This window comes from Massilia glaciei (assembly GCF_003011895.2).
Taxonomy (GTDB): domain Bacteria; phylum Pseudomonadota; class Gammaproteobacteria; order Burkholderiales; family Burkholderiaceae_D; genus Telluria_A; species Telluria_A glaciei.
The window spans coordinates 1-56,885 of record NZ_PXWF02000259.1 but is presented as its reverse complement, the minus strand read 5'-3'; the positions used below and the strand labels follow the sequence as shown (position 1 = coordinate 56,885).

The window sequence follows — 56,885 nt, the reverse complement described above, 5'->3', positions numbered from 1 at the left end:
GCGCACGGTGAACTTGGAGCCGGTCTGGCGCCAGTAGCTGATGTACGCGCGCACCAGCTGCACTTCGCGCATGCTCAGGGCGCCCTCGATGACCAGCCCGTTCATGCGGCCGTCCTCGGCCTCGTCGTTGAACAGCGACTCGAACAGCTCCTCGGCGACCTTGACCACGTTCGGCTTGACCAGTTTGGCGGCGCTCTCGGCGTCGACCGACAGGCTGGTCACGAAGTGGCGCACGCCGTCGGCGGCGGTGATCGGGTAGGTCTGCTCGCGGTCGACGGCAACGCCCGCGTTTTGCAGCGCCGGCAAAATGCGCGACAGCGAAGGCACGCTTTCGATCGAATACAGGCGCACGGTGGCGGCGCCTGCGGCGTCGGTCTCGACCCGCACGGCGACGCCCTCCTGGCCGTTGCGCAGGATCGCGCCGAGGTCGCGGAAGGCCACTTCGGGCGGGGTCGCGGTCACGTAGTTGACCGGCAGCGTGGCGCACATCTTGCGCAGCGCGGTGCGCACCGGCACGTCGAACACGTTGTCTGTCAGCGCCGCGAAGTTGTCGTGCCAGCCGTCGAGCACCGACAGCAAAGGCTTCTGGATGTCGGACTCGAGGTCGAGCGGATTGCGCGCGGCGTGGGCGATCAGGTAGACGCGCGCCAGCGGGCCGTCGGCGACCAGGGTTTGCGAGCGCACTTCGGTCGCGCCCGAGCTTTGCTTGAGCGCGGACGCGAGCGCGGCGGCGACGGCGGCGCTGTAGCGCTCACGCGGCAGGTAGACCAGCACGTTGAGGTGGCGCGCGTAGACGTCGCGGCGCGCAAACACCTTGGCGCGCGGCTGCTTGTACAGCGAGACGACCGAGCTGCACACCTGGGCCAGCCATTCGGGGTCGGCCTCGAGCGCCTCGGTGCGCGGCAGCGACTCGAGGATCTCGAGGAATTTCTCGGCGCGGAAGCCCTCCTGGCGCACGCCGGCCAGGCTCAGGACCTTGGCCACGCGCCCGCGCGCGAAAGGCAGGCGCGCCAGCGGGGTCGCGGTGGCGGCGCGCGAGAACAGGCCGACGAAGCAATGCTCGCCGAGGATCGCGCCCTGGGCGTCGGTGTTGCGCACGCCGATGAAGTCGAGCGGCTGGTCGCGGTGCAGCGTGCCTTCGACGTCGGCCTTGACGATCGAGAGCGTGTCGGGGCGCTTGGACAGGGTGTCGAAGTCGCCCGGGATGTTGGCCAGGCAGGTGCCGTAGACCGGGTGCATGGTGTCTTGCAGCACGCCGATGCGGCTTGGCAGGTCGCGTTCGAGTTCGCGCACGCCCGGCTTGACCACGTAGTAGGCGTAACCGAACGGCTCGAAGCCCTCGTTTTTGGCCCACTCGAGGAAGGCGGCCACTTCCTGGCCTTCGGTGCCGTGCACGGCGGCGGCGGCGGCGACCGAGGTCAGGCGGTCGGCCATGGCGACCGCGTCGCGCCGCACCACGGCGGCGTCGCGCGCGACCATGTTGATTTTCGCGACCAGCGCGGCCAGTTCGTCGCTGTCGAGGTCTTCGGCGAGCAGGCACAGGACATACGACTCGAGCGGCGCGCCGGTTTCGCCGACGGAGGTGACCTGGCCGCCTGCGTCGCGCTGGACCGCCAGCACCGCGTTCATCACGCCGTTGACGCCGACGCGCTGTTTGCGCATCGCCATGACGATCGAATCGACCAGGTAGGGCATGTCGGCGTTGAGCACCAGCAGGGCCGTGGCCATGCCGCCGCGCCCGTCGGAGTAGCGCAGCTGGGCGACCTGGCAGCCCTGCGCGGTGCGCGTGGCGGCCTGGGTGAAACCGTCCCACAGGATTGGCGCCAGACTCTCGGGCGAGGTGCCGGCCAGGTCTTCTTCGTCGAGCGATCCAAGCCAGGCGCTGATCAGGGCGGCGGCCTGCTTGCCGGTGTCGGCGGTGGGCTTGCTGGCGTTGACCAGTTCAAGTGTCTGTGTACGCATATCTTGTGGCATTTGTTTCATCTCGCTCTCCAGTACGTGTGTGTATTCCATCGCAGGCGCGCCGGCTTGTGGCCGCGCGGCTGAAATTTATAGGTAGACGGGGGTAGCCCGTCCAAAAATAATGACTCCCGTGGTCGGGAGTTTGTCTCGATACATCGCTATTAACCTGCGCCCCGGCCCGCGTTTTTCGCGTTCTACCTGGGTCCAGATCACCAATAAAAACTGTGTGGGCGAAGCGCGCGAATGTGTGGCTCGAAACGCGCGCCGCCCGTATTAGAACAGCAAACCGAAATGGAATCCAACCAGTCCATGTAGCGGTTTCTTACAAGTCGTACAGCCCCGGCAGGCCCAGGATCCGGGTCAGCTCCTCGAGCGCGACCGCGCACTCGATGGCGAACTGCGGATCGGCCAGGTCGTGCGGCTCGAGGTGGTCGCGGTAGTGCTTCTCGACCCACGCCACCAGCGTCGCGTACAGCGTCTCGGTCATGACCACTCCCTGGTGCATGGCGGCCGCCTCGGCGTCCGTCAGCGCCACGCGCAGGCGCAGGCAGGCCGGTCCGCCGCCATTGCGCATGCTCTGGCGCAGGTCGAAGTGGATCAACTCGTCGATCGGGCCGCCGTCGGCGACCAGCCGTTCGAGGTAGCGCGCGACCGCCTGGTTCTCCTGGCATTCCTGCGGGATCACCAGCGCCATGCCGCCATCGGCCTTCGACAGCAGCTGGCTGTTGAACAGATAGCTGGTCACCGCGTCGGCCACCGAGACCTCGCGCGTGTCGACCCGCACCGGAACCAGATCGGCGCGCACGGCTTCCATCGCGTTGCGCAGGCGGCCGAGCACGCCGGCTTCGTCGGCGAAGGCCTGCTCGTGGTAGAACAGCACATTGCCGTTGCCGACCGCGATCACGTCGTTGTGGAACACGCCCTGGTCGATCACGTCCGGGTTTTGCGAAGCGTAGACGGTGCGCGCGCTATCGAGCCCGTGCAGGCGGGCGATCGCCTGCGAGGCCTCGAGCGTCTGGCGCGCAGGGTATTTTTTGGGGCTCGGCGCGGACGGATCGAATTCGACCCGGCCGTAGGTGAAGAACTCGACGCCCGGCGCGCCGTGCTCGGCGCACAGGCGGGTGTGGTTGGCCGCGCCCTCGTCGCCGAAGGCCGGGGTCGACGGCAGCGCCTGGTGCACCGCGAAGTGTTTCTCGTCGGCGAACAACGCCTTTAAAGTACGGGTCGACTGCGCGTGCTCGTCGGCCCGGTGCAGCTTGTTGTTCAGGTTGGCGGCGGTGAAGTGGGCGCGGCCGTCGACGGTGTCGGCCGACGGGCTCACCGTGGCCGCGTTGGCGGTCCACATCGGCGAGGCCGAATAGGCGCACGCGAGGACCACGGGCGCCTCGCGCCAGGCGCGCGCCAGCACTTCGGCGTCGCTGCCGCCAAAGCCGATCGAGCGCAGCATGCGCAAGTTCGGGCGCGATTGCGGCGGCATCACCGCCTGGGCGAAACCGCGCGCGGCCAGCGCGCGCATCTTGGCCAGTCCCTGCAGGGCGGCGAGGCGCGGATTGGACGCGCTCTTGACGTTGCTGAACGATGCCACGTTGCCGAACGAAAGACCGGCGTAGTTGTGCGATGGGCCGACCAGACCATCGAAGTTGAATTCGCGTGCGCTCATGTGCTTGTCTTTCATGTCCGTGTCTTTCATGTCCCGTCCCTTTTAAAAGCTCAGGCCGGGCGACAGCTTGGCCGGCAGTTCGAGCGCGCTCGTTTCGATCGAGGCGACCGGGTAGGCGCAATAGTCGGCCGCGTAGTAGGCGCTCGGGCGGTGGTTGCCCGATTTGCCGACGCCGCCGAACGGCGCCGAGCTGGCCGCGCCGGTGGTCGGACGGTTCCAGTTGACGATGCCGGCACGCGCCTGCACGCAAAAGCGCTTCCACAGGGCCTCGTCGTTCGACAGCAGGGCGGCGGCGAGGCCGAATTCGGTGGCGTTGGCGACCTTGATGGCGGTGTCAAAGTCAGCCACGCGGATGATCTGCAGCAGCGGGCCGAACCACTCCTCGTCCGGGATTCCGGTGGCGTTGGTGACGTCGACGATGCCGGCCGTGACGAAGCCGGCGTTGGGATCGGGCTGGCGCATCTGCAGCAGCGTGGTGCCGCCCTTGGCGACCAGCTCGGCCTGCGCCTGCACCAGGCGCGCGGCGACCGCGCTCGAGACCACCGGGCCCATGAAGGGCTGCGGCTCGGCGTTGGACGGGCCGACCGTCAGGGTCGAGGCGATCTGCACGAGGCGCTTGATGAAGGCCTCGCCGGCCGGCGAGTCCTGCACCACCAGGCGGCGCGCGCAGGTGCAGCGCTGGCCGGCCGAGATGAAGGCCGACATGACAGCGTGGTGCACGGCGGCGTCGACGTCCTGCACGTCCCACACCACCAGCGGGTTGTTGCCGCCCATTTCGAGCGCGAGCATCTTGCCGGGCTGGCCGCCGAACTGCTTGTGCAGCGCGACGCCGGTCTGGCAACTGCCGGTGAACAGCACGCCGTCGAGCAGCGCGTTCTGGCCCAGCGCGATGCCGGTGTCGCGCCCGCCGTTGACCAGGTTGATCACGCCGGCCGGCAGGCCGGCCTGCTCCCACAGCTGCACGGTTTTGATCGCGGTGCGCGGCGCGTATTCGCTCGGCTTGAACACGATGGTGTTGCCGGCGATGAGCGCCGGCACGATGTGGCCGTTGGGCAGATGGCCCGGGAAGTTGTACGGGCCGAACACGCCGAACACACCGTGCGGGCGGTGGCGCAGCACCGCGTTGCCGTCGGCGACCTTGGCCGCGCTCTCGCCGGTGCGGGCGGCGTTGGCCTGCACCGAGATGTCGACCTTGGCGGCCATGATGGTCGCCTCCATGCGCGCCTCCCACAATGGCTTGCCCACTTCCTCCGAGATCGTCTGCGCGAGCGCCTCGACGTTGTCCTTGACCAGGTCGCGGAAGCGCTGGCAAATCGCGATGCGTTCTTCGAGCGGGGTCAGGGCCCAGCCCTCGAACTTGTCGCGCGCCGCCTGCGCCGCAGCCTGCACGTCGCGCGCGGTCGACTCGTTGCTCGACCAGGTTTGCCCGCCGGTCGACGGATCGATGGTCACCAGTTCGGCGCCGCTGCCGGCGATCCACTCGCCATTGATGAAGTTGCTCAGATTAGACATGTGGGTTCTTCCTTACATTGAGTGACAGCGTGCGAACCGATTCGCCGCTCTGGCAGTGCAGCAGTTCCATTTGGGCCGTGGTGAGGCTGATTTTGCCGCCCGCCGGCGCCGACGGCGCGACGATCAGGCGGAAGTCGCGCATGTCCGTGTTCGACACCAGGGTCGGTTCGGCGCCGGGGGCGGCATCGCCCTGCTCGACCGTGGCGATGGCCCCGTCGCGCATCGCGCGCAGTTCCGACACGCGCCCCTGCAGCACCGGGCCGGCGTCGAAGATGTCGACATAACCCTCGAAGTGCATGCCCTCCTGCTCGAGCAGGCGGCGCGCCGGGGCGGTCGAGCGGTGCACCTTGCCGATGACCTCCTGCGCCGACTCGGGCAGGTAGGCCACGTACAGCGGCTGGCGCGGCATCAGCTCGGCGATGAACGATTTTTTGCCGAGCGCGGTCAGGTCGTCGACGTGGTTGAAATCCATCTTGAAGAAATGGCGGCCCAGGCCCTCGTAGAACGGCGAGCTGCCGTCCTCGGCCTGGAAGCCGCGCATCTCGGCGATGAGCTTTTCGGTGAACAGGTGCGGGAACTGGGCGATGAACAGGAAGCGGCTTTTCGAGAGCCACTTGCCGTTGTTGCCGATCCGGTAGTCGGGGTGCAGGAACAGCGAGCACAGTTCGGTCGCGCCGGTCAGGTCGTTCGACAGGTACAGCGTGTCCATGCGCGAGAACACATCGAGCTCGCGGCTGGAGTGGACCAGCGTGCCGATGCGGTAGTTATAGAACGGCTCCTCGAGCCCGACCGCGCCCTTGATGGCGCACACGCCGGCCATGCGGCCGTTGCTGGTGTCCTCCATCACGAACATGTAGTCGCGCTGTTCGGGGGGGATGGTCTCGGCGAACGAGGCGACCGCGATGGCGACGCGGTCGCCGAGCATCTTGCGGTCCGGCTTGAGGGTGGTCATGCCGCTGCCGACCTGGCTGGCCATGTCGAGCAGCGCTTCGAGGTCGCCGGCGGTGATTGCGCGTACAACTAGCATAGGCTTGTCTTTCAGATTCTGACGCAGATGACGTTCTCGCCCGGCGCGACCATGAGTGCGTCCTGCGCGTGCTGCGGCAGGCTCACGGTGTCGCCCGATTCGGCGGGGGGGCATGCGACGGTGATGGCGCGGAAGTTCTTTTCATTGCTGGCCGCGACCGCGTAGGTGACCGGCGCATCGAAGAGCGAACCCGGCTCGGCGTGCGCCACGCGGCGCACCATCGAGCCGGTGAACGAGCGCAGCGAATTCTTGTGCGCCTGCAGGATCGGGCCGCCGTCGAAGATGTCGACGTAGTCGTCGGCCTCGAAGCCCTCCTCGGTCAGCAGGTTGAAGGCCAATTCGCCATCCGGATGGATCTGCCCCATCGCCGCCTGGGCGTCGCCCGGCAGCAGCGGCACGTAGACCGGATAGTGCGGCATCAGCTCGACGATCAGGGTGCGGTTGCGCGCGCCGCCGATGACCTTCTCGGCGTCGAGGAAATCCATCTTGAAAAATTTGCGGCCCAGCGCGTCCCAGAACGGCGACTGGCCGGCGCTATCGGTGATGCCGGCCAGAGGCACGAAGAAACGGTCGCTGAAGCGGTGCGGCGCGAGCACCGCGAACAACAGGCGCGCGCGCGACAGCAGGGCGCCCTCGAGGCCGGCGCCGTCGCGGTTGCGCATATTGAAGGCCGACAGCTGCGAGTAGGCGGTCAGCTCCGAGCACAGGGTCAGCGCGTGCACGCTGTGGCTGATGTTGAGGTCGCGCGAGACCTGCTGGATGACGTCGTTGCGGAACGAGAAATAGGTGCCGTTGGAGCCGGCCGAGGCGAAGATCGCGGCGCTGCCGACGATCTCGCGGCTGCCCTGCTGCTCGAGCACGAACAGGTACGACTCCTCGCTCGGAATGTCGACATGGGCGGCGAACGAGGCGATCGACAGCTCGACGGCGGCGGCGATTTTCTCGCGCGTGCGCGGCAGGGTGTGCACCCCCGGCGTGGTCACCGCGGCCAGCGCTTCGAGGCCGGCGATATCCGTGAGTTCTACCGGACGGACAACATACATGTGAATCCCCTCTAGTGCGTGCTGATGGCGTGCTGATGGCGTGCTGATGGCGTGCTGACGGCGTGCGGCTGGCGTGCGCAGTGCGGGGCCGGCCCGGTTCAATGCCCCGGGCCGGCGCGGGCGCGCTGTCAGGCGGCCAGCAGGGAGTCGACGGCGGCGCGCAGGATGCGGTCGGCCTCGGCGATCTGCGCGTCCGAGACGATCAGGGCCGGCGCGAAGCGGACCACGTCGGGGCCGGCGATGAGCAGCATCAGGCCGAGGCCCTCGGCGGCGCGCGTGATGTCCTTGGCGCGGCCCTTGAAGCCCTCCGCCAGCGGCAGGCCGATCAGCAGGCCGCTGCCGCGCACTTCGCCGAACACCTGCGGGTAGTCGGCGGTGAGCTTGCGCAGGTTGACGAACAGCAGCGCGCTGGCCTCCCTGACGCGGGCCAGGAAGGCCGGCTGGTTGATGGTCTCGACGACCTTGAGCGCGACGGTCGCGGCGAGCGGGTTGCCGCCGTAGGTGGTGCCGTGCGAACCGACGCCGAAGTGGGCGCCGATCTCGTTGGTGGTCAGCATGGCGCCGATCGGATAGCCGTTGCCGAGCGCCTTGGCGCTGGTCAGGATGTCGGGCGTGACGCCCTTGTCCATGTAGGCGAACAGCGCGCCGGTGCGGCCGACGCCGGACTGGACTTCGTCGAAAATGAGCAGCGCGCCGGTCTGGTCGCACAGCTCGCGCAGGGCCTTGAGGAAGGCAGGATCGCCCGGAATGACACCGCCCTCGCCCTGGATCGGCTCGACGATCACGGCGCAGACATCGTCGCCGATGGCTGCGCGGGCGGCGTCGATGTCGTTGTAGGGGATGTGGTCGATCGACGGTGGCAGCGGCTCGAAGCCCTCGGTGTATTTCGGCTGGCCGCCGACCGAGACGGTGAACAGGGTGCGGCCGTGGAACGACGACAGGCACGACACGATGCGCGACTTGTGCGGGCCAAATTTGGTGTGGGCGTATTTGCGCGCCAGCTTCAGGGCGGCCTCGTTGGCCTCGGCGCCCGAGTTGCAGAAGAACGCGCGGTCGGCGAAGGTCCCCTCGGTGAGCGCGAGCGCCAGGCGCAGGACGGGCTCGTTGGTGTAGCCGTTGCCGAGGTGCCAGAGCGCGTTGATCTGTTCGGTCAGCGCGGCGACCAGCGCCGGGTTGCAGTGGCCGAGGCTGGAGACGGCGATACCGGAGGTGAAATCGAGGTAATGCTTGCCATTTTGGTCGAACAGATCGAGGCCGGCGGCGCGCACGGGCACCATCGCGGCCGGGGCGTAGGTCGGGACGAGGACCTCGTCGAAAGTCTGCCTCGTGACAGGCCGCGTTGTGACACCCGAATCAAGCTTAGCGTTCATGGCAATTTCCATCCAAAGTGAGGTGCGCCCCGCGGCTCCAACAGCTGCGAGTGGTGACCCATTATAGGAAACGCCGATCCAAAACTCTTTCCAAACTGCGACAGGCATTTTCATTTTTAGCCACCAAAAAAGCCGCCCTCGCCTTTCCTGGCAGTAAGTACTTACCGCATAGGAAAACCGGGGTCAGACCCCGGTTACAAAACACTTACCGCATAGGAAAACCGGGGTCAGACCCCGGTTACAAAACAATCTTACATGCAGACACCCAAAAAACACGCCTCAGCCCCTATCAGAGCTGCCTCCACGCAACAATAGCGGGCAACATTTCACAAGTGGGGTCAGACCCCGAAAACATTCCTATTGTCGGGGTGAGGAAATCCGCCTTGCAAGGCGGATTCGCTGCGCAGGGCCATGGCTTTGCCACGGCAATTCCCTGCTACGCCCCCCCGGTTTTGAAATTTGAACCAGAAGTGGGGTTATTGGGCGGGGTTGCTGAGCTTGCGCTGGCGCTCTTCGCGCGGGGTGTTGCCGAACAGGGCGCCGAATGCCGTCGAGAAGTGCGAGCCCGACGAGAACCCGCACATCAATCCCACCTGCACGATAGAGTTGTTCGTCTCGAGCAGCAGTTGGCGCGCGCGCTGCAGCCGCAGCTCCAGGTAGTAGCGCGACGGCAGGCTGCCCAGGTATTGTTTGAACAGCCGCTCGAGCTGGCGCCGCGACAAGCCCACCAGGCCGGCGATGTCGTCGGTCGAGAGCGGCTCTTCGATGTTGGCCTCCATCAGGCTCACCGCCTCCGTCAGCTTCGGCTGCAGCGCGCCGAAGCGCGCCTGCAGCGCCACCCGTTGCCGTTCCTCCTTGCCGCGCACGCGGTCGATGCACAGCGCCTCCTTGATCTGCGCCTGCACCCCGGCCCCGAAGATGGCCTCGACCAGCGTCAGCGCGAAGTCGCTGCTGGCCGCCCCGCCGCAGCAGGTGAGCCGGTTGTCGTCGACCTCGAACAGGTTCGGCGTGAACAGGGCGTGGTCGGCTACCGTGTCGACGTCCGCGTACAGCGCCCACGGCAGCGCCGTGCGCACGCCGTTGAGCACGCCCGCGTCGGCCAGCCACAGCACGCCCGCCCCCACCGCGCCCCAGTACGGCGCGCCACGGCAGCGATCGATGATGGCGCGCAGGTTGGCCGGCTTCAGCGAGGCCTGCGCCTCGTCCGCCACCAGCAGCACCACGTGCCAGTGGCGCTCGCCGCCGGCGGCGAATTTGTCGGGGCTGCGCACGTCCACGTGCAGCCGCTCCGGGCCGAGGAATTTGGCCGCCAGCCGCAGCGGCTGGTACAGGCCCGCCCAACTGAGCGTGTCCGGTTCGCCCGCGTTGATGAGCAAAACGCGCAGCGGCTTCTCCTGCGCCAGGCGGGACAGTTTAGTTAGGGGCATCGGGCGGCGCTGAAAACGTCATTGACTGGGCTTTTACTCTGCGAACGCGGCCGCGGACGGCGCTCCGTGTTTTATTGGCTCACTGATTGGCCCACTATCATACCGGAGAACAACATGTTGGCGGCGGCCCGCCGCCGGCGGCATCCCGGTGGGGTATTCAATTTTGAATGGCCGGGGCGCGGGCTGTTCAAAATTGAATGGCAACCCGGGCGCCGCGCGATTAATCGCGCGCGCGGCGCACCCGCCGCAATGGTCGGGTGCAGCTATAATCATGCCCTATGGGTGAACGCTATCTAACCAGTATCCGCTTGCTGGCGGAATGCATGCAGGGCTTCGAACGCTTTTCGGGCGAGTCGGTGCGCGAGTGCGGCCTGACCCATGCCCAGTTCGACATCATCGCCACGCTCGGCAACACGCCCGGCATGACCTATAAAGAACTCGGCCAGAAGACCCTAATCACCAAGGGCACCCTCACCGGCGTGATCGAGCGCCTCGAGCAAAAGGGCCTGGTCGTGCGCGAGCAAAGCGACGGCGACAAGCGCTCGTTCTTCGTGCGCCTGACGCTCAGCGGCGAGGACTTGTTCAAGCAGGTGTTCCCGAAGGTCGTCGCGCACGGCAAGAAACTGTTCGCCTCCTGCACCGACACCGATTTCGACGCCCTCGACACCACCTTGCGCAAACTGAAACACCTGATCACCGGCCCCGCGTCCGCCCCACCCTCCATCCAACAAGAAAAGGAAGAACCTTGAAAACCACTCTACTCGACGGCATGCCGCCGGCAAAATTCGACAAGCACATCATCGGCAACCTGCTCCTGACCGTGGCCACCCCGGACGAAGTGCGCAAGGAGAAAATGCTGATCGGCGTGCGCAACGAGGAAGGCGACATCTACCGGCTGATCGGCGCGACCAAGGTCAACAGCTTCAACAACGCCTCCGAAGAACTCGAGGACCTCGGCCTGGTCGACGAGCTGCAACACGCCGAGGAACCGCAAGACGGCTTCGACGCCATCTTCCGCGAGGCGTAAACACGGCGCAAGGCGGGCTGGGAAGACTATTAGTAGACGCCGGGCTGGCCCCGGGCATACTGATAGTGCCCGTGGGGAACATTTGGTTTACTGGTGTTAATTTGGGAGTATAATTTTCCGATGAACAGACTTGAAGCCTTCAAATCCATCGCGGCCCAGGCAGGACGGGGCGAGCTGACCTTCCCCACGAACGTGGACGCCACCCTGAAGTTGCAAAAGGCGCTCAACGATCCCGATTGCCACGCCGAGGCGGCGGCCCGCCTCGTGCAGGCCGAGCCGCTGCTGGCAGCGCGCACGGTGGCGATCGCCAATTCGGTGGCCTACAACCGCTCGGGCAGCGAGATCACCAACGTGCGCACCGGCGTGCAAAGGGTCGGCTTCCGCACCCTCAACGCGCTCGTCGCGGCCGTGATCGTGCGCCAGCTCGACACCAAAATCAAGAATCCCGCGCTGCGCGCCATGGCCAACCAGCTGTGGCAGCACTCGGCCCACGTGGCCGCGTTGTCGCAGGTTATCGCGCGCCGCGTGACCCATGTCGACCCCGACACGGCCATGTTCGCCGGCATCGTGCACGAGGTCGGCGGCTTCTACCTGCTCTCGCGCGCCGAGGAATATCCCGGCCTGCTCGATGGCGAGCCCGAGGAGTGGGCCAATTTCGGCGAGATCGAAATCGGCCGCTGCGTGCTGCAAAAGCTCGGCGTGCCGAACGCCGTGATGGAGGCGATCGAGGCGATGTGGAGCGGCATGCGCGCGCTGCCCCCCGAAAACCTCGGCGACACCCTGCTGCTGGCCAACGACCTGTCCCCGATCGAGTCGCCGCTGCACCAGCGCCCCGGCGCCACCACCAAACAGGCGGCCGTCACGATCGACTTCGCGGTCGGCGACGGCACGCTCCAAAGCATCCTCGAGGAATCGGCCGACGAGGTGCGTTCGCTCACCAGCGCGCTGCTGTAAATCCCGCCAATCCGCCGCGCGGGGCGGATTCCCGCTTTCTCCCGCCCAAAAAAAAACCCGCTCGGTGAAGAGCGGGCAAAGTCCAAAACTAGGGGTGTCTGAAGAGACAACCCCACTGTATCCCAACCGTTGCCCCGCTTCCGTACGTTGACGCACACAGCCTGTCAAACAGGCGGGCTCTTCTTTGCGTCCGCGTGCCGCCGCGCATTCCCGCGATCCCAAAAAAATGCCGTCCGGCGCGGGGCGGGACGGCATCCTGGCGCGGCGGCGTGGTGGTCAGACCACGGCGCCGTCCGTTTCTTCCTTTTCCTTGACCGGCTTGATCAAGTCTTCGCGCTTGACGCCGAGCCACATCGCGATGGCGGCGGCCACGAACACCGACGAGTAGATGCCGAAGCAGATGCCGATGGTCAGCGCGATCGCGAAGTTGTGCAGCGTCAGGCCGCCGAAGAACAGCATCGACAACACCATCAGCTGGGTCGAGCCGTGGGTGATGATGGTGCGCGAGATGGTGCCGGTGATGCCGGCGTCGATCACCTCCCCCACCGTGGCATGGCGCATCTTGCGGAAGTTTTCGCGGATCCGGTCGAACACGACCACCGATTCATTGACCGAATAACCGAGCACGGCCAGCACGGCGGCGAGCACCGTGAGCGAGAATTCGAGCTGGAAGAAGGCGAACACGCCGATGATGATGACGACGTCGTGCAGGTTGGCGATGATGGCCGCGACCGCGAATTTCCATTCGAAGCGGATCCACAGGTAGCCGACCACGCCGACGATCACCATCAGCAGGGCGTTGAGGCCGTCGCGCGCGAGTTCCTCGCCGACCTGCGGGCCGACGAATTCGACTTTTTGCAGCGTCAGCACGTCGGCGCCGGCCGCGTTGAAGCAACCCGTGCGTTTGATCGGCTCGCCTTTGGGGCCGGTCGTTTCGATCGTCTTGGCAACCCCGGCTTCGGCCTTGCACAGCGCCGCGAACACCAGTTGCGAACCGGTCGAGCCCTCCACGCCCTCCTTGATCGGCAGGCGCAGCATGACTTCCTGGGCGTTGCCGAAGCTGCTCACCTCGGGCTGCTCGTAACCGAGCTGCACGAGCTGGCCCCGGATCCTCTCCTGGTCGGCCGCGCCCGGATACTTGAGCTCCATCACGGTGCCGCCCTCGAACTCGACCGAGAAGTGCAGGCCTTTGGTGGCGATGAAAAACACCGCAGCGACGAAGGTCAGCGCCGAAATCACGTTGAAAATCAACGCGTGGCGCATGAAGGGGATGTCCTTCTTAATCTTAAAAAATTCCATCTTGATTCCTGTGTGTGTGATTGACGCCCGGCCGAGCCGGACGCCTTGACGGTCTGCTTAGGCCTTGGCCACGGAAACGCCGGGCTTCCAGACCGTGCCGATCGAAATCTTGCTCAGCTTTTTCTTGCGTCCGTACCACAGGTTGACGACGCCGCGCGAGACGAACACGGCCGAGAACATCGAGGTCAGGATGCCCAGGCAGTGGACGATGGCAAAGCCGCGCACGGGGCCCGAACCGAACACCAGCAGCGCCAGGCCGACGATGAAGGTGGTCACGTTCGAATCCAGGATGGTGGCCCAGGCGCGGTCGAAACCGGCCGCGATCGCGGCATGCGGCGACTGTCCGGCGCGCAGCTCCTCGCGTATTCGTTCGTTGATGAGCACGTTGGCGTCGATCGCCATGCCGAGCGCGAGCGCGATGGCGGCGATGCCGGGCAGCGTCAGCGTCGCCCCGGTCGCCGACAGCAGGGCGAGCAGGAACAGCACGTTGGAGGCCAGCGCCAGCACGCTGAAGAAACCAAACATGTGGTAGTAGGCGACCATGAAGATGGCGATGGCGATGAAGCCGTACAGCGTCGAATTGAGACCCTTGGCGATGTTTTCGGCGCCGAGCTGCGGGCCGACCACGCGCTCCTCGATGACGTCCATCGGCGCGAACAGCGCGCCGGCGCGCAGCAGCAGCGCCAGCTCGGACGCGTTCTCGGGCGAGCCCATGCCGGTGATCTGGAACGAGGAGCCGAATTCGCTCTGGATCGTCGCCACCGACAACACTTCCCATTTGCCTTTTTCCTGCAGCACGATCGCCATCTTCTTGCCGACGCTTTTGCTCGTGAGCTGGCGCATCTTTTTCCCGCCGTCGCCGTTGAGGGTGATGCTCACGGCCGGCTGCTGGTTCTGGTCCGGGCGCGACGCCGCGCTGGCGATGTAGTCGCCCGACAAGACCACTTCCTTGTACAGCACGACCGGCACGTTCTTGCCCACGGTGAACAACTCGGACGTCAGCGGAATCGTCGTCGCCAATTCGGTGCCCGGGGTGATCGTTTCGTCGACCATGCGGATTTCCATGATGGCGGTGCGGCCGATGATGTCCTTGGCGCGCGCCACGTCCTGCTGGCCCGGCAACTGGACCACGATGCGGTCCGCGCCCTGCTGCTGGATCACCGGCTCGGACACGCCGAGCTCGTTGACCCGCTTGGACAGGGTGGCGATGTTCTGCTTGACGCCCTCGTCGAGCGCCAGCTTGAGCGCCTCGGGCTTGAGCCTGGCGGTGAGCACGAACTCCTCGCCCTCGAGCGCCTGGCTGAAGGCCAGGTCCGGCAACTCCTTGGCGATCACCTTTTGCGCCGCCTCGCGCGTGGCCGCGTCGCGGAACTTGAGGATGACGGCGTCGCGCGTGCGCTTGAGGTCGGCGTAGCGCACCTCCTTGTCGCGCAGTTCGGCCTTGATGCCCGACTGGATCGAGAGCATGCGCTTTTCGAGCGCCACCTTGGTGTCGACCTGCATCAGGAAGTGGACCCCGCCGCGCAAGTCGAGGCCGAGGTTCATCGGCACCGCGCCGAGCGCCTGCATCCAGCCCGGCGTGTTCTTGAGCAGATTGACCGTGACGATGTGGTCCGGATTGGCCGGGTCGCTGTTCAAGCCGCGCTCGAGCGCGAGCTTGGCCTTGAACTGCGCGTCCGGCGTGTCGAAGCGCACGCGCACGTTGGCGCCGGCCTCAACCCCCTCAAGGCTGACGGCGCCGGCGGCGATGCCTTCCTTCTTGAGCGTCTCCTCCACCGCGGCCGCGGTCTCTTTGGTGATCTTGACGGTCGTCCTGCCGCTCGTGATCTGCAGCGCGGGCGAGTCGGCAAAGTAATTCGGCGCCGTATACAAGAAGCCCAACATCAGGGCGAAGGCGATCAGGACGTACTTCCAGACGGGGTAGCGATTCATAGTCTTCCAGCATTCAATTGAGCAAGGGGCGGCGCGCTGCCACCGGGCTTACAGGGTCTTGATCGTGCCTTTTGGCAGCAAGGTCGTGACCGCGTTCTTCTGGACCACCACTTCGGTGTTGGCGGAGATTTCGAGCGTGATGTAGCTCTCGTTGATCCGGCTGATCTTGCCCAGCAGGCCGCCGGCCGTGATCACTTCGTCGCCCTTTGACAACGCGTCCATCATCTCGCGCTGTTCCTTCGCACGCTTTTGCTGCGGGCGGATCATGAGGAAATACATGAGCGGGAACATGATGAAGAAAGGCCAGTACTGCAACAGCGAGGCGCTATCGGCGGCGGTGCCTGCAGCTTGGGCGTAAGCGTTGGAAATGAACACGGGGACTCCGATTGTAAGATTAAAAAATTAGCGCTGTATTCTAGCACTGGCACGATCGTGAAAGTGGATTCCGCCTATTTGGTAGTCAGATTCAATTTTGCAAGGTCTTGCGGTAAACACGTTGCGCGGGCCGCGGCCGCTACACGCCGCGCGCCCGGCCGGCGTTGAATTTCAGGCGGAAGCCGTGGAAATCGTCGGCGTCGATCGCCTCGCGCACCTCCTTCATGAGCTGGAGGTAGTAGTGCAGGTTGTGGATGGTGTTGAGGCGCGCGCCCAGGATTTCCTTGGAGCGGTGCAGATGGTGCAGGTAGGCGCGTGAGAAGTTGCTACAGGCGTAACATGTGCAGCTCTCGTCGAGCGGTCCCTGGTCGTCCTTGTAGCGCGCGTTCTTGATCTTGACGTCGCCGAAGCGGGTGAACAGCCAGCCGTTGCGCGCGTTGCGGGTCGGCATCACGCAATCGAACATGTCGATGCCGTTGGCCACCCCGGCGACCAGGTCCTCGGGCGTGCCCACGCCCATCAGGTAATGCGGCTTGTTGGCCGGCAGGCGCGGGCCCACGTGCGCGAGCATGCGCATCATGTCCTCCTTCGGCTCGCCGACCGACAGGCCGCCGATCGCGATGCCGGGGAAGTCGATCTCCTCGAGCCCGGCGAGCGACTCGTCGCGCAGGTGCTCGTACATGCCGCCCTGGACGATGCCGAACAGCGCGTTCGGGTTCCCGCCGGCCTTGAACTCGTTCATCGAGCGCTGGGCCCAGCGCAGCGACATGCGCATCGACTTGGCGGCCTCCTCAGTCGTGGCCGGGCGGCCCTCGATCTCGTAGGGCGTGCACTCGTCGAACTGCATCACGATGTCGGAGTTGAGCGCGCGCTGGATCTGCATCGAAATCTCGGGCGAGAGGAACAATTTGCTGCCGTCGATCGGCGACGAGAACTTGACGCCCTCCTCGGTGATCTTGCGCATCGCGCCGAGCGAAAACACCTGGAAGCCGCCCGAATCGGTCAGGATCGGCTTGTCCCAGCCCATGAACTTGTGCAGCCCGCCAAACTTGTTGAGCACGTCGGTGCCCGGGCGCAGCCACAGGTGGAAGGTGTTGCCGAGGATGATCTGGGCGTCGATCTCCTTGAGTTCGAGCGGCGACATCGCCTTGACCGAGCCGTAGGTCCCGACCGGCATGAAAATCGGCGTTTCGATCACCCCGTGGTTGAGCGTGAGGCGGCCGCGGCGCGCGTGCGACAGGCCGCTCGTGTCGGTTTTCAGGAGTTTGAAATCAAGCATGGTCGGGTCCGGCGAGTGATTGGGTGGTGAGCAGCATGGCGTCGCCGTAGCTGAAGAAGCGGTAGTCGTGGGCGATCGCGTGCGCGTAGGCGGCGCGGATCTCCTCATAGCCGGCGAACGCCGACACCAGCATCAGCAGGGTCGACTTCGGCAGGTGGAAGTTGGTGATCAGGCGCGTGACGGTCTTGAACCGGTAGCCGGGCGTGATGAACAGGGCGGTGTCGGCGCTGCCGGCCGCCAGCTGGCCCGACTGCGAGGCCGACTCGAGCGCGCGCAGGCTGGTGGTGCCGACCGCCACCACCGCGTTGCCGCGCGCGCGCGCGGCGCACACCGCGTCCACGGTCGCCTGCGGCACGGTGTACCACTCGGTGTGCATGTTGTGCTCGGCCAGCACCTCGACCCGCACCGGCTGGAACGTGCCCGCGCCCACGTGCAGAGTGACGGTGGCGCTTTGCACGCCCTTCGCGGCCAGCCGGTCGAGCAGGGCCTGGTCGAAATGCAGGCCGGCCGTGGGCGCGGCGACCGCGCCGGGCGCCTTCGAATACACGGTCTGGTAGCGCGTCTCGTCGAAGGCGTCGGCCGCGTGGTCGATGTAGGGCGGCAGCGGCAGCCGGCCGTGCGCCTCGATCAGCTCGAACACGTCGCCGTCGAAGGTGAGCGTGAAGAACTCGCCGGCGCGCTCGCCCGTGGTCACGTCGAAGGCGTCGGCCAGGCGGATCCTGTTGCCCGGTTTGGGCGACTTGGACGCGCGCACCTGGGCCAGCACGGTGCGGTTGTCGAGCACGCGCTCGACCAGCACCTCGACGTTGCCGCCGGTCTCCTTGACGCCGAAGAAGCGCGCCTTGAGCACGCGCGTGTCGTTCATGACGAGCAGGTCGCCCGGCGCGAGCAGGTCGACGATGTCGGCGAACTGGCGGTCGACGATGGCGGCGCCGTCGAGGTGCAGCAGGCGCGAGGCGCTGCGCTCGGGCAGCGGGGTCTGCGCGATGCGCTCGGGCGGCAAGATGAAATCGAAGTCGGAAAGCGAGTACATTTCTGCTAATTCTGGAAAAAGGGGCCACGGGGCCAATGTCCCTGTCGGGAGGGCGTGTCGGCAAATATGCCGGCACCGGCTCGCATATGACTGCACACCCTTTACAATAGGGGTCAAGTGCGCAGAGCAACCCTCTATTTTACAGCCTGACGCCCCCAAGCAACCGAGATATGCCGCCGACCAAACCGAAAACCGCGCCAAAAACCAACGAAAGCAAGCTCGCCAAGCTCGGTTTGCGCACGGATATGGACCTCGTCTTGCACCTTCCGATGCGCTACGAGGACGAGACGCAGGTCGTTCCCATCCGCGAGGCCTGTCTGCGCGGCGGCCATGTGTCGCAGGTCGAGGGCGTGGTCACCAAGAACGAGATCGGCTTCAAGCCGCGCCGCCAGTTGCTCGTGACGATCGCCGACGAGAGCGGCGACATCCTGCTGCGCTTCATGAATTTCTACGGCAGCCAGGTGCGCCAGCTGGCCGAGGGCACGCGCGTGCGCGCCCGGGCCGAACTCAAACACGGGTTTTTCGGCGCTGAGATGGTGCACCCGGCCTACAAGGTCATCAACGAGGGCGCGCCGCTGCCGACCGTGCTCACGCCGGTCTACCCGTCGGGCGAGGGTCTGTCGCAGGCGATTTTGCGGCGCGCCATCGGCGACGCCATGAAGCGCGTCGACTGGCGCGACACGCTGCCGCCGGCCTTGCTGACCAAGATGAGCCTGAGCAATTTCGAGCCCTCCGTGCGGCTGCTGCACTACCCGCCCCAGGAGATTGACGAGCACGCGCTGGCCGACCGCTCGCATCCGGCGTGGGTGCGCATGAAGTTCGACGAACTGCTGGCGCAGCAGCTCTCGCTCAAGCGCGCCCAGCGCGCGCGCCGGGCCAAGGGCGCGCCCGTGATGGGGACCGTCGGCACTCTCTCCGACGCCTTCCTCGGGGTGCTGCCCTTCAAGCTGACCGGCGCCCAGCAGCGCGTGCTGGTCGAGATCCGCGCCGACCTGCGCCATCCGTACCCGATGCAGCGCCTGCTGCAGGGCGACGTCGGCAGCGGCAAGACCGTGGTCGCCGCGCTGGCCGCCGCGCAGGCGATCGACAGCGGCTACCAGGTGGCCCTGATGGCGCCGACCGAAATTTTGGCCGACCAGCACTTCCGCAAGATCGCCGCGTGGATGGCGCCGCTCGGCGTCAAGGTCGCCTGGCTCACCGGCAGCCTGAAGAAAAAAGACAAGCTGGCCGCGACCGCGCTGGTCGAATCGGGCGAGGCCAACCTCGTCATCGGCACCCACGCGCTGATCCAGGATTCGGTGAACTTCGCCAAACTGGGCCTGGTGATCGTCGACGAGCAGCACCGCTTCGGCGTGGCCCAGCGCCTCACCCTGCGCAACAAGGGCAGCAACGGCAAGACCCCGCACCAGCTCATGATGTCGGCCACGCCGATCCCGCGCACGCTGGCGATGACCTACTACGCCGACCTCGAGGTGTCGATCATCGACGAGCTGCCGCCCGGGCGCAGCCCGATCGTCACGCGCGCGGTCGACCAGAACCGGCGCGAGGAGGTCATCGAACGGGTGCACGCGGCCGCGCTCGAGGGGCGCCAGGTGTACTGGGTCTGCCCCCTGATCGAGGAATCCGAGGCGCTGCAACTGCAGACCGCCACCGACACCCACGCGATGCTGGCCGAGGCCCTGCGCGACCTGCGGGTGGGACTGGTGCACGGGCGCCTCAAGCCGGCCGAAAAGCAGGAGGTGATGGACGCCTTCACGCGCGCCGAGGTGCAGGTGCTGGTCGCCACCACCGTGATCGAGGTCGGGGTCGACGTGCCGAACGCCTCACTGATGGTGATCGAGCACGCCGAGCGTTTCGGCCTGTCGCAGCTGCACCAGTTGCGCGGGCGCGTCGGGCGCGGCTCGGCGGCCAGCGTCTGCCTGCTGCTGTATCAAAGCCCGCTCGGCGGGGTCGCCAAGCAGCGCCTGATGACCATGCGCGAAACCACCGACGGCTTCGAGATCGCCCGGCGCGACCTCGAGATCCGCGGACCCGGCGAGTTTTTGGGCGCGCGCCAGTCGGGCCAGGCGATGCTGCGTTTCGCCGACCTCGAGACCGACCAGTGGCTGGTCGAGCAGGCGCGCGATGTGGCGCACAACCTGCTGCAGGAGGCCGGCGTCGACGACCGCGCGACCGTCGACGCCCACCTCGCGCGCTGGCTCGGCGGGCGCGAGGAGTTTCTAAAAGTTTAGGGTTGCCAGATTCATGCCACCGGCCGCGGCGCAAGGCGCCCGCGGCCGAGTCGTTTGAAGGCGGCCAGGCCGGCCAGGCCGATCAGCAGCAACAAATAGGCGGACGGCTCCGGAACCGGGCTGACCGTGGCCATCGCCGTGGTGGTCGTGAACGGCAAGACGTTCAGCGCGCTGTTGAGCAAAACGGGGGCCAGGATCGAGAACGTCCCCGTTCCCGCCGAGATCGCCGTGAAACTAAACGCGAGCAAGATGCCGTCACCCTTCGCGCCCTTCCCCTGCCCCAGCAGCGTGGCCACGTTGAAGCCGACGACACCCTCATCGTTGTCGATCGTGCCGGGGATGAAAAAGGTATTGCCGTGGTTCGGCAAAAACGATCCTTGCGTGACCGACTGCGCCGAGAACACGGTCGGGTCGAACACGAAGTCGAATTGGAATCCGAACAGGTCGTTCGCGTTGGCGACCAGCACGAACACCTCGATGGTGTCGCCCACGGCAACCGGATTCGACGGCGTGGCCACCGACAGCGTCGCCTTGGCCTGCGCCAGATTGCACGACAGTAGCAGCGCAATGCAGAAAAGCCGTTTCAGGGTTTTCATCTGACCTCCACGTTGGTCGGTGCCGCAAAGCCGCTAGCGGAAACGCGTGCGGCAAGCCACTGGTATGTGTCAAATGATTACCCAAATTGATCCACCGCACACCCCCATGTGCTTGGCACAAGGGCATGCGTGGCGTGGGTCGGCGCGTTTATGCGCTGTGGAAAGTCAGGCGTTTTTTCGATGCCGTGAAGCAGCGAACGAAATCAGCCTCTCAGATCATCGGCAGGCGCAGCATGTCGACAACCTGGCGGATCAGCTTGTAGCGGTTCAATGTGTACGGTGGGAAAAACAGCTTGATCAGCATGAGCGGCGAGGAGCGCAACACGGCGCGCTCGTGCGAGAACGCCTTGAAGCCATACACGCCGTGCGCGTTGCCGATCCCCGAATTGTTCACGCCGCCGAAGGGCAGATTGCCGTGCGCAAATTGCGCCACGCAATGGTTGATGCAGGCGCCGCCCGAACTGGTGCGCGTGAGCACCTTGTCGATGTGGGCTTGCTTGCGGCTCCAGAAATACAGCGCCAGCGGCTTGGGTCCGGCGTTGATCTCGGCGATCACCTGGTCGAGATCGGAGTACGACAAGATCGGCAGCAGCGGCCCGAATATTTCGGTCGACAAGATGTCGGCCCCGGCCGGCACCTGGTCGAGCAGGGTCGGCGCCACATAGCACTGCGCCTCGTCGACCTCGCCGCCGGCGACGGCGACCGCGCCGCGCGCGAGCGCGTCGGACAGCAAGGCGGCCACGCGCTGCGTGTGGCGCCCGTTGACGATTCGGGTCAGGTCCTGGCTCGCCTTTTGCTGCCCCGGGGTCTCGCCGTAGCGCGCCTTGAGCACCTTCTTGCATTCGTCGATGAAGGCGGGCTTGACCGAGGTGTGCACATACACATGGTCGGGCGCGACGCAGGTTTGCCCGTTGTTGATGAACTTGCCCCACATCAGCGTTTCGGCCGCGAGCGTCAGGTTGGCGCTCTCGTCGACGATGGTCGGCGAGCGCCCGCCGAGCTCGAGCGTGACGCTGGTGAGGTGCTGCGCGGCGGCCGTCATGACGACCTTGCCGACGGCGGGCGAGCCGGTGAAGAAGATATGGTCGAACGGCAGCGCCAGCAAGGCGGTCGAGGTCGGCGTGCTGCCCTGGAACAGCGCCACTTCGTTCTCGGGAAATACCTTGGCGATGATGCGCGCCATCAGCCCGGACACGGCGGGCGTCATTTCGGACGGTTTGATGATCGCGGTGTTGCCCGCCGCCAGCGCCGACACGAGCGGACCGAGGCACAGGCTCAGCGGATAGTTCCATGGCGCCACGATCAGCACGCGTCCGCGCGGCTGGCACTGCACCCACGCCGAGGTGCCGAGCATGGTCGTGGTCGGCCACAGCTTGTGCGGCTTCATCCAGCGCTTGAGGCGCCCGAGCACGTGGCGCATCTCTTCGAGCACCGGCAAAAATTCGGAGGCCTCGACCTCGGACGGCGACTTGCGGTAGTCGGCCGCGAACGCGGCGTAGAAGTTGTCGCGGTTGTCGAGCAGGGCCTCGCGCAGGCGCTTGATGCGGTCGATGCGCTCGGCGGCGGTGGACTCGCGCCAGCGGATCGCGGTCTCCTGCTGGCGCGCGAAGACCGCCGCCATGGCCGCCGGCTTGGCTTCGTCATGCAGGTGGGAGGCAGGCATGGGGACGACGGTGTTGTGCGGGGAGCTCATGGGCGCGACTTTCCGATGGATAAAAGTCGTTCCAGATTAGCACGGTCGCGGGGCGCGCTTTACTTCTGTTTTAATAGGTTTACTCTAATTTGCAAGGTCGGCCGCATAGCGCACACCGATCTGCGCGCGGATCGTGTCGAGCACGCCCATCAGCGCCAGTGTCTCGGCGTGGGTCATGTGCCCGCTCTCGATCAGCCCCGCGCGCAGGCAGCGGCCGGCCTCGATCGCCTCGTGCGCATAACCGTTGCCGATGACCGGGGTCGGCACCGTGCGCGTGCCGCCGTCGGCCAGGGTGACGGTGACCGAGGACGCGCGGTGGAAGTTGCTGTTCATCCTGATCTGGCCCAGTTCGCCCGCCACCGTCAGCTCGACCGGCGAACGCGTCACCAGCGAGCAACTGCAGATCGACATGCCCCCGCCCGCGTGCACCAGCGTGAAGCCGGTCTGCAGATCGACGCCGGTGGCGCCGATTTCGGCCTGCGCCCGCACCGACGCCACCGGCCCGAGCAGCGCGGCCGCGATCGACAGCGGATAGATCCCGAGGTCGAGCAGGGCGCCGCCGCCCAGTTCGCGGTTGAACACGCGGTGCTCGGGGCCGAACCTCGCGGTGAAGCCGAAATCGGCGAGCACCTGGCGCACCGGGCCGATCTCGCCGGAGGCGATGACGCGCCGCACCTCTTCCAGCGCCGGCATGAAGCGGGTCCACATCGCCTCCATCAGGAACAGGTTCTTGACGCGCGCGAGGGCCACCACTTCGGCCGCTTCGCGCTGGTTCATCGCGAACGGTTTTTCGCACAGCACGCCCTTGCCGCCGCCGAGCATCAGCTTCGCGTTTTCGGCGTGCATCGGGTGCGGCGTGCCGATGTAGACGATGTCGACACCCCCGGCCTCGGCCAGTTCCTCATACGAACCGTAGCAGGCGGCGGCGCCGAATTCGCCGCCGAACGCCTCGGCGCCGGCCAGCGTGCGCGAGGCAACCGCCGCCAGCACGGCGCCGGGCGTGTCCCGCAGGGCCGCGGCGAATGCGCGCGCGATCTTGCCCGTTCCTAGAATGGCCCAGCGGATTGGTGTGCTCATGCGCTTCTCAAATGGTTGATTCCACGCGCTTCGGACGAAACACGCTGGTGTCGGCGTAGAACGCCTGGTCCTGCCCTTCCCACCAGCCCGGCACGCCGAGCACCTGCAGCGGCGTGAAGCTGGCGGTGCTCAGGGCGCCGTCGGCCAGGCCGCGCGCGACCCGCTCGTCGATCCAGGCGCGCTGCGCGGCGGGCGCGAGCGCGAAGTAGGCGGCGTCTGCCATCACCACCAGCACGTGCGCGGTGATCGCCTTGCGCGGCGCGACCAGTTTTTCCATCAGCGCGTGCCCGAACAGCCAGACCTGGGCGTCGGTCCCGAACTGCGCGCGCCGCGCGAACAGCGCCTCGCTCCACCGGTGCGTGCGCAGTGCGGCGACCAGCGCCTCGCCCCCGCTTGACGCGCGCACCACCAGCAGCGCGCTGTTCTCGTCGAAAATGGTGGCGCCGTCGCGCGCCGGCCCGCGCGACTTGCCCACGCCGGACAGCGCGATCTGCGCCGACTGCAAGGCGTTGAGCGCGCATTTGATGCGCGGGAAAGTCATCCACACGAGCGCGTTGAAGAAATCGTGCAGGTTCTCGCGCGTGGGCACGCAGCCGGTCGCGCCGATGAATTGCTCGTAGGCGCGCCCCTCCGGCAGCGCGCTTTGCGGCACGAACGAGATCGGCATGCCGAGGTGGTTGCGCAATCCCGTGGCGGCGGCCGCCGCGTTGAACGCGTCCATCGCGGCGCCCGCCTCGACGCCGCCCGGGTCGAGCCCGAGCCGCTCGAAGGCCGGCCGCACCGCATCGTACCAGGGACGCGGCCAGTCGATGGCGGGCAGCGTTGGCAAGGCCTACAACATCTTCCAGTTGATCTGCTCGCCCGCGTTGAGCGGCACCAGCGCCGACTCGGCCAGCGGCACGGTGTCGGGCATGGTCCAGGCCTCGCGCTTGAGGGTGACGGTTTCGGTGTTGCGCGGCAGGTCGTAGAACTCGGGGCCGTGGAAGCTGGCGAAGGCTTCGAGCTTGTCGAGCGCGCCGGCGCGCTCGAACGCCTCGGCGTACATTTCCATCGCGTGCAGCGCGGTGTAGCAGCCGGCGCAGCCGCAGGCGGCCTCCTTGGCGCCGACCGCGTGCGGGGCCGAATCGGTGCCGAGGAAAAAGCGCTCGTCGCCGCTGGTCGCCGCGGTCACCAGCGCCAGCCGATGCGCTTCGCGCTTGAGCACGGGCAGGCAGTAGTAATGGGGCCGGATGCCACCCTTGAAGATGTCGTTGCGGTTGTAGAGCAGGTGGTGCGCGGTGATGGTGGCGGCGATCGGGCCGTCGGCCTCGGCCACGTACTGCGCCGCGTCCTTGGTGGTGATGTGCTCGAACACGATCTTGAGGGCCGGCAGGTCGCGCCGCAGCGGCCGCATCACGCGTTCGATGAACACCGCCTCGCGGTCGAACAGGTCGATCTCGGCGTCGGTCACCTCGCCGTGCACGAGGAAGGGCACGCCCAGCTCCTGCATCACCTCGAGCGTTTTGTAGCAGCGCGTGAGGTCGGTCACGCCGGCGTCGGAATTGGTGGTGGCGCCGGCCGGGTACAGTTTGACCGCGTGCACGAAGCCGCTATCGTGGGCGCGCCGGATCTCGTCGGGGTCGGTGTTGTCGGTCAGGTACAGCGTCATCAGGGGCTCGAAGCGCATGCCATCGGGCAGCGCGGCCAGGATGCGGTCGCGGTAGGCGGCGGCGGCGGCCGTGGTCGTCACGGGCGGGCGCAGGTTGGGCATCACGATCGCGCGCGCGAACTGGCGCGCGCTGTGCGGCAGCACGCTGGCGAGGGCGGCGCCGTCGCGCAGGTGCAGATGCCAGTCGTCGGGGCGGGTGATGGTCAGGCTGTCGGGGGTGGCGATGAGGGACATGTCGGCTTTCTAAAAACGATTACCGACATTTTACCCGCAGCCATGCCTGCTGCGCGCGCTTGCCTTTGGCGGCGGCGCTTGGTAAGCTGCATCGCAATTGCAACGCATAGGGAGTCATGATGAAAACGTCCACCATTCCCTCGCTGCGTGTCACACCGGAACTGCGCGCGGCGGCCGAAAGCGTATTGGAAGATGGCGAGACCTTGTCCAGTTTCGTCGAGCAGTCCATGCGGCAGCAGATCACGCGGCGCCAATCGCAACGCGAATTCATCGCGCGCGGACTGGCATCGCGCGACGAGGCGAAGCTTACCGGCGAGTATTACTCGGCCGAAGATATCCTGCGCGACCTTGACGAGATGCTGGGCGACGCCGAAGTGAAAGCGGGCAGGTGAGCTTCCGTGTACGGATTACCAAGTCGGCCCGCGACGATCTGGGGCGCTTGAACGCCTATCTCATCGCCCACGACCTCGCCACCGCGCGCCGGGCACGCCACGCAATAGCGAAAGGCCTCGAGTTGCTGAAGGATTTCCCCTTCACCTGTAGAAAAGCCGCGCCCGACTCGCCATTCCTGAGGGAGCTGCTTATTGCGTTCGGCAGCGCAGGCTATGTCGTGCTGTTTGAGGTCGAAGAGACGACGGTCACCGTGTTGGCGGTGCGCCACCAGCGGGAGGATGACTACCTTTAGCTTCGTTTGTCAGTGCAGGACCTTGCCCATGAACTGCCGCGCGCGCTCGGCCTGGGGCGCGCTGAAGAACGCGGCGGTCGGGCTGTCCTCGACGATCTTGCCGTGGTCCATGAACAGCACGCGGTCGGCCACCTTGCGCGCGAAACCCATCTCGTGGGTGACCACCATCATCGTCATGCCGTCCTTCGCCAGCGCGACCATGACGTCGAGCACCTCGCTGGTCATCTCCGGGTCGAGCGCCGAGGTCGGCTCGTCGAACAGCATGGCGATCGGGTCCATCGCCAGCGCGCGCGCGATCGCCACGCGCTGCTGCTGGCCGCCCGAGAGCTGGTTCGGGAATTTGTCTTGCTGGGCCAGCAGGCCGACCCGGTCGAGGTAGCCGAGCCCCTTGGCGGTGGCCTCGTCGAGGCCGCGCCCGAGCACCTTGGTCTGCCCCAGCGTCAGGTTCTGGCGCACCGACAGGTGCGGAAACAGCTCGAAATTCTGGAACACCATCCCGATGCGCGCGCGCAGCGCCGGCAGATCGGTCTTGGGGTCGCCCACCGAGACCCCGTCGACCAGCAACTGGCCCTGCTGGAACGGCTCGAGCCCGTTGATGGTCTTGATCAGGGTCGACTTGCCCGAGCCGGAAGGCCCGCAGACGACCACCACGTCGCCCTTGCCCACGCGCGCGCTGCACCCGCTGAGCACCGGAAAGGCGCCGTACCATTTGCTCACATTGTCCAGTTCGATCATGTTTTCGGCGTTCTTGTGGTTTTTCGGGGCATTCCCAAGCGTGCTTGACAGCATTATGCCCGCCTAGGATACTGCGTCACCCGCCCCTTGCGCCATGGCCGGCCCCCTATTTTGCCCGAGAAAGTCAGATAAAGATGAATAAACGCAACCGCCTAACCGTCTACATTCTTGCCGCCCTGGTGCTCGGGATCGTCGCCGGCTATGTCATCAACCTCACCGTGGCGGCGCCGGCCAAGTACGCCGAATACATGTCGCTGATCACCACCATGTTCCTGCGGCTGATCAAGATGATCATCGCGCCGCTGGTGTTTTCGACCCTGGTGGTCGGCATCGCGCGCATGGGCGACGCCAACGAGGTGGGCCGCATCGGCGCCAAAGCGCTGGGCTGGTTCGTGATCGCCTCGATCATCTCGCTCTCGCTCGGCCTGATTTTGGTCAACCTGTTCCGCCCGGGCGACGCGATCTGGCTGGCCAAGCTGGCGCCGCCGATCGGCACCGCCACCGACCTCGCCACCACCAGCCTCACGCTCAAGGAATTCATCACCCACCTGGTGCCGTCGTCGATCGTCGACGGCATGGCCAGGAACGAGATCTTGCAGATCGTGATCTTCTCGCTGTTCTTCGGCGTGGCCGCCGCCGCCGTCGGCGAGCGCGCCAATCCGCTGATCGACGCGATCGACGGCGTCGCCCACGTCATGCTCAAGGTGACCGGCTATGTGATGAACGTGGCGCCGGTGGCCGTGTTCGCGGCCGTCTCGGGGATCATCGCCTCGAAGGGCCTGGTGGTGCTCGGCAGCTACGGCGTGTTCATGGGACAGTTTTACATAGCCATCGTGCTGCTGTGGATCGTGCTCACGGTGCTCGGCTTCGTGTTTCTGGGGCCGCGTGTGTTCCGCCTGCTGACCGAACTGCGCGAGCCGACCCTGCTCGCGTTCTCGACCGCCTCGTCCGAGGCGGCCTTTCCGAAAACGCTCGAGGGCCTCGAGCGCTTCGGCGTGCGCAACCGGATCGCCGCCTTCGTGCTGCCGATCGGCTACTCGTTCAACCTCGACGGCTCGATGATGTACTGCACCTTCGCGGTGGTGTTCATCGCCCAGGCCTACGGCATCGAGATGTCGCTCGGCACCCAGATCACGATGATGATGGTGCTCATGCTCACCTCCAAGGGCATGGCCGGCGTGCCGCGCGCCTCGCTGGTGGTCATCGCCGCCACGCTGAGCCAGTTCGGCATCCCCGAGGCCGGCCTTGTGATGCTGTTCGCGATCGACCACTTCCTCGACATGGCGCGCTCGGCCACGAACGTGATCGGCAACGGCATCGCCACCGCCGTCGTGGCCAAGTGGGAGGGCGAGCTGACCGAGCCGCTGCCCGCCAATAAGGAGCTGGCGACGGCGCCGCTGCCGTAGCCGCAACGTACTTTAAAAAGCTTTCCCATTCGGAAAGCTTTTTTTATTCACTGGTGTATCTTCGAGGTCCCACTCTGGAGCTGAACATGAAAAAAATCCCCGCACTCGGACTCATGCTGGTGTTGCAAAGCGCCGCCGCGGGCGCGGTCACGGTCGACTGCGGGCGCCTGCTCGACGTCAAGACCGGCGCCTGGCGCGAACGGGTCACCGTGGTGGTCGAAAACAACATCATCAAGTCGGTCGCGCCGACCGGCAACACCAAGGGCCAGATCGACCTGGGCGCCCACTCCTGCCTGCCCGGCCTGATCGACATGCACGTGCATATGAGCATGGAGACGCAGAAACAAGTCGACGCGATGCGCGACGCCCTGACCCGCAATCCGGCCGACCAGGCCCTGCGCGCGGTCCCGCTTGCCGAACGCACGCTGATGGCGGGCTTCACCACGGTGCGCGACCTGGGCGCCGAGGGCGGCATCGCCGTCGCGCTCAAGAACGCGATCGCCGCCGGCGCCGTCCGCGGTCCGCGCATGTTCACCGCCGGCAAATCGATCGCGACCACGGGCGGCCACGCCGACCCGACCAACCAGCTGTCGCAGCGTTTCGGCGCCGCGATTGGCGTGCCCGGCCCCGCCGACGGCGTGGTCAACAGCCCCGAACAGGCGCGCCAGGCCGTGCGCGAGCGCTACAAGGAGGGCGCCGACCTGATCAAGGTGACCGCCACCGGCGGCGTGCTCAGCCAGGCGCGCAACGGCATGAACGCGCAATTCACCGACGACGAGCTAAGCGCCATCATCAAGACGGCCAAGGACTATGGCTTCCGGGTGGCCGCGCACGCGCACGGCCCCGAGGGCATGAAGCGCGCGCTGCGCGCCGGCATCGAATCGGTCGAGCACGGCACCTACATGGACGACGAGGTCATCGCCCTGTTCAAGAAAACCGGCGCCTGGTACGTGCCGACCCTGTCGGCCGGACGCTATGTGGCCGAGATGGCCAAGCAGGCCGATTACTACTCGCCGCTGGTGCGCCCAAAAGCGAGCGCGATCGGACCGCAGCTGGCGGCCACCTTCGCGCGCGCCTACAAGGCCGGCGTCAAGATCGCGTTCGGCACCGATGCAGGCGTGTTCCCACACGGCGACAACGCCAAGGAGTTCGGGTACATGGTCGAGGCGGGCATGCCGGCGCTCGAGGCGATCCGCGCGGCAACGCTGCACGCGGCCACCCTGCTCGACCAATCCAACCGGCTCGGCTCGCTCGAGGCGGGCTTTGCCGCCGACCTCGTCGCCGTCAGCGGCGACCCGCTGGCCGACATCTCGGTGCTGCAACAGGTCAAGTTCGTGATGAAGGACGGCGTGGTCTACAAAAAGCCCTAAGCGGGCCGTCCCATGCGCAAGTGGCTCGCCAATCTGTTCGCGCCCGATGCGCAAGAGACGCTCTCGACGCTTGGTTCGCTCGAACTCAACCTCCTGGCGCAAGGGCCGGTCGAGTTTGTTTTTGCGCTGGTCGAGGGCGACAACCCGAACCACACCGGCGAGCTGCTCGGCGCCGTCGCGACCATCGCCGGGCACAACGGCTCGATGGTGCAGGATCTGGTGTGCAATCTCGCCGTGCTGACCGTCGGCACGCTGGCGTCGCGCGAGCCGCTCGTGCTCGAGCGCGCCTCGCTGGTCAACAAACTGCTGCAGGCGATGGCGGGAAATATCAAGCTGGTCCATGGCGTCGAGCACGCGCATTTCGGCAGCATGGACAGCCGCTCGCGCGGGACCTACGGCGCGCTGCTGCCATCGTTCAGCGCGGGCATGGCCGTGCTCCATGCGCTGCCGCCGGGCCGCGCGCAGGAACTCGGTGCGAAGGGGGCCTCGGCATGAGCGGCGCGCCTTCGTTCGCGCTGCGCGATTTCGCTGCGCAAGACGCCAGCGCGGTGAACGCCCTGGCCGTCGCCGCGTTCACGCAGTACCAGCATGCCTACACCGATTGGCCGATTTTCAGGGAGCGCATCGCCGATATGGCGGCGCTGGCGGCCGGCGGCGAGATCATCGTCGCGCGGGCGGGCGCCGACATTGTGGGCGCGGTCGCCTATATCGGGCCGGGCAAGCCAAAGAGCGCCATCTTTTTGCCAGAGTGGCCGATCATGCTGATGCTCGAGGTCGCGCCGCGGGCGAGGGGCTTGGGGGTGGGCCGGGCCTTGGCGCTGGCGTGCCTCGAGCGCGCCCGGCGCGACGGCGCCGAGGTCTTTGCCCTGCACACGAGTGAGCTCATGACGGTGGCGCTGCCGATGTATGAGCGCATGGGATTTACCTGGTCGTCAGCCGTGCCCGACATTCATGGCGTGGCGTACAAGCTGTATCTGAAGCGCCTTGACGGCTGAGAGTCCAGCCCTTGGGCGGTCTTAAAAATCTCGTTACGGGCATCTTCATATGCAATTTTAGCAGGCCCCATTTAATAGACAGAAAGTAGGACCTCAATGCGCAAAATCTGATCGTCGGGCCGGACCGGCGGCACCATGTTGACCCGACGGTCAGCGTCATCCTTAGCTCGATTCTATGAAAAATTCGATAGAGTGCCGCTTCCAAACTGTTTCCGACATCGGCGTGCACGTTAAAGTTATAAAAACGATTTCAGGAGCAAGGCCGCATGGGCATGACACTCTGGATTCACACCCTGGAAGAGCGCAATTACTCTAAAGATAGTGACGATCACTCCCTGATGAACCGCCATTCCGACGCGCTCGATGCCGTCTGCGAGCTTGCGGGCGTGCGCAAGCTCAACGAATTCAAGGATTTCACCGACTTGGAATTCAACATGGACGACTTCGATGACGAGGATGACGAGGATGACGAGGAAGGCGACGGCGAATCCGAAGCGGCAGCCGATCCTGAAACCGGCCTTGGCTATGGCATCGACGACATGGCATGGTTCGACGCGGCCGAAGGTCTGGTGTCGATGAAAGCGATGCGCGGCCATGTCGCCACCGAGGGTCTGGCGGGGCTGGACGCTGGCCAGAACGCAGACTTGCTGGACGAACTCGACGACTGTATCGCCGTCCTTGACGGCCCCGCTTCGCGCGCCGGCAAATTCCATCTTGCCGTCATCGGGTAACCGCCGTCACAACATCACTGCATTGTGCTCGCCATCAGTTTTGGAAGCGTGGCGAGCGCTCGAACCGTCAGTTTCAAAGCAGAAGATCGGCGCGTGTTCGCCGGTTTTGATCGAACCGCGCATGGGCGATGTTCAAGATCGCCGCAGCCCATTTTGGGGTGCGCGGGGATAGATTCATTCCGCAAGTTAGGTACTTGCATGAACGAAATCATTATTTGGATAGGCGCATGCTAGACTGATTTCATGCGTAGCTTATTTCCCCTTGCCGGCAAAGCCTTACGTCCCCATTGGATCGTGCAGACCAACTATCACCTGCGCACCCTGTCCTTTTTAATGGTCTTTCTGAGCATGGCCCTTGACCGCTATGGCAAGGGCGCCGGCGCCGCTTTCTGGACACTCCTTTTCCTGCAGTTCGTGGTGTACCCACACCTGTTGTATATCATTGCCTGCCGCGCCAGGGATTCCCAAAAAGCCGAGCTGAATAACCTGCTGCTCGATTCCATGCTGATCGGTGCGTGGATAGTCGGGCTCGGATTTGCCCTGTGGCCAAGCTTCGTTCTGTTTCTCGCCACTTCACTCAATATCACGATCAACCGGGGCTGGCTGGGCATGCGCGACGGCTCGCTCGCCTTGCTCTGCGGCATGCTGCTTTCGGTCTCGATCGGCGGTTTCCGGTTCACGCCCGACACGGGCTGGCCTGCCACGCTGCTGCTGATGTTGAGCCTGTCGGCATACCTGATCGCGATAGGTAACGCGTCCAATGCGCGCAATCTGCAACTGCGCACGACGCGCGAGAGCCTGCGTCTGGGCGAGCAGGCCTTAATTGCAAACAACGAGATGCTGCAACAGCAACTCGCGGAAATCAAGGCACTGCAGGACCAGCTCAAGGAGCAAGCCCTGCACGACCCGATGACCGGTTTGTTCAACCGCCGCTATCTCGACACGATCGTCCCGCACGAGTTGGCGCGCTGCGAACGCGACCAAATTCCCCTGTGCCTGATGATGTTGGACATCGACTATTTCAAGAAGGTTAACGACACGTACGGGCACCAGGGCGGCGATGCGGTCCTGAAGGAACTGGCGGCATTGCTGATGGCAAGCATTCGTTCATCGGACGTGGCTTGCCGCTATGGCGGGGAAGAATTCCTGCTGCTGCTGCCGAATATGTCGGTCGCCAATGCCTTGCTGCGCGGCGAGCAATTGCGCGCCGAGTTTGCCGGGAAAACCGTGCGGTTTGGCGCCGCAAACATCAACGCGACGCTGTCTATCGGCATAGCCTGCTTTCCTGGCGATGGACGCAGTCCCGACGAACTGATCGGTTGCGCCGACCTCGCCCTGTACCGGGCCAAGGCGGAAGGCCGCAACCGCGTGGTCGCGGCAGACGTGGAGGCTGCGCCGGAACTGGCCGCCGGCGCCGGCATGGGGATCTGAAGATCGTCCACTTTAGGCTGCCGCCGCAGGGCACCGCTTGCGGCGAGCTTGCCGCGCGCGCTGATCTGGTCGCCCTGCGCGCGTTACCAATTCACCAAACTGCAAGCGCTGCCGTCATGCCAGCCAAGCAACGTGTATCGCTTTTTCCATCCACGGCAAGCGCAGCATCGAAAACGAAAACGGCGAGCGCTGGAGCAAAATGTCGTATGCCCGTTTTTCCACCGTCAGTTGCCAATGCCCGCTGTGCTCACTGAGGCTGCCGTCCCTGACCAGCCAGCTACCACGAAACCCCTCCAGGCTGGGCTCACCGATACCACTCCATTGCTTCACGACCGCGTGCAGCAGGCTCTCGCACATGCCGATCTCGTGTTCCGTCAGTGCCACGTCGAGCTCCAACGGCTCCTGCAATGGCAGGCCGCACAGCAATTTATTGAACATCAGGTAGTGCTCCGGCGTCTGCCAATGACCGGTCGCCAGCAATTGCAGGCATTACGCCGCGCGCCGTTGCGCCCGTTCGTCGCGGAAGCGTCCCTTGTCCATGTATTCCAGGCGCGTGAACAAAGGATCAAAAAAACTGTGCAGTAGTGACAGGTCGGCGTTATTGATCCTCAAAGGGAGTGCGGCGTTGTGGTCAGTTGCCAGTGCGACAAACCCATCTTTAAATGGAGCCATTTGACCCCCCTCTACTTTTAAGTCATTGTTAAAACCGGAAAAGTATCTTTACTATAAATCTATCCGTTTGGCAACTTCTTCATACGGGCCCACCAAGCGTCGCTCGACGGCCGCAAACCGCAACCCATCGCAACATGCTTGCCGCCGGCCGCAGTCCCCGGTACTGTTTGACTAACAGTCGACCCACCGGATAACCGCACCACCATGCTCATCGCGCCCTCCCCCTCCAAAACACAAGGCATCGCGCTCGCCCTCGGCTGGCGGCGCCTGCTCGCCACGCTGGTCTTCGCCACCCTCATCGGCCTGCTCAACAGCGTTGCCTCGCAGTCCCCCACCAGCCTGGTCGTCGGGCGCGCCTTGCTGGTCGGCTTCGTCGCGCTGCTCGGGTTCGGCCTGTTCGAGCAGTGGCCTGCGCGACTGCCCGGATGGATCGCGCGCTGGGTCCTGCAGCTGGTGGCCGTCGTCGTGGCGATGCCGCTGGCCGCGCTGCTGGCCTACTTCATCACGACCGGGAATAGTTTCGCCTTCCTGCTGCACGATATGAAGCGCACCGGCTTCGTCATGCTGTCGGTCACGGGCATGCTGTTCGGCCCCTGGATCGCACTGACGGCGATGCTGCGCCAGCGCGAAGCCTTCGCCCGCGGCCAGGCGCTCGCGTTCGAACTCGAACGTAGCGAGCTCGAACGGCGCGCGCTCGACGCGCGCATGCGCCTGCTCCAGTCGCAGGTCCAGCCGCATTTTCTGTTCAACACGCTGGCCAATGTGCAGGCGCTGGTCGACGCCGGCTCGCCCCAGGCCTCGGCCGTGCTGCGCGCCCTGGTCGCCTACCTGCGCGCGGCCGTGCCGCGCCTGAACGAGCCGCTGACCACGCTGGGCGAGGAGTTGCAACTGGTGCGCGCCTACCTCGACCTCATGCACATGCGCATGCCCGACCGCCTGCAGTACGCGGTCGACGCCGAGGACGCCGCGCTAGACTTGCGCTGCCCGCCGCTGACCCTGCTCACGCTGGTCGAGAACGCGGTGCGCCACGGCATCGACCCAAGCGAGGAAGGCGGGCGCATCGAGATCGACGTGCGGCTGTTGAACCAGCGCTGCCAGGTGCGCGTGTGCGATACCGGGGTCGGTCTGCAGGCGGCCGGCAATGGCCTGGGCACCGGACTGGCAAACCTGCGCGAGCGGCTGCAACAGGCTTTCAGCGGCAATGCGCAATTGCGCCTGAGCTCGCTCGAGCCGCACGGCATCTGCGTCGAACTCGATTTCCCGGCCGAAAGGATCATCAAATGAGGCAGCGACCGACAGCCCTGATCGCCGACGACGAACCGCTGCTGCGCGAGGTCGTGGCGCGCATGCTGGCCCATACCTGGCCCGAGCTCGAGGTGGTGGCGACGGCGCGCAACGGGCGCGAGGCCATCGAGCAATTCGAGCGGCACCGGCCCGACATCTGTTTTCTGGACGTGCACATGCCGGGCGTGTCGGGGGTGGAGGCGGCGCACCAGATCGGGCGCCGCGCGCACCTGGTGTTCGTCACCGCGTACGACCAGTACGCCGTGCAGGCGTTCGCGCAGGGCGCGCTCGACTACCTGGTCAAGCCGGTCGACCCGGCCCGCCTCGCCGACACCGTGGCGCGCCTCAAGCAGCGCTTGCAGGCGGCCGAGCCGGCAATGGACACCGGGGCGATGCTCGATCAGTTTGCCGCCAGCCTGCGCCAGCACGCGGCGCCCGCGCCGCTGCGCTGGATCCGCGCCAGCGTCGGCCAGACGCTGCACCTGATACCGGTCGAGCGCATCGACTTTTTGCGCTCGGACGAGGGCTACACCCTGGTGGCCTGGCGCGACGACAAGGACGAGCCGGTCGAGGCGCTGATCCGCACGCCGATAAGGGATCTGCTGGGCCAGCTAGACGGGGCGCAGTTCGCGCAGGTGCACCGCTCGGTGGTGGTCAACATGTGCGCGATCAGCCACGTCAAGCGCGGCCTGAACGAAACCGCCGACATCCACCTCAAGGGCCGCAACGACGTGCTCAAGGCGAGCCGCGCCTACCTGCACCTGTTCCGCCAGATGTAGGGCGCTGGCGATGGTTGTGGCGACGTTTCGGAAACCGCGGCGCGCGCATTCACGCGTTTCTGGAAAATCCAGCCATGCAGCCCCTGGCCTGGAGTTTGGGACGCCGCCTGGAAGCAAACTCAATATGGGTCCCCGCCTTCGCGGGGATGACGTAGGGTATTCGGGGATGACGATGGGGATTCGGCGAATGATGTTGGGTATTTTTCGGTGAAGATCTTTCGGCCCTATTCGAGCTCCAGGGCCGGCGATGCCAGTTGTTCGTCCTGGCGCGCCAGCTGGCGCTCCCACATCTGCTTGTACAAGCCGTCGAGCGCCAGCAGCGACTGGTGCGTGCCGCGCTCGACGATGCGGCCGTGGTCGAGTACCAGGATCTGCTGGGCGTCGGCCACCGTCGACAGCCGGTGCGCGATGACGAGCGTGGTGCGGTCCTTGGCGATGTCCTTGAGCTGCGCCTGGATCGCCTGCTCGGCCTTGGAGTCGAGCGCCGAGGTCGCCTCGTCGAAGATCAGGATCGCCGGATCCTTGAGCAGCGTGCGCGCGATCGCCACGCGCTGCTTTTCGCCGCCCGACAACTTCAGGCCGCGTTCGCCGACCATGGTCGCGTAGCCGTCCGGCAGGCTCTCGATGAAGTCGTGGATCGAGGCCGCGCGCGCCGCCGCCACGATGACTTCCTTGCTCGAGCCGGGCTTGCCGTAGGCGATGTTGTATTCGATCGTGTCGTTGAACAGCACCGTGTCTTGCGGCACGATCCCGATCGCCGCGCGCAAGGACCCCTGGGTCACCTCGCGCAGGTCCTGGCCGTCGATGGTGATGGCGCCGGCGTTGACTTCGTAGAAGCGGAACAGCAGGCGCGACAGGGTCGACTTGCCCGAGCCGCTGTGGCCGACCACGGCGGTGGTGGTGCCGGCCTCGATCGCGAAGTCGACGTCGAACAGGATCTGGCGCTTGGCCTCGTAGCTGAATTCGACGTGCGAGAACACCACCCGCGCGCCCTTGGGCTCGAGCGGGCGGGCGCCGTCGGCGTCGGCGATCTCGCGGTTCTGGTCGAGCAGCGAGAACAAGCGCTCCATGTCGGCCAGGTTCTGTTTGATCTCGCGGTAGATCACGCCCAAAAAATTGAGCGGAATGTACAGCTGGATCATGAAGGCGTTGACCAGCACAAGGTCGCCGAGCGTCATGGTGCCGGCGATCACGCCCTCGGTCGCGCGCCACAAAATGAGCGTGACGGCGGTGGCGATGATCACCGACTGCCCCGTGTTGAGCAGCGCCAGCGAGCTTTGCGACTTGACCGCCGCCGTCTCGTAGCTCATCAGGCCGGCGTCGTAGCGCTTGGCCTCGTAGTCCTCGTTGCCGAAGTACTTGACCGTCTCGTAGTTGATCAGCGAGTCGATCGCCTTGGTGCTCGCCTTGGAGTCGAAGTCGTTCATGGTGCGCCGGAAGTGGGTGCGCCAGTCGGTGACGATCACCGTGAACGTGATGTAGCTCACCAGCGCCACCGCCGTGATCACGCTGAACCAGATGTCGTACTTGAGCACGAGGTAGGTCAGCACCAGCGTGATCTCGACCAGCGTCGGCAAAATGTTAAACAGCGACATCGAGATCAGCGAACTGACGCCGCGCGTGCCGCGTTCGATGTCGCGCGTCATGCCGCCGGTCTGGCGGTTCAGGTGGAAGCGCAGCGACAGCGCGTGCATGTGGCGGAACACCCTCAGCGCGATGGTGCGCACCGCGCGCTGCGTCACGCGCGAGAACAGGAATTCGCGCAGCTCGGTGAACACGCTGGTCGACAGGCGCAGCAGGCCATACGCGACCAGCGCGCCGAGCGGCAGCACCAGCAGCGCGTAAGGGTCGCTGGCCTTGATGCTGAGCTGGTCGATCAGTTGCTTGAGCACGAGCGGGACGCCGACGTTGGCCAGCTTGGCCGCGATCAGGCATGCCATCGCGGCCAGCACGCGCCATTTGTAGACCCACAGATACGGGATCAGGGTCTTGATCGTGGCCCAGTCGGTCCGCGTGACGGCCTTCGGATCGGTCTTCGGGGCGGGCTCGGTGCTTCGGGAGTGGTTACGCATGGGCAGATGTTTGGGATTTATGGTTCAATCTGACCGATTGTAGCCTTTCATGAGAATTCAAGATGACCCTGCCCCAAAACGCCGCCTCCGTCGCTGCCACCAGCGTTGCCTCCAGCGCCGCCACCGGCGGACTGCCCGCCGGTAAAATGCCGCAACTGCGCGTGATGCCCGCGCCGTCCGACGCCAATGTCTACGGCGACGTCTTTGGCGGCTGGATCATGGCCCAGGTGGACATCGCCGGCTCGCTCCCGGCGACCCGGCGCGCCAACGGCCGCGTCGCGACCATCGCCGTCAATTCCTTCCTGTTCAAAAACCCGGTCTTCGTCGGCGACTTGCTCACGTTCTACGCCGACATCGTCAAGGTCGGCAACACCTCGATCACCGTGTATGTCGAGGTCTACGCCGAGCGCAACCGCCTGCAGGCCGACACCGTCAAGGTGACCGAGGCCACCCTGACCTACGTCGCCACCGGCAGCGACCGCAAGCCGCGCCAGCTGCCACCGATCGAAACCCTGATCGGCGGCTGACGCGCCCACCTCCTTCTAACCTCTCCGCGGCCATGGACCCCACGCGCCGACTCATCCTGGCCGGCCTGGCCGGCGCCGGCGCCCTTGCCGGCGGCCCCGCGCTGGTGCGCGCCGCCGGCAGCGCCTATCCGTTCAGCCTGGGCGTGGCCTCCGGTTCGCCGCTGCCCGACTCGGTCATCCTCTGGACCCGCATCCTGGCCGACCCGTTCGATCCGGCGCCGGCGCCGGCCGTGGCCTACCCGGTGCGCTGGGAGGTGGCCGAGGACGCCGCCTTCGGCCGCATCGCCGCGCGCGGCAGCGCACGCGCCGAGCCGGCGCTCGCGCACAGCGTGCACGTCGACGTGCGCGGGCTGGCGCCGGGACGCTGGTACTGGTACCGCTTCATGCTCGGTGCCGCCGTCAGCCCGGTCGGGCGCACCCGCACCGCGCCCGCGCCCGACGCCATGCCCGCCATGCTCAAGCTGGCCGTGGCCTCGTGCCAGCATTGGGAGTTTGGCAGCTACGCGGCGCACCGCCACATCGCCGCCGCCGCGCCCGACCTGGTCGCCTTCCTCGGCGACTACATCTACGAATGGGGCCCGCTGCGGCGCACCCACCCGCCGCGCGCGGTGCGCAGCGACGAAAGCTTCACACTGACGCAGTACCGCGCCCGCTACGCCCAGTACAAGAGCGACCCCGACCTGCAAACGGCGCACCACGCCGCGCCGTGGATCGTGGCCTGGGACGACCACGAGGTGGCCAACGACTACGCCGCAGGCCGCGACGAACGGCTCGCGCCGGATTTTTTGCAGCGCCGCGCCAACGCCTACCAGGCCTTCTACGAGCATATGCCGCTGCGCGTGGCGGCGCCGGCCGGCATGCGCTTCGCCGACCTGCGAACAATCGGGCACCACGCGTGGGGCCGGCTGGCGCGCTTCCACCTGCTCGACACGCGCCAGTACCGCAGCGCCCAGGCCTGCCAGCCACCCGGGCGCGGCGGCTCGACCTCGACCGGGCCGCGCCGCTGCCCCGGCCTGCTCGACCCGTCGCGCAGCATGCTGGGGCAAGCGCAGGAGGACTGGCTCGCCGCCGGCCTGCGCGCATCAAAGGCGCGTTGGAACATCATCGCGCAGCAAACCCCTATGGCGCAGTCGAGCCAGACCCCGATCGTGCGGCCCGACGGCGGGCGCTTCTGGACCGACGGCTGGGACGGCTATCCGATGGCGCGCGCGCGCCTGTTCGAGGCGTTGCGGCATAGCGGCGCGGCCAATCCGGTGGTGCTGGCCGGCGACGTGCACACCTTCTACGCGAGCGAACTGCGCACCGATTTCAACCGCCCGGCGTCGACGCGCAACCCGGTCGTGGCGGCCGAATTCTGCGGCACCTCGATCACCTCGAGCTCGCGCCCGCAGGCGCGCACCCTGCAGTACCTCGACATGAACCCGCACACCAAGTACGGGCGCAGCGACAAGCGCGGCTTCATGCTCATGGAGATATCGCCCGCACGCACGACCACCCATTTCCTGGGGCTGGCCGACGTGCGCGACCAGAAGTCGACGCTGGCCACGCTGGCCAGCTTCGCGCTCGCCGACGGCGATCCCAAGATCGAGCGGCTGTAAAAAAAGGACCCGAAGGTCCTTTTTTTGTTACGCCGCCTGCTTGGTGTCGCGCAGTTCGCGCCGCAGGATCTTGCCGACCGGGGTCTTCGGCAGTTCGTCGCGGAACTCGATGTGCTTGGGCTTCTTGTAGGCCGTCAGCTCCTTCACGCAGTAGGCCATCAGGTCCTCGGTGGTCAGGTTCGGGTCCTTGCGCACCACGAACAGCTTGACCGCCTCGCCCGAATTTTTGTCCGGCACGCCGATGCAGGCGCATTCGAACACGCCCGGATGGCCCGATACGACCTCCTCGACCTCGGTCGGGTAGACGTTAAAGCCCGACACCAGGATCATGTCCTTCTTGCGGTCGACGATGCGCGTGTTGCCGGTCTCGTCCATGATGCCCACGTCGCCGGTCTTGAAGAAGCCGTCGGCCGTCATCGACTTGGCGGTCTCGTCGTCGCGCTTCCAGTAGCCCTTCATGACCTGCGGCCCGCGGATGGCGATCTCGCCGCGCTCGCCGAGCGCGACCGGCACGCCGTCGTCGTCGAGGATCAGGATCTCGGTCGACGGGTACGGATAGCCGATGGTGCCGGTGAAGCTCTTGATGTCGCAGCGGTTGGCGGTGGCCACCGGCGAGGTCTCGGACAGGCCGTAGCCTTCGACGATCGGGCAGCCGGTCAGCTTGAGCCAGCGGTCGGCCACCGACTGCTGCACGGCCATGCCGCCGCCGTTGCACACGCGGAAGCTCGAGAAGTCGAGCGAGGCGAAATCGGGGTTGTTGAGCAGGCCGTTGTAGAGCGTGTTCACGGCAGGGAACACGTTGATCTTGTACTTGCGCAGCTCCTTGACGAAACCGGGCATGTCGCGCGGGTTCGGGATCAGCACGTTCATGCCGCCAAGCCGCGTGGCCATCAGCGCGCACACCGTGAGCGCGTAGATATGGTAAAGCGGCAGCGCGCAGACGAACTGCAGCTGCATGTCGCGCGGCAGGGTGTTGAGGGTCGGCTGCAGCCAGGCCTCGTTCTGCAGCACGTTGGCGATCACGTTGCGGTGCAGCAGCACGGCGCCCTTGGACACGCCCGTGGTGCCGCCCGTGTATTGTAAAAAGGCGATGTCGTCGTGCCCGAGCGTGACCGGTTTGAGCTTCATGCCAGCGCCGTCGGCGAGCATCTTATTGAAGCCGATCGCGGTCGGCAGCGAGAACGCCGGCACCATCTTCTTGACGTTGCGCAGCACGAAGTTGACGAGCGTGCCTTTCAAGCCGAGCATGTCGCCGATGGTCGCCGTGACGATGTGCTTGACCTGGGTCTTGGGCAGCACCTGCTCGAGCGTGGTGGCAAAATTCTCGAGCACGATGATCGCCTCGGCGCCCGAGTCGATCAGCTGGTGCTGCAGTTCGCGCGGGGTGTAGAGCGGGTTGATGTTGACGATCACATAGCCGGCGCGCAGCACGGCGGCCAGCGCGATCGGGTACTGCAGCACGTTGGGCATCATGATGGCCACGCGCGCGCCCGGCTGCATGCCGCGCGACTGCAGCCACGCGCCCATGTTCTGCGAAAGCTGGTCGACTTCGCGGTACGTCAGCGACTTGTCCATACAGACGTAGGCCTTGCGGTCGGCGTACTTGACGAACGCCTCCTCGAGCAGGTGGGTCAGCGAGCGGTACTGCGTGTAGTCGATCTCCGCCGGCACGCCCTCCTGGTACGACTTGAGCCAAAACTTGTCCATCTATGCCTCGTTCATGTAGTTATAAATGCGGTGGGCAAAAAAAACCGCCCGATGCCCGGGCGGTTTTTTTGCTGCGATGCTTATGCGGCCTTCTTCTCGTCGCGCAGGACGCGCCGCAGGATCTTGCCGACCGGGGTCTTGGGCAGCTCGTCGCGGAACTCGATGTACTTCGGCTTTTTGTAGCCGGTCAACTGTTCTTTGCAGTGCTCCATGACCTTCTCGGTCGTCAGGTTCGGGTCCTTGCGCACGATGAACACCTTGACGGCCTCGCCGGAATGCTCGTCGGGCACGCCGATGCAGGCGCATTCGAGCACGCCCGGGATGCCCGAGACGACTTCTTCGATTTCGGTCGGATAGACGTTAAAGCCCGACACCAGGATCATGTCCTTCTTGCGGTCGACGATCCGGACGTAGCCGTTCGCATCCATGATGCCGACGTCGCCCGACTTGAAGAAGCCGTCCGGCGTCATCACGCGCGCCGTCTCGTCGGGGCGGTTCCAGTAGCCGGCCATGACCTGCGGGCCGCGGATGGCGATCTCGCCGCGCTCGCCGAGCGCCACCGGGATGCCATCGTCGTCGAGGATCGCGATGTCGGTCGACGGCACCGGCAGGCCGATGGTGCCAGAGAACTCGGTCAGGTCGGCGCGGTTGCAGGTGGCCACCGGCGAGGTTTCGGACAGGCCGTAACCTTCGATGATGCAGGTGCCGGTCGCCTTCTTCCATTTGTCGTTGACGCTCTGCTGCACCGCCATGCCGCCGCCGTTGGAGATCTTGAGCGCCGAGAAGTCGACCTTGCCGATGTCGGGGTGGTTGAGCAGCGCGTTGTAGAGCGTGTTGACGGCCGGCAGCATGTTGATCTTGTACTTGCACAGCTCTTTGATGAAGCCGCCGATGTCGCGCGGGTTCGGGATCAGGATGTTGAGCGCGCCCACGCGGGTGCCCCACATCGCGCACGCGGTCAGCGCGAAGATATGGTACAGCGGCAGCGCGCACACGATCGTGACCTGCTCGACCACGGGCGCCTTGGCCAGCGCCGGCTGCGACCAGGCCTCGCTTTGCAGCACGTTGGCGATGATGTTGCGGTGTGTCAGCGTGGCGCCCTTCGAGACGCCAGTGGTGCCGCCCGTGTATTGCAAAAATGCGACGTCGGTCGGGGTGGCCGGCACCGGCTTGAAGGTCATCTTCGAGCCCTGCGCGAGTACGTCCATGAAGCGCACCGCGTTCGGCAGCGAGAACGCGGGCACCAGCTTCTTGACGTTGCGGACCACGAAATTGACGATCAAGCTTTTCGGGAAGCCGAGCATTTCGCCCATGTTGGCGACGACGACGTGTTTGATCGGGGTTTTCGCCAGGACCTGCTCGAGCGTGGTGGCGAAGTTCTCGAGGACGATGATGGCCTCGCTGCCCGAATCGATGAGCTGGTGCTCGAGTTCGCGCGGCGTGTAGAGGGGATTGACGTTGACCACGGTGTAGCCGGCGCGCAGGATCGCGGCGATCGCGATCGGATACTGGAGCACGTTGGGCATCATGATGGCCACGCGCGCGCCTTTTTGCAGGCCGCGGCTTTGCAGCCAGGCGGCCATGCGCTGCGAGTACATGTCGACCTCGGCGTAGGTCAGGTACTTGTCCATGCAGACATAGGCATTGCGGGATGCGAATTTCTTGAACGACTCCTCAAGCAGTTGCACCAGCGATTTGTACTGGTCCGGGTTGATCTCCGCTGGAACGCCGCTCGGATACGATTTCAGCCAAAATTTATCCATGTCTGCCTCTGTCTCTGATAGTTATCGTTATAGGTCCGGCGCTTCGCGCCAGTTGAGCAGCATAAGCGCCAGAAAAGCAGGCGCTTTGTTACTTCTAACCTTGATGCTATCGGGCGACGCGTCTGGATGCAAGCGCTTTTGCTGCAATTTGAGCAAGCCCTCTACAGAAAGCCTCATTGCTGCGGCGCAGCACGCGCTTTCGGCGGCGCGGTGGTGCCCCCGATTTGGTGCAGGCGGCGGTGGCGCTCCTCCTGGCTCAGGCCGGCGAGCTCGCGCACGGCCGCGTACAGCCCCGGGAAGCCCCCCTCGCGCGCGCGCAGCGCGCGGAAGGCCGGCACGAAGTCGTTGTAGGTGGCCACCGAGGCCAGATGGGCGTTCGACAGCGGTTCGGCGAAAAAGCGGTCGTAGCCGGCGTAGCCGCCCCAGTTCCTTTTGAGCTCCTGATACTCGTTCGTCAGTTGCTGGAACAGGCGCGCCTTGGCCGCGCGTTTTTGCTCGACGGGGGCGGCGGAGGCGTAGTTTTGCTCGAGCGCGCGGCGGATCTTGAGCAGCAGGCCGATGAAGTCCGCCTTGCGGACCGAGAACGCGGCGTATTTGGCGCGCATGGCGTCGTTGCCGTGGGCGGCCAGCCAGCGCTCGACGCCGGCCTCCTCGACCGCGCTGGCGAAGGACTCGTTGAACTGCGAGTCGCCGGGCGCGTACACCACCTGGTGCGAGAGCTCGTGGAAGATCAGGCGCGCCAGTTCGGCGTCGGGGTAGTGGATGAAGGTCGAGATCAAGGGGTCGTTGAACCAGCCCAGCGTGGAGTAGGCGGGCACGCCGCCGACCTGCACGTCGTCGCCGCCGGCGCGCAGTTCGCGGGCGAAGTCGAGCGCGCCCTGTTTGGCGTAGTAGCCGCGGTAGTTGACGCAGCCGGCCACCGGGAAGCACCACTCGCGCGGCACCAGCGACAGTTCGGGCGCGGCCACCACGTTCCACAGCACGTAGGGGCGCTTGAGGGCGGCGTAGTTGCGGTAGCTGGCGTTGTCGGGCAGGCCCAGATGCTCGACCGCGAAGCGGCGGATCTGGCGCGCAGAGGCGAGCCGCTCTCTGAGCTTGGCGTCGGTGGAGGCGTCGGCCAGCCAATCGTCGACCGGCCTGGCGTCGGCCAGCAGCGAGAGCTGGCCGTGCGCCGCCTGGGCGTAGTAGTTGATGCCGGAGCAGCTGGCCAGGCAGGCCGCCGCCGCGATCGCCAGCAGCAGCCGGCGTTTGGTTTTACTTAGTTTGAATCGGTCCATCATTTTCATCTGCGAAGCACCTGGTTCCACGTCGCCCCCCCGCGCGGGCAGGGGACCAAATCGCCACCGGGCGGACCCGGGTCGGGAGAATCACGTCCTCCCCGCGCCGGAGGTTGTCGCAAAACTCAAAAACGAGTTGCCGACGCGTGAAGTAGGCCTTTGAAGCAGACCTTAAAACCGTCTTCCCCGCGCGGGCGGGGACCCATAGCCGCCTTGATCCGTGTTTGCCTAACTTCTTGCCCGTGGCCGAGAAGGGTGATGCCTCGGCGATGTGCATCGGCCCTATGGGTCCCCGCCTGCGCGGGGATGACGTAAGTGGTTGTTCGCGCTTCTGCGCTTCTGCGCTTCTGCGCTTTTACGGTTTGCGCCTCTTCGGTTTGCGCCTCTTGCGTCAAGTATGCCTTTGAAGCAGACCTTAAAACCGTCTTCCCCGCGCGGGCGGGGACCCATAGCCGCCTTGATCCGTGTTTGCCTAACTTCTTGCCCGTGGCCGAGAAGGGTGATGCCTCGGCGATGTGCATCGGCCCTATGGGTCCCCGCCTGCGCGGGGATGACGTAAGTGGTTGTTCGCGCTTCTGCGCTTCTGCGCTTCTGCGCTTTTACGGTTTGCGCCTCTTCGGTTTGCGCCTCTTGCGTCAAGTATGCCTTTGAAGCAGACCTTAAAACCGTCTTCCCCGCGCGGGCGGGGACCCATAGCCGCCTTGATCCGTGTTTGCCTAACTTCTTGCCCGTGGCCGAGAAGGGTGATGCCTCGGCGATGTGCATCGGCCCTATGGGTCCCCGCCTGCGCGGGGATGACGTAAGTGGTTGTTCGCGCTTCTGCGCTTCTGCGCTTTTACGGTTTGCGCCTCTTCGGTTTGCGCCTCTTCGGTTTGCGCCTCTTGCGTCAAGTATGCCTTTGAAGCAGACCTTAAAACCGTCTTCCCCGCGCAGGCGGGGACCCATAGCCGCCTTGATCCGTGTTGGCCAAACTTCTTGCCCGTGGCCGAGAAAGGTGATGCCTCGGCGATGTGCATCGGCCCTATGGGTCCCCGCCTGCGCGGGGATGACGTAAGTGGTTGTTCGCGCTTCCGCACCGAGAAGGGTGATGCCTCGGCGAGCTGCATCGGTCCTATGGGTCCCCGCCTGCGCGGGGATGACGTAGGTGTTTCGCGTTCTATGCCGCCGCTTTTTCGACCTGCACCAGCGTGTCGTAAAAAGTCGGCGCGCGGCCCATGTCGGTCAGGCGCTGGCTGGTCACTTCGTTGGCGTTCTTGCCGTCGCTGGCGAGTTTTTTCCACCACACCGACAAGCCCACCACCAAGCCCGCGCGCGCCTTCGGCGTCACGCGCGCGCGCGCCACGAACGAGCCGCGGTCGTTGAATATGCGCACCATCTCACCGTTGGCGATGCCGCGCGCGGCGCTGTCGTCGGGATGGATGTCGAGGTGCGGCTCACCCTCGCCCGCGCGCAGGCTTTGCACGTTGACGAAGGTCGAATTGAGGAAATTGCGCGCCGGCGGCGAGATCATCGCCAGCGGATACCTGGCCGCCAACGCCGGATTGGACGCCACCGATTCGTGCGGCGCGATATACGCCGGCACCGGATCGAGGCCGTCGGCCAGCATGCTGGCCGAATAAAACTCGCATTTGCCCGACGGCGTCGGAAAGCCGCCCTCGGCGAACGGCGCGTCCTGCATGTTGAGCTTTTGCCAGCCGCGCCGCTTGAGCGAATCCCAGTCGAAGTGCACCGCCCGCACATGCTTGTTGTCGAAGGCCTGTGCCGCCAACTGCTCGTCGCTCTCCTTGAAGCACGGGTCGTCGTAGCCCATGCGTGCGGCCAGCAGGCGGAAGATCTCGGCGTTCGACTTGGCCTCGCCCAGCGGCGCGATGGCCGCGTTGTTGGCCATCATGTACAGGTGGCCGTAGGCGCTGTGGGCGTCCACGTGTTCGAGCTGGGTGGTGGCCGGCAGCACGATGTCGGCGTAGTCGGCGGTGTCGGTCTGGAAGTGCTCGAGCACGACGGTGAACAAATCCTCGCGCTCGAAGCCGCGCTTGACCACGCCCGACTCCGGCGCCACCGCCACCGGGTTGCTGTTGTAGATCACCAGCGCCTCGATTTTGGGACCGAAGCCGGGCGAGCTATCGCGCAGCAGGTCGTCGCCGATGGTGCTCATATTGATGGTGCGCGGCGCGCCCTTGATCAGATCGGGCCGCTGCAGGCCGGCGCGGTTGACCGGGAAGCCGCCCGAGGCCGACAGCTGGATGCCGCCGGCGGCGTGGCGCCACGCGCCCACCAGCGCCGGCAGGCAGCTGATGTTGCGCACAGCCATGCCGCCGCCGTGCACGCGCTGCACGCCGTAGTTGACGCGGATCGCGACCGGCTCGCCGCGGCGCGCCGTGGCGCCGTACTCGCGCGCCAGCCCCACCACCTCGTCGACGCTGATGCCGCAGGTCTCGGCGGTGCGCTCGGGCGTCCATTCGGCCGCGCGCTCGGCAAGCTGCGCGAAGCCGAGCGTGTGCTCGGCGATGTAGGCGGCGTCGGTCAGGTTCTCGTTGACCAGCACGTGCATCAGGCCCAGCGCCAGCGCGGCGTCGGTGCCCGGCAGCAGCGCGATGTGCTGGTGGCACTTCTCGGCCGTGAGCGAGCGGTACGGGTCGATCGCGATCAGCCTCGCGCCGTGCCGCTTGGCCTCCTGCGCGCGCATCCAGAAATGCAGGTTCGAGGCGATCGGGTTGCCGCCCCAGATGATGATCAGCTTGGCGTTCTGGAACTGCTCGAGGTCGGTGCCGATGGTCGCGCCGATGGTGTATTTATAACCCGTGAAGCCGGCCGTGGCGCAGATCGTGCGGTCGAGCAGCGAGGCGCCCATGTGGTGAAAGAAGCGCATCGACATCGAGTCGCCCTGCACCAGCCCCATGGTGCCGGCATAGCTGTACGGCAGCACCGCCTGCGGCGTGCGCGCGGCGATCGCGCCCAGCCGCGTGGCGATCTCGTCCAATGCCTGGTCCCAGCTGATGCGCTCGAACCTGCCCTCGCCCTTTTTGCCGACCCGGCGCAGCGGGTGCAGCAGGCGCTCGGGGTGGTAGGTGCGCTCGGTGTAGCGCGCGACCTTGGTGCACAGCACGCCGGCCGTGGTCGGATGCTCCGGGTCACCCTTGACCTCGGTGGCCACGCCATCCTGCACGGTGATCAGCAGGGCGCAGGTGTCGGGGCAGTCATGCGGGCAGGTGGCCCGCACCTGGGTCGGCGTCGCTTGGCTCGGCGTCGCTTGACTGGTCGTCGCTTGACTGGTCGTCGCTTGACTGGTCGTCGCTTGACTGGTCGTCACTAGGGTGGTCGTCATCGGATGGTCCAAACGGCTGAATTCAAACCGCTACTTTATACGATTCCAGCGAAGAACATTCGATGCACGCGGGATTTACGGCCGCGGCGCCGCAATGGGCGTGTGGCACTGGATCGAGTGTGGTGACAAAGGCTACAATAGTTCCATTAAGGGCCGGCCCGGCCGGCATCCAGGAGAAATCGTATGAACCTCGTTGAACCCATCATCGCCTTCCGCTCCGAACTCGAGCAGATCCGGCGCGACCTGCACGCGCATCCCGAGTTGTGCTACGAGGAGGTGCGCACCGCCGACGTGGTCGCGGCGCGCCTGACCGAATGGGGCATTCCGATCGTGCGCGGGCTCGGCCTCACCGGCGTGGTCGGCATCATCAAGAACGGCAGCTCGGAGCGCGCGATCGGCCTGCGCGCTGACATGGACGCGCTGCCGATGCAGGAGGTCAACACCTTCGCGCACGCCTCCGTGCACCCCGGCAAGATGCACGCCTGCGGCCACGACGGCCACACCGCGATGCTGCTCGGCGCGGCGCACCACCTGGCCACCAACCGCCAGTTCGACGGCACCGTGTATGTGATCTTCCAGCCGGCCGAAGAGGGCGGCGGCGGCGCGCGCCGCATGATCGCGGACGGCCTGTTCGAGCAATTCCCGATGGACGCCGTGTACGGCATGCACAACTGGCCGGGCATGGCGGTCGGCACCTTCGGCGTGCGGCCGGGCCCGATGATGGCGTCGAGCAACGAGTTCCACGTCGTGGTCAAGGGCAAGGGCGCGCACGCGGCCCAGCCGCACAAGGGCATCGACCCGGTCATGGTCGCGGTGCAAATGGCGCAGAGCTGGCAGACCATCATCTCGCGCGAGACCAGTCCGCTCGAGTCGGCCGTGCTGTCGGTCACGCAGATCCATTCGGGCAGCGCGACCAATGTGATCCCCGACGAGGCCACCCTGATCGGCACCGTGCGCACCTTCTCGCTCGAGGTGCTCGACATGATCGAACGCCGCATGGGCGAGATCGCGCGCCACACGGCCGCCGGCTTCAACGCCGAGGTCGAGTTCACCTTCAATCGCAATTACCCGCCGCTGATCAACCATGCGACCGAAACCGCGTTCGCGATCGAGGCGATGAAGGCCGTGGCCGGCGTCGACATGGTCGAAACCAACACCGAGCCGACCATGGGCGCCGAGGATTTCGCGTACATGCTGCAAGCCAAGCCCGGTTGCTATGTGTTCATCGGGAATGGCGAAGGCGGCCACCGTTCGGGCGGGCACGGCCTCGGCCCCTGCAACCTGCACAACGGCAGCTACGACTTCAACGACACCTTGCTGCCGATCGGGGCCAGCTACTGGGTCCAATTGGCCCAGATGAGCATGCCGCTGCGGTGAAGTCTGCGTCGAGCGCTTTTCGCGGCCGACCATCCCACGTCCGGCCGGCCCCTCAGGGTAGCCGGTCGGGGCCGTCGCCGAGGCGGCGGCCCGGGTTCATCCGTTCGAGCGCGAGCAGCGCGGCCGACTGGTCGGCGCGCGGATGGCTGTGTTCGATCGAACGGTAGTTGTCGGTCACCACATTTGCCACCGGCAGCACCAATCCGGCCGCGGCGGCCGCGATGAGAGCGTTTTGCAAATCCTTGAGCTGGCTCTTGACCTGGCCGCCGGGCATGAAATCACGCTTGAGCATGCGCTGTCCATGCACTTCCAAAATCCTGCTTTCGGCAAATCCGCCCCGTATCGCCGCGCGCACGGCGGCCGGGTCGGCGCCGGCCGCCTGCGCCAGCAGCAGGGCTTCGGCGACGATGGCCAGCGTGCCGCCGACGATCAATTGGTTGCACAGCTTGGCGACCTGGCCGCTGCCGGCGGGCCCGACCAGGGTGGGCCGTCCCAACACCCGCAACACGGCTTCGGCCTGCGTGAAATCGGCGGCGCTGGCGCCGGCCATGATCGCCAGCGTGCCCGCTTCGGCCCCGGCCACGCCGCCCGAGACGGGCGCGTCGATGAAGCGCAGGCCGTGCCCGCGCAGGGTGGCGTCGAAGGCGAGCGCCTCGCCCTGCCCGGTCGAACTCATATCGATCCACAGCGCACCCGGCGCCAGCGCTGGCAAGGCGGCGCCGACCACCTGTTCCACGGCCGCGCCGGCCTCGAGCATAGAGATGACGATCGCGGCGCCGCCGACCGCCTCGGCCAGGCTGGCGTGGACGGTCGCGCCGGCCTGGCCGAGGCGGTCGGCCTTGCCCGGCGAGCGGTTCCAGGCGCGCAGCGGGTAGCCCGATTGCAGCAGCCGGGTCGCCATAGGGCGGCCCATTAGACCGATGCCAAGGAAGGCGATGGTTGGCAGTGTCAAGATAGCTCCTTTATGTGGTCGTGGCGCGCGGCGGGTCGCGGTTGCAGAGACCGCCGCAACTTGCTTATTGAGGTCGAGGGCGATTATGTCCGTTTCAAAATTTCTTTGCAGGGTGCTTTGCAGTTTTTTGGGCGCCGGCGGCCTCGGGCTGCTGCCCGCGCTGGCCATGGCCGCGCCGCAGCTCGACCATATTTCGCTCGAGGCCGGCACCAATTCCAAGATCCGCATGCTGCGGGTGGCGGTGCAGGCGCACTGGCACGACCCCGTCGCCACGTTCGAGCGCATGCGGCTCACCGGCCACTGGGATACCTCGCTCGCCTATTGGCGCGCCACGCAATACCGCGACACGCCCGGCCAGAAGCAAAACATCACGGGGATCGGCATTTCACCGGTGCTGCGGCTGCGGGGCAAAGGCGGCACCGGCTGGTACGCCGAGGCTGGCATCGGCATCTATCTGCTGTCGCGCCATTACGACAACGACGGCAACAAGCTGTCGACGCGCCTCCAGTTCGGCGAGCAGATCGGGTTCGGCTATGTGTTCAGCAACAAATGGGAGGCCGGCCTCAAAATCCAGCATTTCTCGAACGGCAGCCTGAAACGCCCGAACAATGGCGTCAACTTCCTCCTCGTCAAGGTCAGCCGCCCGCTCTGATCCGGCTCTGCCCGATGCTTGATTTGCATCAAGCTTTGCGCGCGCGCGAACCTCGCGCTCGCCGTTGCGCCGCCGCTATATAGAGGACGCGCCTTGGCAGGTGGCGGTTTTCGCCCACTCCCGCCAGGCATCCCTCAACTTTCGAAGGAGCCGCCGCATGCACATACGTTCAATCTTTCTGGCGATGCTCCTGGCGGCCGGGCCCGCGGCGGCCCAAAACAGTTGGATCACAGCGAGCGACACCGCCTTGCGCTACCTCAAAAGCGTGGCGCCCGGCATGGTCACTGTGCGCGCGAGCGCCATGGTCCGCAGCGGCGATGCGGGCATCGTCCAGGCCACCGAGCAGGTGCACCTGCTGGAGGTGCGCGCCACCGATGTCGCCCTGCTCTCGATGGCCCTGCACCACGGGCTCGGGCATTGCGGCGGCTTCGCCCACCATGCCAGCGAGGCCGACGGCCTGCGCACGCTCGCGCGCGCCGACGCGGTGCCGCTCGCCGCGCTCGGGCGTCCCGCCTATCTCATCGCCAACCAGGCGGTGGTGGCGCCGATGCTGGCGCAGATGCACGAGGACCGGCTCGCCCAGACCATCGTCACCCTGTCCGCGTTCGTCAATCGTTACTACAGCAGCGCGCATGGCGCCGCCGCCTCGGATTGGCTCAAAAAAACCTGGGCCGAGCTGGGCGCCGGGCGCGACGATATCTCGGTCGAACAATTCGCGCACGACGGCTACAAGCAGCAATCGGTGATCGCGACCATCCGGGGCAGCGAGCGCGGCGACGAAGTGTTGGTGCTTGGCGCCCATCTCGACTCGATCAACATCGGCGGCAACCGCGAGACCAGCCTGGCGCCCGGCGCCGACGACGATGCCTCGGGCGTGGCCGGCCTGACCGAAGTGCTCAGGGTGATGGTCGCCAGCGGCTACCGGCCGCGCCGCACCATCAAGCTGATGGGTTATGCGGCCGAAGAGGTCGGCCTGCGTGGTTCGCAAGACATCGCGCGCGATTTCAAAAAGCGGGGCGTCAATGTGCTTGGCGTGCTGCAGCTCGACATGATCAACTATAAAGGCTCGACGGCCGACATCACCATCTTCACCGACTACACCGACAGCTTGCAAAACGCCTTCCTCGGGCGCCTGATCCAGGCCTACCTGCCCGCGCTGACGGTGTCCACCGACAAGTGCGGCTACGCCTGCTCCGACCATGCCTCATGGAATGCGCAAGGCTATGCGGCCTCGATGCCCTTCGAATCGTCGATGCGGCAGGACAACCCGCATATCCACACGATCAGGGATACCTTCGCCAGCAGCGGCAACCAGGCCGCTCACGCGCTCAAATTCACCAGGCTCGCCGCCGCTTTCGCGGTCGAACTGGGCAGCGAGGTGGTGGCGCCGCAGCCGCCGGCCAAGTAAATCGGCTCACATCTGGCGGAAGCGCCGCACGAACGATTCCGCGACCGGCAGTTGTTCGCGCCGGTTCTTGAGCTTGACGATCAATTGCCCGCCCATGTTCGGCTCGATGCTCGCAATCTCGAGCGCGTTGACGACCGTGGACCGGTGGGTCTGCCAAAACTGTTCCGGATCGAGTTCGGTCATCAGTTCCTTTAAGGTTTTCTTGATCAGCACCTCGGAATCGGCCAGCACCACGCGCGTGTATTTCTGGTCGGACTGGAAATACACGACTTCATCGATCGTGAGCAGCCGGATCGAATTGCCGACCGAGGCGGTAATCCAGCGCATGAAGGGCACCTTTGCCTGCTGCGGGCGGAGTTGTTCGATCAGATGCGACAAATCCGCCGGCGCATTGTTGATGCGTTGCCGCAGGCGCTTCACGGTCAGCGCCATGCGCTCGGGATTGATCGGTTTGAGGATGTAATCGACCGCGCCGTTTTCAAACGCCTCGATCGCATGGGCATCGTACGCGGTCACAAACACGATGTGGCATTGGTCGCGGATGGCGCGGGCCACGTCGAGGCCGTTCGGGTCCGGTATTTGAATATCCAGAAAGACGATCTGCGGGCGATGCTGGGCGATCTGGCGCAGGGCGTCGACGCCGTCGCCGGCGACGCCCACGATGGCGAGCGCCGGCCACAGCGTTTGCAGCATCTCGCGCAACTCGTCGCGCAAGGCCGGTTCGTCCTCGACGATGAGGGCGGTGGTTTCAGCGGAAGACATCGTGGACCACATACGTGCTCGCTCCTGGTTCATCAATCAGTTGTATCGGTGCCGGGGCCGATGGCATCAGCGTTTCGAGCGACAGCGCCAGGGCCGCCAGGCGCTCCGGCGATATCGCGCCGTTCGGAATGCGCAGTCGCAAATCGATGCGCCCGGGCAGGCACGCGATCGTCAATTGCAGGACCGCCGCGCCCGTATGGATGCCCTCGTCCACGAGCGCGCGCACCATTGGGAAAAGTTGGCCGCCGTTGCGCGCACCGGCACCGGTATTGTGCGGATCCTGGTGCGTGACATCGAACGCGAGGGAAATACCGTGTTCAACTTCGCGCAGTGCGACGAAGCCCTTGATCAGCGTGGCCTCGGCCGCCAATGTTGGCCGCTCCACCCGGACCCGGTTCATCGCAAGGCGCAGGTAGCTGATCAGGTGGTCGAGCAGCGTCGCCGCCGATGGCGCATCGTCCCGATAGCGGGCATGCACAACCGTCAGCACCTTGGCCACCATGGCCGGATCGATCTGCGCGCGCGCGGTGCCAAGGCGCGCTTTCGCGAGCTGGCGCGCGAGCAATGCGCGCCGTCCCAGCAGCAATCCCAGCCTCTGCTGGGCATCGGCATGTTGCAAGGACAGGAGAAACAGCCATCCGACCAGGCCGCCCCACAAGAGCGCCTGCAACCAGATCTCGACAAAATCGTGCAAGGGGACATCCGCAATGGACTGAAAGTTGCTGCTGAAGATGTGGATCATGACAAACCAGCTGATGATGCTCGCGCTGGCCGTGCCAAGCGACAGCAGTAGGAGGAACTTCCAGGGCCGGCGGATCAAGTCGGCGCCATTTTCGGTACACATGCGCAAGGCGGAGGTGACGACCAGGCCGCCCACCAGCGCGGCAAGCATATCGGACGGCTTGTTTCGCAAGTATGCGTCAAGTCCGCGCCGTTCGATGTACATGATCCAATCCGGCACTTCCGTCAGCAGCGCCACCGCGCTTCCGATGAGGGCGAAACCGAAGGTCTGCGTTGGACGGGTGCGCAAGCGCACAAGCGCCCTCCTCAGCGCACGGACGAAGGACTTATCGCGCATGCGCCGCCTCCAGTTCGATGGCGATGGCGGCGCGCACGCCGACCCGGCCCGGCTCGACGATGAGCTGGGCCGCGTTGCCGAACTTGCCGCGCAGCCGAGCCCGCACGGTGGCCAGGCCAAGACCGCTACCGGACGTCTGGCGCAAGCCGACGCCATCGTCGCTGACCTCGATCAACAAGCGCGTGTCGCCCGCGCTAACCTTGACCAGCACCGCGCCATCGCCGGCCTTGGGCGCCAGGCCATGTCGCACGGCATTTTCGACGAGGGTGGCGATACTCAGCGCTGGCAGCTGGAACGCCCCGGCTGCCGGCGGCGCGTCGATCGTGTAACGCAGGCGGCCGCCAAAACGCTGTTCGAGAATGTCGAGATAAAGGGTGATCAGTTCGAGTTCGTCGCGCACGGTCCAGTCCATGCGCTTAAGGGCGGGCAATGCCCTTTCGAGGTAGTCGATCAGGGTGGCAAGCGAGGCGTCGGCCGCGTTCGGATCGACCCGGTAGGCGCGCTTGACGTGGGCCAGCGTGTTGAACAAGAAATGGGGCTCGATTTGCGCCTCGAGCATGGCCAGTTCGCTGCGGTCGCAGTCGGCGGCGAGCGCGTCGGTTTCGATCTGGAGCCGCCACGCCTGTTGCGCCTGCGTACTGGTGAAGTCGCGCAGGAGCAACCAGCCGTACACAATCAAGGCGACCATACCGCCCCGATACGAAACCTCAATAAGGCCGAGTGGTTTGACCGAACGCCCCATCACCGCCGGAAATAGCAGCCCATAGATGGCGAACGTCAGCACAACCATGCCAACGAGGATCAGCAGCAAGCCGACGACCATCCGCGGCGTCAGCTTGGATGGAAAGCTGCGCGCCAGCACGGGGTTGAGGAAGCGGACACAGGCCCACACAAAGAGCGCCGTGGATAAAGAATAGAAGATGAATATCTGGTAGACCGGCGCAAATGGATTGTAACCACCGCCGAATAGCAGCTGCATCATGCTGCTCTGCAAAATCAGCAGGATGGTCCCCGCCAGCGCCCAGCCGAGTCCATAAAATCGGGCGCGCGCGGGGACCGCGGCGTTGTCGACTTGCTGGGAGGGATGTTCGATCATCGGGGTAATTATCAAATAGCTATCCGAGAGTATAGCGGCCGCGGGCACTCGTGGGTGTCCCGCGCCGGCTGGAGACGCCCACAGTAAGGTATTAAGTGCGACCCGGGGGGCCAGAGCGATGGAGGCCCGCATCACAGGCACAGAGCAGAGGAATTCGCCGATGAAGGCGACAAAAAATACCCGACATCGCGGCCGGGTTTTCCGTTGAAAGGCTGCTAGGAGCCTGTCGGACTTAGGATCGTCGGCTTTGCAAAAATGGACTTCGCCAGGACAAATTCTTACTTGGGCAGCCGGTCCAGATCCATTTGCGCGGCCGAGGACTCGAATGCGCGATCCTTGCATGCTGTGATCGCCGCTTCGAGCGCCGGTCGGGCGAGCGCGACTTTGCCCGCGATGAGGTGCGATTGCCCGATATGGAATTGCGCCGTGCAGGCGGCTTCCTGCTTCGACCACGTCCCTTTCAGCGGGCGCTTGCGCAATTCGTCCTCATCGATTCTCCCGAGAATGAAGTCGATGACGTTCACATCCCAAGCCTCGGTATTTTTGAACTTGGCCGCCTTGAGCTCTTCGAGCGCCTGGCCGGCTTTGCCCGAACGTGCCGTCGCCAGATACACCATGGTGCTCAAAAAGGGGGGGGTTCCGTTGGACCTGCGCCTGCTTGAAATCGATGGCGCCACCGGCGAAGTCGCCACTTGCGAATTTTTTCAGACCCAACTTGATCTGCGCTCTTCGACTCCCCTGCGCGGCCGCCTTCTGGTACCACCCCATTTGCGTGGCGTCGTCGCGTTCAGCCGCCGGCTTGGTTCGTTCGGCATCCCCCATCGCCAACTGCGCATCGGGATTTCCGGCGGCTACTTCCGCGCGAAACCATGCCTCGCCGACGCCCGCGTCCTTCGGGAAGGGTTCCCCGCCGGTATAGGTCAGGTAGATCTGTTTTTGGGCGGTCGAGATCAGTATTCGGTGTGCGCGCATGAAATCGGCGCCTAAAATTAACTGTTTCACCAAACCTGTTTTCATCGTATGGATTTTTACATCCTTTATTTTTCGTCCCCAATTTCCAACTGCTCGATTTTGGCAAGCCACGGCTTCATGGGCTGGCCAGCGGCCATTGTTTTAGGGGCGTCGGGCACCAGGCCGATTTTTTTGGCGAAATCGCTGTCAATAACCGACTGGGCGGTGGACGGCGAAAACATGGCATCCGCTTCATGCCCGTTTATTCTCACCTTGAAAAGCGGGCGGATGTCGTCCTCCGCATGGACCGTGTAGGGAATGATCACCGCATCCGCGTCCCAGTACGCAAGATGTTTCGCACCGCAGTCAAGCGGGTTCCAGAATTTGATGTATTTCTGCGCGAGCGATATTTCCAGATCCATCTTCAGGAGGAAATCAGCGCCAATCCTGAATCCAAAGTCCGCGTCCTCATACGCGAACGCGTTGAACCACCCGTTGCCGTTGGATGCTCCCGCTTTTAAGGAGTCCAGATTGACTTTATACGCCATCCGCCCGCCGCCATACCCCGCGAACTTGTTTGTATAGGTAATGCCCATCGCCTCCAGGGCCGCAATCTCCACGTTCGTATCGTAGGCGCTGAGGTCGATCAAGGCCTTGGTGGGATTGCCATTGATGCTGCCGTCGACGGTTGGCGCGAAGTAAGCGCCCGCGAACGTGATAGGCAGCGTTTCCAACTCCAAAAGCTCACATTTTTTTCCGGCCCTGCCGCATGCGCTGGCGTTGACAGGATCACTGGCAGGAGCAATGTGACAGCCATAAGTTGACGACATGCCTTCAAGCGATTCCCTGGTGCGTATTTCGGCGAACGTGACC

At 65.5% G+C, this 56,885-nt stretch carries 51 protein-coding genes (1 of these 51 running past the window's edge); 20 read left to right on the top strand and 31 right to left on the bottom strand.

Annotated elements, in window-relative coordinates:
* The 7 genes from C7C56_RS18630 to C7C56_RS18600 form a co-directional block, all read right to left on the bottom strand.
* Positions 1–1,983 carry the 5' end (the start) of an NAD-glutamate dehydrogenase domain-containing protein gene (locus C7C56_RS18630; RefSeq protein ID WP_106758897.1) on the bottom strand. Its footprint begins 2,715 nt before the window's first position, so 1,983 of the gene's 4,698 nt are visible here — the first part of the coding sequence; its start codon is at positions 1,981–1,983; the stop codon falls past the left edge of the window.
* A 301-nt stretch (positions 1,984–2,284) separates the two neighbouring features.
* Positions 2,285–3,622 carry an N-succinylarginine dihydrolase gene (gene astB / locus C7C56_RS18625; protein WP_106758896.1) on the bottom strand — a complete coding sequence of 446 codons (1,338 nt, stop codon included), beginning with the start codon at positions 3,620–3,622 and terminating at the stop codon, positions 2,285–2,287.
* 42 nt (positions 3,623–3,664) lie between these two features.
* Complete coding sequence (gene astD, locus C7C56_RS18620; RefSeq protein ID WP_106758862.1) at positions 3,665–5,134, bottom strand: succinylglutamate-semialdehyde dehydrogenase; 1,470 nt, start codon at positions 5,132–5,134, stop codon at positions 3,665–3,667.
* Positions 5,127–6,161, bottom strand: coding sequence for an arginine N-succinyltransferase (astA, locus tag C7C56_RS18615; RefSeq protein WP_106758861.1), 1,035 nt, complete (start codon positions 6,159–6,161; stop codon positions 5,127–5,129). Before astA ends, astD begins: the two co-directional genes overlap by 8 nt.
* An 11-nt stretch (positions 6,162–6,172) precedes the next feature.
* Entirely contained in the window at positions 6,173–7,204 is a 1,032-nt protein-coding gene (locus tag C7C56_RS18610; RefSeq protein WP_106758860.1) for an arginine N-succinyltransferase, read from the bottom strand.
* 128 nt (positions 7,205–7,332) lie between these two features.
* Positions 7,333–8,574 carry an acetylornithine/succinylornithine family transaminase gene (astC, locus tag C7C56_RS18605; RefSeq protein WP_106758859.1) on the bottom strand — a complete coding sequence of 414 codons (1,242 nt, stop codon included), beginning with the start codon at positions 8,572–8,574 and terminating at the stop codon, positions 7,333–7,335.
* Positions 8,575–9,050: 476 nt separating this feature from the next.
* On the bottom strand, positions 9,051–10,001 hold the full coding sequence (locus tag C7C56_RS18600; protein WP_106758858.1) for a GlxA family transcriptional regulator: 951 nt from the start codon (positions 9,999–10,001) through the stop codon (positions 9,051–9,053).
* 323 nt (positions 10,002–10,324) lie between these two features.
* On the opposite strand from C7C56_RS18600, the gene C7C56_RS18595 reads away from it, so the two are divergent.
* The 3 genes from C7C56_RS18595 to C7C56_RS18585 all read left to right on the top strand — a co-directional run bounded on the left by C7C56_RS18595 (position 10,325) and on the right by C7C56_RS18585 (position 11,982).
* Positions 10,325–10,750 carry a MarR family winged helix-turn-helix transcriptional regulator gene (locus tag C7C56_RS18595; protein WP_229458860.1) on the top strand — a complete coding sequence of 142 codons (426 nt, stop codon included), beginning with the start codon at positions 10,325–10,327 and terminating at the stop codon, positions 10,748–10,750.
* Entirely contained in the window at positions 10,747–11,028 is a 282-nt protein-coding gene (locus tag C7C56_RS18590; RefSeq protein WP_106758856.1) for a hypothetical protein, read from the top strand. Before C7C56_RS18595 ends, C7C56_RS18590 begins: the two co-directional genes overlap by 4 nt.
* A 120-nt stretch (positions 11,029–11,148) precedes the next feature.
* Positions 11,149–11,982 carry an HDOD domain-containing protein gene (locus C7C56_RS18585; protein ID WP_106758855.1) on the top strand — a complete coding sequence of 278 codons (834 nt, stop codon included), beginning with the start codon at positions 11,149–11,151 and terminating at the stop codon, positions 11,980–11,982.
* Positions 11,983–12,258: 276 nt separating this feature from the next.
* On the opposite strand, the gene secF is transcribed toward C7C56_RS18585, so the two are convergent.
* The 5 genes from secF to queA form a co-directional block, all read right to left on the bottom strand.
* Positions 12,259–13,281, bottom strand: a complete 1,023-nt coding sequence (secF, locus tag C7C56_RS18580) for a protein translocase subunit SecF (RefSeq protein WP_106758854.1) — start codon at positions 13,279–13,281, stop codon at positions 12,259–12,261.
* A 57-nt stretch (positions 13,282–13,338) separates the two neighbouring features.
* On the bottom strand, positions 13,339–15,213 hold the full coding sequence (gene secD / locus C7C56_RS18575) for a protein translocase subunit SecD (protein ID WP_106758853.1): 1,875 nt from the start codon (positions 15,211–15,213) through the stop codon (positions 13,339–13,341).
* Positions 15,214–15,261: 48 nt separating this feature from the next.
* On the bottom strand, positions 15,262–15,588 hold the full coding sequence (gene yajC, locus C7C56_RS18570; protein WP_106758852.1) for a preprotein translocase subunit YajC: 327 nt from the start codon (positions 15,586–15,588) through the stop codon (positions 15,262–15,264).
* 139 nt (positions 15,589–15,727) lie between these two features.
* Positions 15,728–16,867, bottom strand: coding sequence for a tRNA guanosine(34) transglycosylase Tgt (gene tgt, locus C7C56_RS18565; RefSeq protein ID WP_106758851.1), 1,140 nt, complete (start codon positions 16,865–16,867; stop codon positions 15,728–15,730).
* A complete protein-coding gene (queA, locus tag C7C56_RS18560; protein WP_106758850.1) occupies positions 16,860–17,900 on the bottom strand; it encodes a tRNA preQ1(34) S-adenosylmethionine ribosyltransferase-isomerase QueA in 1,041 nt (346 codons plus the stop codon). Before queA ends, tgt begins: the two co-directional genes overlap by 8 nt.
* A gap of 170 nt (positions 17,901–18,070) precedes the next feature.
* Here queA and recG point away from each other — a divergent pair, with 170 nt between their 5' ends.
* Positions 18,071–20,131, top strand: coding sequence for an ATP-dependent DNA helicase RecG (gene recG / locus C7C56_RS18555; RefSeq protein WP_106758849.1), 2,061 nt, complete (start codon positions 18,071–18,073; stop codon positions 20,129–20,131).
* A gap of 11 nt (positions 20,132–20,142) precedes the next feature.
* Here the strand turns inward: recG and C7C56_RS18550 are convergent, their stop codons facing one another.
* From C7C56_RS18550 to pyrC, 5 genes are all read right to left on the bottom strand, one after another.
* A complete protein-coding gene (locus C7C56_RS18550) occupies positions 20,143–20,727 on the bottom strand; it encodes a cohesin domain-containing protein (protein WP_106758848.1) in 585 nt (194 codons plus the stop codon).
* Between the two features lie 211 nt (positions 20,728–20,938).
* Complete coding sequence (locus C7C56_RS18545; RefSeq protein WP_229458859.1) at positions 20,939–22,420, bottom strand: aldehyde dehydrogenase family protein; 1,482 nt, start codon at positions 22,418–22,420, stop codon at positions 20,939–20,941.
* An 84-nt stretch (positions 22,421–22,504) separates the two neighbouring features.
* Positions 22,505–23,497: a Gfo/Idh/MocA family protein gene (locus tag C7C56_RS18540; RefSeq protein WP_106758847.1), complete on the bottom strand. Its 993-nt coding sequence runs from the start codon at positions 23,495–23,497 to the stop codon at positions 22,505–22,507.
* 7 nt (positions 23,498–23,504) lie between these two features.
* Complete coding sequence (locus C7C56_RS18535; RefSeq protein ID WP_106758846.1) at positions 23,505–24,326, bottom strand: DUF3025 domain-containing protein; 822 nt, start codon at positions 24,324–24,326, stop codon at positions 23,505–23,507.
* Positions 24,327–24,329: 3 nt separating this feature from the next.
* Positions 24,330–25,379, bottom strand: coding sequence for a dihydroorotase (gene pyrC, locus C7C56_RS18530; RefSeq protein ID WP_106758845.1), 1,050 nt, complete (start codon positions 25,377–25,379; stop codon positions 24,330–24,332).
* Positions 25,380–25,495: 116 nt separating this feature from the next.
* Between pyrC and C7C56_RS18525 the strand changes: the two genes are divergently transcribed.
* Both C7C56_RS18525 and C7C56_RS18520 read left to right on the top strand, forming a co-directional pair.
* Positions 25,496–25,771: a YlcI/YnfO family protein gene (locus C7C56_RS18525; protein ID WP_370660224.1), complete on the top strand. Its 276-nt coding sequence runs from the start codon at positions 25,496–25,498 to the stop codon at positions 25,769–25,771.
* A complete protein-coding gene (locus C7C56_RS18520) occupies positions 25,768–26,064 on the top strand; it encodes a type II toxin-antitoxin system RelE/ParE family toxin (protein WP_106758844.1) in 297 nt (98 codons plus the stop codon). The genes C7C56_RS18525 and C7C56_RS18520 overlap by 4 nt, the downstream gene beginning before the upstream one ends.
* A gap of 9 nt (positions 26,065–26,073) precedes the next feature.
* Here the strand turns inward: C7C56_RS18520 and C7C56_RS18515 are convergent, their stop codons facing one another.
* Complete coding sequence (locus C7C56_RS18515; RefSeq protein ID WP_106758893.1) at positions 26,074–26,799, bottom strand: amino acid ABC transporter ATP-binding protein; 726 nt, start codon at positions 26,797–26,799, stop codon at positions 26,074–26,076.
* 134 nt (positions 26,800–26,933) lie between these two features.
* Between C7C56_RS18515 and C7C56_RS18510 the strand changes: the two genes are divergently transcribed.
* The 6 genes from C7C56_RS18510 to C7C56_RS18485 all read left to right on the top strand — a co-directional run bounded on the left by C7C56_RS18510 (position 26,934) and on the right by C7C56_RS18485 (position 32,732).
* On the top strand, positions 26,934–28,205 hold the full coding sequence (locus C7C56_RS18510) for a dicarboxylate/amino acid:cation symporter (RefSeq protein WP_106758843.1): 1,272 nt from the start codon (positions 26,934–26,936) through the stop codon (positions 28,203–28,205).
* 86 nt (positions 28,206–28,291) lie between these two features.
* Positions 28,292–29,575 carry an amidohydrolase family protein gene (locus tag C7C56_RS18505; RefSeq protein ID WP_106758842.1) on the top strand — a complete coding sequence of 428 codons (1,284 nt, stop codon included), beginning with the start codon at positions 28,292–28,294 and terminating at the stop codon, positions 29,573–29,575.
* A 12-nt stretch (positions 29,576–29,587) separates the two neighbouring features.
* Positions 29,588–30,070 carry a hypothetical protein gene (locus tag C7C56_RS18500; RefSeq protein ID WP_106758841.1) on the top strand — a complete coding sequence of 161 codons (483 nt, stop codon included), beginning with the start codon at positions 29,588–29,590 and terminating at the stop codon, positions 30,068–30,070.
* Entirely contained in the window at positions 30,067–30,570 is a 504-nt protein-coding gene (locus tag C7C56_RS18495; protein WP_106758840.1) for a GNAT family N-acetyltransferase, read from the top strand. The genes C7C56_RS18500 and C7C56_RS18495 overlap by 4 nt, the downstream gene beginning before the upstream one ends.
* Before the next feature lie 266 nt (positions 30,571–30,836).
* Positions 30,837–31,301 carry a hypothetical protein gene (locus C7C56_RS18490; protein ID WP_146204546.1) on the top strand — a complete coding sequence of 155 codons (465 nt, stop codon included), beginning with the start codon at positions 30,837–30,839 and terminating at the stop codon, positions 31,299–31,301.
* 243 nt (positions 31,302–31,544) lie between these two features.
* The gene (locus C7C56_RS18485) at positions 31,545–32,732 is read left to right on the top strand and encodes a sensor domain-containing diguanylate cyclase (protein ID WP_106758838.1); all 1,188 of its coding nucleotides are present in this window, start codon (positions 31,545–31,547) and stop codon (positions 32,730–32,732) included.
* Between the two features lie 114 nt (positions 32,733–32,846).
* Here the strand turns inward: C7C56_RS18485 and C7C56_RS18480 are convergent, their stop codons facing one another.
* Together C7C56_RS18480 and C7C56_RS30750 are read right to left on the bottom strand one after the other, a co-directional pair.
* Positions 32,847–33,212 (bottom strand): contractile injection system tape measure protein, encoded by a 366-nt coding sequence (locus C7C56_RS18480; RefSeq protein WP_106758837.1) that lies wholly within the window; start codon positions 33,210–33,212, stop codon positions 32,847–32,849.
* Positions 33,213–33,221: 9 nt separating this feature from the next.
* Positions 33,222–33,404, bottom strand: coding sequence for a contractile injection system tape measure protein (locus tag C7C56_RS30750; RefSeq protein ID WP_109246583.1), 183 nt, complete (start codon positions 33,402–33,404; stop codon positions 33,222–33,224).
* 204 nt (positions 33,405–33,608) lie between these two features.
* On the opposite strand from C7C56_RS30750, the gene C7C56_RS18470 reads away from it, so the two are divergent.
* Both C7C56_RS18470 and C7C56_RS18465 read left to right on the top strand, forming a co-directional pair.
* Complete coding sequence (locus C7C56_RS18470) at positions 33,609–34,688, top strand: sensor histidine kinase (protein WP_106758836.1); 1,080 nt, start codon at positions 33,609–33,611, stop codon at positions 34,686–34,688.
* Positions 34,685–35,467, top strand: coding sequence for a LytR/AlgR family response regulator transcription factor (locus tag C7C56_RS18465; protein WP_106758835.1), 783 nt, complete (start codon positions 34,685–34,687; stop codon positions 35,465–35,467). The genes C7C56_RS18470 and C7C56_RS18465 overlap by 4 nt, the downstream gene beginning before the upstream one ends.
* Before the next feature lie 224 nt (positions 35,468–35,691).
* Here the strand turns inward: C7C56_RS18465 and C7C56_RS18460 are convergent, their stop codons facing one another.
* Positions 35,692–37,539, bottom strand: a complete 1,848-nt coding sequence (locus tag C7C56_RS18460; RefSeq protein ID WP_106758834.1) for an ABCB family ABC transporter ATP-binding protein/permease — start codon at positions 37,537–37,539, stop codon at positions 35,692–35,694.
* Between the two features lie 62 nt (positions 37,540–37,601).
* Between C7C56_RS18460 and C7C56_RS18455 the strand changes: the two genes are divergently transcribed.
* Positions 37,602–38,066, top strand: a complete 465-nt coding sequence (locus C7C56_RS18455) for an acyl-CoA thioesterase (protein ID WP_370660223.1) — start codon at positions 37,602–37,604, stop codon at positions 38,064–38,066.
* 32 nt (positions 38,067–38,098) lie between these two features.
* Entirely contained in the window at positions 38,099–39,664 is a 1,566-nt protein-coding gene (locus C7C56_RS18450) for an alkaline phosphatase D family protein (protein WP_106758833.1), read from the top strand.
* 27 nt (positions 39,665–39,691) lie between these two features.
* On the opposite strand, the gene C7C56_RS18445 is transcribed toward C7C56_RS18450, so the two are convergent.
* From C7C56_RS18445 to C7C56_RS18430, 4 genes are all read right to left on the bottom strand, one after another.
* The gene (locus tag C7C56_RS18445; RefSeq protein WP_106758832.1) at positions 39,692–41,371 is read right to left on the bottom strand and encodes a long-chain-fatty-acid--CoA ligase; all 1,680 of its coding nucleotides are present in this window, start codon (positions 41,369–41,371) and stop codon (positions 39,692–39,694) included.
* 80 nt (positions 41,372–41,451) lie between these two features.
* Complete coding sequence (locus C7C56_RS18440; protein ID WP_106758831.1) at positions 41,452–43,134, bottom strand: long-chain-fatty-acid--CoA ligase; 1,683 nt, start codon at positions 43,132–43,134, stop codon at positions 41,452–41,454.
* Positions 43,135–43,307: 173 nt separating this feature from the next.
* Positions 43,308–44,414 (bottom strand): aminopeptidase, encoded by a 1,107-nt coding sequence (locus C7C56_RS18435; RefSeq protein WP_229458858.1) that lies wholly within the window; start codon positions 44,412–44,414, stop codon positions 43,308–43,310.
* Between the two features lie 1,153 nt (positions 44,415–45,567).
* Complete coding sequence (locus C7C56_RS18430; RefSeq protein ID WP_106758891.1) at positions 45,568–47,736, bottom strand: molybdopterin-containing oxidoreductase family protein; 2,169 nt, start codon at positions 47,734–47,736, stop codon at positions 45,568–45,570.
* 183 nt (positions 47,737–47,919) lie between these two features.
* Here C7C56_RS18430 and C7C56_RS18425 point away from each other — a divergent pair, with 183 nt between their 5' ends.
* Positions 47,920–49,113 (top strand): M20 aminoacylase family protein, encoded by a 1,194-nt coding sequence (locus tag C7C56_RS18425; protein ID WP_106758829.1) that lies wholly within the window; start codon positions 47,920–47,922, stop codon positions 49,111–49,113.
* A 52-nt stretch (positions 49,114–49,165) separates the two neighbouring features.
* Here C7C56_RS18425 and C7C56_RS18420 read toward each other — a convergent pair whose 3' ends face one another.
* Positions 49,166–50,065 (bottom strand): NAD(P)-dependent oxidoreductase, encoded by a 900-nt coding sequence (locus C7C56_RS18420; RefSeq protein ID WP_267874719.1) that lies wholly within the window; start codon positions 50,063–50,065, stop codon positions 49,166–49,168.
* Positions 50,066–50,150: 85 nt separating this feature from the next.
* Between C7C56_RS18420 and C7C56_RS18415 the strand changes: the two genes are divergently transcribed.
* Both C7C56_RS18415 and C7C56_RS18410 read left to right on the top strand, forming a co-directional pair.
* The gene (locus C7C56_RS18415) at positions 50,151–50,717 is read left to right on the top strand and encodes an acyloxyacyl hydrolase (RefSeq protein ID WP_229458857.1); all 567 of its coding nucleotides are present in this window, start codon (positions 50,151–50,153) and stop codon (positions 50,715–50,717) included.
* A 157-nt stretch (positions 50,718–50,874) separates the two neighbouring features.
* Positions 50,875–52,125: a M20/M25/M40 family metallo-hydrolase gene (locus C7C56_RS18410; RefSeq protein ID WP_106758828.1), complete on the top strand. Its 1,251-nt coding sequence runs from the start codon at positions 50,875–50,877 to the stop codon at positions 52,123–52,125.
* 6 nt (positions 52,126–52,131) lie between these two features.
* Here the strand turns inward: C7C56_RS18410 and C7C56_RS18405 are convergent, their stop codons facing one another.
* From C7C56_RS18405 to C7C56_RS18390, 4 genes are all read right to left on the bottom strand, one after another.
* Positions 52,132–52,887, bottom strand: a complete 756-nt coding sequence (locus C7C56_RS18405) for a LytR/AlgR family response regulator transcription factor (RefSeq protein WP_229458856.1) — start codon at positions 52,885–52,887, stop codon at positions 52,132–52,134.
* Positions 52,874–53,965 (bottom strand): hypothetical protein, encoded by a 1,092-nt coding sequence (locus C7C56_RS18400; RefSeq protein WP_106758826.1) that lies wholly within the window; start codon positions 53,963–53,965, stop codon positions 52,874–52,876. Before C7C56_RS18400 ends, C7C56_RS18405 begins: the two co-directional genes overlap by 14 nt.
* Positions 53,955–55,109, bottom strand: coding sequence for a sensor histidine kinase (locus tag C7C56_RS18395; RefSeq protein ID WP_181373238.1), 1,155 nt, complete (start codon positions 55,107–55,109; stop codon positions 53,955–53,957). Before C7C56_RS18395 ends, C7C56_RS18400 begins: the two co-directional genes overlap by 11 nt.
* Before the next feature lie 230 nt (positions 55,110–55,339).
* Positions 55,340–55,687, bottom strand: a complete 348-nt coding sequence (locus C7C56_RS18390) for a hypothetical protein (protein WP_146204544.1) — start codon at positions 55,685–55,687, stop codon at positions 55,340–55,342.
* Here C7C56_RS18390 and C7C56_RS18385 point away from each other — a divergent pair.
* A complete protein-coding gene (locus C7C56_RS18385; RefSeq protein ID WP_106758823.1) occupies positions 55,677–56,048 on the top strand; it encodes a hypothetical protein in 372 nt (123 codons plus the stop codon). The two genes, C7C56_RS18390 and C7C56_RS18385, sit on opposite strands and share 11 nt — an antisense overlap.
* Positions 56,049–56,098: 50 nt before the next feature.
* On the opposite strand, the gene C7C56_RS28980 is transcribed toward C7C56_RS18385, so the two are convergent.
* Positions 56,099–56,885 (bottom strand): pepsin/retropepsin-like aspartic protease family protein (locus C7C56_RS28980; protein ID WP_181373237.1); only part of this gene is annotated, 787 nt, incomplete at its 5' end.

Excerpts from the sequence above, each read along its gene's own strand:
- C7C56_RS18515 (WP_106758893.1), bottom strand. The coding sequence starts at position 26,799 with ATGATCGAACTGGACAATGTGAGCAAATGGTACGGCGCCTTTCCGGTG.
- C7C56_RS18540 (WP_106758847.1), bottom strand. The coding sequence starts at position 23,497 with ATGAGCACACCAATCCGCTGGGCCATTCTAGGAACGGGCAAGATCGCG.
- C7C56_RS18400 (WP_106758826.1), bottom strand. The coding sequence starts at position 53,965 with ATGCGCGATAAGTCCTTCGTCCGTGCGCTGAGGAGGGCGCTTGTGCGC.
- C7C56_RS18455 (WP_370660223.1), top strand. The coding sequence starts at position 37,602 with ATGACCCTGCCCCAAAACGCCGCCTCCGTCGCTGCCACCAGCGTTGCC.
- astC (WP_106758859.1), bottom strand. The coding sequence starts at position 8,574 with ATGAACGCTAAGCTTGATTCGGGTGTCACAACGCGGCCTGTCACGAGG.
- C7C56_RS18430 (WP_106758891.1), bottom strand. The coding sequence starts at position 47,736 with ATGACGACCACCCTAGTGACGACCAGTCAAGCGACGACCAGTCAAGCG.
- C7C56_RS18465 (WP_106758835.1), top strand. The coding sequence starts at position 34,685 with ATGAGGCAGCGACCGACAGCCCTGATCGCCGACGACGAACCGCTGCTG.
- C7C56_RS18425 (WP_106758829.1), top strand. The coding sequence starts at position 47,920 with ATGAACCTCGTTGAACCCATCATCGCCTTCCGCTCCGAACTCGAGCAG.
- astB (WP_106758896.1), bottom strand. The coding sequence starts at position 3,622 with ATGAGCGCACGCGAATTCAACTTCGATGGTCTGGTCGGCCCATCGCAC.
- C7C56_RS18510 (WP_106758843.1), top strand. The coding sequence starts at position 26,934 with ATGAATAAACGCAACCGCCTAACCGTCTACATTCTTGCCGCCCTGGTG.
- C7C56_RS18490 (WP_146204546.1), top strand. The coding sequence starts at position 30,837 with ATGGGCATGACACTCTGGATTCACACCCTGGAAGAGCGCAATTACTCT.
- C7C56_RS18495 (WP_106758840.1), top strand. The coding sequence starts at position 30,067 with ATGAGCGGCGCGCCTTCGTTCGCGCTGCGCGATTTCGCTGCGCAAGAC.
- C7C56_RS18500 (WP_106758841.1), top strand. The coding sequence starts at position 29,588 with ATGCGCAAGTGGCTCGCCAATCTGTTCGCGCCCGATGCGCAAGAGACG.
- C7C56_RS18410 (WP_106758828.1), top strand. The coding sequence starts at position 50,875 with ATGCACATACGTTCAATCTTTCTGGCGATGCTCCTGGCGGCCGGGCCC.
- secD (WP_106758853.1), bottom strand. The coding sequence starts at position 15,213 with ATGAATCGCTACCCCGTCTGGAAGTACGTCCTGATCGCCTTCGCCCTG.
- tgt (WP_106758851.1), bottom strand. The coding sequence starts at position 16,867 with ATGCTTGATTTCAAACTCCTGAAAACCGACACGAGCGGCCTGTCGCAC.
- C7C56_RS18595 (WP_229458860.1), top strand. The coding sequence starts at position 10,325 with ATGCAGGGCTTCGAACGCTTTTCGGGCGAGTCGGTGCGCGAGTGCGGC.
- C7C56_RS18445 (WP_106758832.1), bottom strand. The coding sequence starts at position 41,371 with ATGGACAAGTTTTGGCTCAAGTCGTACCAGGAGGGCGTGCCGGCGGAG.
- C7C56_RS18585 (WP_106758855.1), top strand. The coding sequence starts at position 11,149 with ATGAACAGACTTGAAGCCTTCAAATCCATCGCGGCCCAGGCAGGACGG.
- C7C56_RS18460 (WP_106758834.1), bottom strand. The coding sequence starts at position 37,539 with ATGCGTAACCACTCCCGAAGCACCGAGCCCGCCCCGAAGACCGATCCG.
- C7C56_RS18440 (WP_106758831.1), bottom strand. The coding sequence starts at position 43,134 with ATGGATAAATTTTGGCTGAAATCGTATCCGAGCGGCGTTCCAGCGGAG.
- astA (WP_106758861.1), bottom strand. The coding sequence starts at position 6,161 with ATGCTAGTTGTACGCGCAATCACCGCCGGCGACCTCGAAGCGCTGCTC.
- C7C56_RS18385 (WP_106758823.1), top strand. The coding sequence starts at position 55,677 with ATGGTGCTCAAAAAGGGGGGGGTTCCGTTGGACCTGCGCCTGCTTGAA.
- C7C56_RS18435 (WP_229458858.1), bottom strand. The coding sequence starts at position 44,414 with ATGATGGACCGATTCAAACTAAGTAAAACCAAACGCCGGCTGCTGCTG.
- pyrC (WP_106758845.1), bottom strand. The coding sequence starts at position 25,379 with ATGTCCCTCATCGCCACCCCCGACAGCCTGACCATCACCCGCCCCGAC.
- C7C56_RS18450 (WP_106758833.1), top strand. The coding sequence starts at position 38,099 with ATGGACCCCACGCGCCGACTCATCCTGGCCGGCCTGGCCGGCGCCGGC.
- C7C56_RS18550 (WP_106758848.1), bottom strand. The coding sequence starts at position 20,727 with ATGAAAACCCTGAAACGGCTTTTCTGCATTGCGCTGCTACTGTCGTGC.
- C7C56_RS18415 (WP_229458857.1), top strand. The coding sequence starts at position 50,151 with ATGTCCGTTTCAAAATTTCTTTGCAGGGTGCTTTGCAGTTTTTTGGGC.
- C7C56_RS18525 (WP_370660224.1), top strand. The coding sequence starts at position 25,496 with ATGATGAAAACGTCCACCATTCCCTCGCTGCGTGTCACACCGGAACTG.
- C7C56_RS18600 (WP_106758858.1), bottom strand. The coding sequence starts at position 10,001 with ATGCCCCTAACTAAACTGTCCCGCCTGGCGCAGGAGAAGCCGCTGCGC.
- C7C56_RS18505 (WP_106758842.1), top strand. The coding sequence starts at position 28,292 with ATGAAAAAAATCCCCGCACTCGGACTCATGCTGGTGTTGCAAAGCGCC.
- secF (WP_106758854.1), bottom strand. The coding sequence starts at position 13,281 with ATGGAATTTTTTAAGATTAAGAAGGACATCCCCTTCATGCGCCACGCG.
- C7C56_RS18470 (WP_106758836.1), top strand. The coding sequence starts at position 33,609 with ATGCTCATCGCGCCCTCCCCCTCCAAAACACAAGGCATCGCGCTCGCC.
- astD (WP_106758862.1), bottom strand. The coding sequence starts at position 5,134 with ATGTCTAATCTGAGCAACTTCATCAATGGCGAGTGGATCGCCGGCAGC.
- C7C56_RS30750 (WP_109246583.1), bottom strand. The coding sequence starts at position 33,404 with ATGGCTCCATTTAAAGATGGGTTTGTCGCACTGGCAACTGACCACAAC.
- C7C56_RS18485 (WP_106758838.1), top strand. The coding sequence starts at position 31,545 with ATGCGTAGCTTATTTCCCCTTGCCGGCAAAGCCTTACGTCCCCATTGG.
- queA (WP_106758850.1), bottom strand. The coding sequence starts at position 17,900 with ATGTACTCGCTTTCCGACTTCGATTTCATCTTGCCGCCCGAGCGCATC.
- C7C56_RS18545 (WP_229458859.1), bottom strand. The coding sequence starts at position 22,420 with ATGAGCTCCCCGCACAACACCGTCGTCCCCATGCCTGCCTCCCACCTG.
- recG (WP_106758849.1), top strand. The coding sequence starts at position 18,071 with ATGCCGCCGACCAAACCGAAAACCGCGCCAAAAACCAACGAAAGCAAG.
- C7C56_RS18610 (WP_106758860.1), bottom strand. The coding sequence starts at position 7,204 with ATGTATGTTGTCCGTCCGGTAGAACTCACGGATATCGCCGGCCTCGAA.
- C7C56_RS18405 (WP_229458856.1), bottom strand. The coding sequence starts at position 52,887 with ATGTCTTCCGCTGAAACCACCGCCCTCATCGTCGAGGACGAACCGGCC.